At 61.2% G+C, this 41472-nt stretch carries 32 protein-coding genes and 1 other RNA gene; 19 read left to right on the plus strand and 14 right to left on the minus strand.

Going from position 1 to position 41472, the window contains the following annotated elements; all coding sequences use genetic code 11:
• Positions 1-183 precede the first annotated feature (183 nt).
• A complete protein-coding gene (locus HYE77_RS08505; protein ID WP_003219125.1) occupies positions 184-759 on the minus strand; it encodes an ANTAR domain-containing response regulator in 576 nt (191 codons plus the stop codon).
• A 12-nt stretch (positions 760-771) separates the two neighbouring features.
• Complete coding sequence (locus HYE77_RS08510; protein WP_003219123.1) at positions 772-1971, minus strand: CmpA/NrtA family ABC transporter substrate-binding protein; 1200 nt, start codon at positions 1969-1971, stop codon at positions 772-774.
• A gap of 236 nt (positions 1972-2207) precedes the next feature.
• On the opposite strand from HYE77_RS08510, the gene sctC reads away from it, so the two are divergent.
• The 4 genes from sctC (at position 2208) to HYE77_RS08530 (ending at position 5799) form a co-directional block, all read left to right on the plus strand.
• Entirely contained in the window at positions 2208-3671 is a 1464-nt protein-coding gene (sctC, locus tag HYE77_RS08515) for a type III secretion system outer membrane ring subunit SctC (protein WP_177068664.1), read from the plus strand.
• A gap of 174 nt (positions 3672-3845) precedes the next feature.
• A complete protein-coding gene (locus HYE77_RS08520) occupies positions 3846-4223 on the plus strand; it encodes a winged helix-turn-helix domain-containing protein (protein ID WP_102368366.1) in 378 nt (125 codons plus the stop codon).
• A complete protein-coding gene (locus tag HYE77_RS08525) occupies positions 4220-4687 on the plus strand; it encodes a transglycosylase SLT domain-containing protein (RefSeq protein WP_003219119.1) in 468 nt (155 codons plus the stop codon). The genes HYE77_RS08520 and HYE77_RS08525 overlap by 4 nt, the downstream gene beginning before the upstream one ends.
• Before the next feature lie 86 nt (positions 4688-4773).
• Positions 4774-5799, plus strand: coding sequence for a quinone-dependent dihydroorotate dehydrogenase (locus HYE77_RS08530; protein ID WP_003219118.1), 1026 nt, complete (start codon positions 4774-4776; stop codon positions 5797-5799).
• A 120-nt stretch (positions 5800-5919) separates the two neighbouring features.
• Here the strand turns inward: HYE77_RS08530 and rmf are convergent, their stop codons facing one another.
• Positions 5920-6135 carry a ribosome modulation factor gene (rmf, locus tag HYE77_RS08535; protein ID WP_002553055.1) on the minus strand — a complete coding sequence of 72 codons (216 nt, stop codon included), beginning with the start codon at positions 6133-6135 and terminating at the stop codon, positions 5920-5922.
• A gap of 531 nt (positions 6136-6666) precedes the next feature.
• On the opposite strand from rmf, the gene rlmKL reads away from it, so the two are divergent.
• Positions 6667-8931 (plus strand): bifunctional 23S rRNA (guanine(2069)-N(7))-methyltransferase RlmK/23S rRNA (guanine(2445)-N(2))-methyltransferase RlmL, encoded by a 2265-nt coding sequence (rlmKL, locus tag HYE77_RS08540; RefSeq protein ID WP_003219107.1) that lies wholly within the window; start codon positions 6667-6669, stop codon positions 8929-8931.
• Positions 8932-9072: 141 nt separating this feature from the next.
• Entirely contained in the window at positions 9073-11472 is a 2400-nt protein-coding gene (locus tag HYE77_RS08545) for a diguanylate cyclase (protein ID WP_177068665.1), read from the plus strand.
• 136 nt (positions 11473-11608) lie between these two features.
• Here HYE77_RS08545 and dacB read toward each other — a convergent pair whose 3' ends face one another.
• The gene (gene dacB / locus HYE77_RS08550) at positions 11609-13069 is read right to left on the minus strand and encodes a D-alanyl-D-alanine carboxypeptidase/D-alanyl-D-alanine-endopeptidase (RefSeq protein WP_003219103.1); all 1461 of its coding nucleotides are present in this window, start codon (positions 13067-13069) and stop codon (positions 11609-11611) included.
• Positions 13070-13305: 236 nt separating this feature from the next.
• On the opposite strand from dacB, the gene HYE77_RS08555 reads away from it, so the two are divergent.
• Positions 13306-13650 carry a YggL family protein gene (locus tag HYE77_RS08555; RefSeq protein WP_003219101.1) on the plus strand — a complete coding sequence of 115 codons (345 nt, stop codon included), beginning with the start codon at positions 13306-13308 and terminating at the stop codon, positions 13648-13650.
• 54 nt (positions 13651-13704) lie between these two features.
• Here HYE77_RS08555 and HYE77_RS08560 read toward each other — a convergent pair whose 3' ends face one another.
• A complete protein-coding gene (locus HYE77_RS08560; RefSeq protein WP_008437554.1) occupies positions 13705-14895 on the minus strand; it encodes a benzoate/H(+) symporter BenE family transporter in 1191 nt (396 codons plus the stop codon).
• A 329-nt stretch (positions 14896-15224) separates the two neighbouring features.
• Here HYE77_RS08560 and HYE77_RS08565 point away from each other — a divergent pair, with 329 nt between their 5' ends.
• Positions 15225-15989, plus strand: coding sequence for a GntR family transcriptional regulator (locus HYE77_RS08565; protein ID WP_003219095.1), 765 nt, complete (start codon positions 15225-15227; stop codon positions 15987-15989).
• Positions 15990-16127: 138 nt separating this feature from the next.
• Here the strand turns inward: HYE77_RS08565 and guaD are convergent, their stop codons facing one another.
• The 4 genes from guaD to xdhA all read right to left on the minus strand — a co-directional run bounded on the left by guaD (position 16128) and on the right by xdhA (position 22245).
• Entirely contained in the window at positions 16128-17432 is a 1305-nt protein-coding gene (guaD, locus tag HYE77_RS08570; RefSeq protein WP_003219093.1) for a guanine deaminase, read from the minus strand.
• Positions 17433-17439: 7 nt separating this feature from the next.
• Positions 17440-18282 carry a xanthine dehydrogenase accessory protein XdhC gene (gene xdhC, locus HYE77_RS08575; RefSeq protein ID WP_102368368.1) on the minus strand — a complete coding sequence of 281 codons (843 nt, stop codon included), beginning with the start codon at positions 18280-18282 and terminating at the stop codon, positions 17440-17442.
• 122 nt (positions 18283-18404) lie between these two features.
• Positions 18405-20804 carry a xanthine dehydrogenase molybdopterin binding subunit gene (gene xdhB / locus HYE77_RS08580; protein ID WP_003219089.1) on the minus strand — a complete coding sequence of 800 codons (2400 nt, stop codon included), beginning with the start codon at positions 20802-20804 and terminating at the stop codon, positions 18405-18407.
• On the minus strand, positions 20797-22245 hold the full coding sequence (gene xdhA, locus HYE77_RS08585) for a xanthine dehydrogenase small subunit (protein ID WP_177067679.1): 1449 nt from the start codon (positions 22243-22245) through the stop codon (positions 20797-20799). Before xdhA ends, xdhB begins: the two co-directional genes overlap by 8 nt.
• 280 nt (positions 22246-22525) lie before the next feature.
• Here xdhA and HYE77_RS08590 point away from each other — a divergent pair, with 280 nt between their 5' ends.
• The 6 genes from HYE77_RS08590 (at position 22526) to ffs (ending at position 31787) form a co-directional block, all read left to right on the plus strand.
• Complete coding sequence (locus tag HYE77_RS08590; protein WP_003219085.1) at positions 22526-23185, plus strand: GntR family transcriptional regulator; 660 nt, start codon at positions 22526-22528, stop codon at positions 23183-23185.
• A gap of 2 nt (positions 23186-23187) precedes the next feature.
• Positions 23188-26676 carry a chromosome segregation protein SMC gene (gene smc, locus HYE77_RS08595; protein ID WP_003219082.1) on the plus strand — a complete coding sequence of 1163 codons (3489 nt, stop codon included), beginning with the start codon at positions 23188-23190 and terminating at the stop codon, positions 26674-26676.
• 259 nt (positions 26677-26935) lie between these two features.
• Positions 26936-27787, plus strand: coding sequence for a cell division protein ZipA (gene zipA, locus HYE77_RS08600; protein WP_003219080.1), 852 nt, complete (start codon positions 26936-26938; stop codon positions 27785-27787).
• Positions 27788-27874: 87 nt separating this feature from the next.
• Positions 27875-30232, plus strand: a complete 2358-nt coding sequence (gene ligA, locus HYE77_RS08605; RefSeq protein WP_177068666.1) for an NAD-dependent DNA ligase LigA — start codon at positions 27875-27877, stop codon at positions 30230-30232.
• Positions 30233-30394: 162 nt separating this feature from the next.
• Entirely contained in the window at positions 30395-31558 is a 1164-nt protein-coding gene (locus HYE77_RS08610; RefSeq protein ID WP_177068667.1) for a putative zinc-binding metallopeptidase, read from the plus strand.
• A 132-nt stretch (positions 31559-31690) separates the two neighbouring features.
• Positions 31691-31787: signal recognition particle sRNA small type (ffs, locus tag HYE77_RS08615), an RNA gene on the plus strand.
• Positions 31788-31892: 105 nt separating this feature from the next.
• On the opposite strand, the gene HYE77_RS08620 is transcribed toward ffs, so the two are convergent.
• Entirely contained in the window at positions 31893-32480 is a 588-nt protein-coding gene (locus HYE77_RS08620; protein ID WP_177068668.1) for a hypothetical protein, read from the minus strand.
• Between the two features lie 14 nt (positions 32481-32494).
• Complete coding sequence (locus HYE77_RS08625) at positions 32495-33028, minus strand: hypothetical protein (protein WP_003219072.1); 534 nt, start codon at positions 33026-33028, stop codon at positions 32495-32497.
• Positions 33029-33312: 284 nt separating this feature from the next.
• On the opposite strand from HYE77_RS08625, the gene HYE77_RS08630 reads away from it, so the two are divergent.
• Together HYE77_RS08630 and HYE77_RS08635 are read left to right on the plus strand one after the other, a co-directional pair.
• Positions 33313-34359 carry an N-acetylmuramidase family protein gene (locus tag HYE77_RS08630; protein ID WP_087694832.1) on the plus strand — a complete coding sequence of 349 codons (1047 nt, stop codon included), beginning with the start codon at positions 33313-33315 and terminating at the stop codon, positions 34357-34359.
• A gap of 1 nt (position 34360) precedes the next feature.
• Positions 34361-34975, plus strand: coding sequence for a hypothetical protein (locus HYE77_RS08635; protein ID WP_177068669.1), 615 nt, complete (start codon positions 34361-34363; stop codon positions 34973-34975).
• A 39-nt stretch (positions 34976-35014) separates the two neighbouring features.
• On the opposite strand, the gene HYE77_RS08640 is transcribed toward HYE77_RS08635, so the two are convergent.
• Positions 35015-35878 carry a LysR family transcriptional regulator gene (locus HYE77_RS08640; RefSeq protein ID WP_003219067.1) on the minus strand — a complete coding sequence of 288 codons (864 nt, stop codon included), beginning with the start codon at positions 35876-35878 and terminating at the stop codon, positions 35015-35017.
• A gap of 97 nt (positions 35879-35975) precedes the next feature.
• Here HYE77_RS08640 and HYE77_RS08645 point away from each other — a divergent pair, with 97 nt between their 5' ends.
• Complete coding sequence (locus tag HYE77_RS08645) at positions 35976-36944, plus strand: DMT family transporter (protein WP_087694833.1); 969 nt, start codon at positions 35976-35978, stop codon at positions 36942-36944.
• Here the strand turns inward: HYE77_RS08645 and HYE77_RS08650 are convergent.
• Both HYE77_RS08650 and HYE77_RS08655 read right to left on the minus strand, forming a co-directional pair.
• Positions 36858-37229, minus strand: a complete 372-nt coding sequence (locus tag HYE77_RS08650; RefSeq protein WP_177022906.1) for a VOC family protein — start codon at positions 37227-37229, stop codon at positions 36858-36860. The two genes, HYE77_RS08645 and HYE77_RS08650, sit on opposite strands and share 87 nt — an antisense overlap.
• A gap of 151 nt (positions 37230-37380) precedes the next feature.
• Positions 37381-37695, minus strand: a complete 315-nt coding sequence (locus HYE77_RS08655; RefSeq protein WP_003219061.1) for a helix-turn-helix domain-containing protein — start codon at positions 37693-37695, stop codon at positions 37381-37383.
• Positions 37696-38154: 459 nt separating this feature from the next.
• On the opposite strand from HYE77_RS08655, the gene HYE77_RS08660 reads away from it, so the two are divergent.
• Positions 38155-39720: a PAS domain-containing methyl-accepting chemotaxis protein gene (locus HYE77_RS08660; RefSeq protein WP_003219059.1), complete on the plus strand. Its 1566-nt coding sequence runs from the start codon at positions 38155-38157 to the stop codon at positions 39718-39720.
• 18 nt (positions 39721-39738) lie between these two features.
• Positions 39739-41430 carry a bifunctional diguanylate cyclase/phosphodiesterase gene (locus HYE77_RS08665; RefSeq protein ID WP_087694836.1) on the plus strand — a complete coding sequence of 564 codons (1692 nt, stop codon included), beginning with the start codon at positions 39739-39741 and terminating at the stop codon, positions 41428-41430.
• Positions 41431-41472: the final 42 nt, after the last annotated feature.

The raw sequence follows: 41472 nt of genomic DNA on the forward strand, positions 1-41472 counted from the left end.
GGCCCCGTCGCGGCGGCCCGCGGAGTAATGCCGGAGTGAGGGCACACCGAGCCTAAGCGAGGTGCCGAGTGGTGGGGCAAGAGCGTTTTGCTTACTTTTGCGCTGTTCAAAAGTGAGCCGCCGTAAGGGCGGTACCAATAGCGGCCGTTACCTAAATAACGGATATACACCCCGACCCCCCTCTCACCCCAACAACTCACTCATCGCAATAATCTGCTCCGCCACTTGAATCAGCTTCTGCTGCCGACTCATCGCCTGACGCCGCATCAGCGTGTAGGCCTCTTCCTCATTACACCCCTTCATTTTCATCAACAACCCCTTGGCCGTTTCGATCCGCTTGCGTTCGGCCAACTGCTGATCCCGCGCCTGCAACTGCGCGCGTAGCGCCTGGTCACTCTCGAACCGCGCCATCGCCACATCCAGAATCGGCTGCAACCGCTGCGCCTGAATCCCCTCGACAATGTAGGCACTCACCCCGGACTTGATCGCCTGACGCATCACCCCCGGATCATGCTCATCGGTAAACATCACAATCGGCCGTGGCTGGTCGCGACTCACCAGCACCACCTGCTCCATCACATCGCGTCCCGGCGACTCGGTATCGATCAAAATCACGTCCGGGCGCACCGCTTCGACCCGCGCCGGCAAGTCGATCGTCAACCCCGATTCATCGATCACCTCAAACCCGGCCTCGGTCAACGCAGCCTTGAGCCGACCGACCTTGCGCGGTGTGTCATTGATCAACAGGATTCGTAGCATGGGTTCCTCCTGTCAGCGCAAGGCCTGGCGGCTGGCAACATCTGCCATGGCATGCAGGCGAAAGCTGCGGGCATACCCGGCCGGGTCCGAACCGTCCCAGATTTTTCCGTCGATCAACTGGCTGCTGCGCATGGCCTCGCCACCGGCAGGCACGCCCACGGCGCTGGCCGCCTGGCGATAGATGTCCAGTTGTTGCACACGCCGGGCAACGCCGAGGTAGTCCGGGTCCTCCCGCAGCAGGCCCCAGCGGCGGAACTGGGTCATGAACCACATGCCATCAGACAGGTAGGGCAGGTTCACCTCGCCGTCGCCATAAAAACGCAGCGCGTGGGGATCCTGCCAGTGGTTGCCGAGGCCGTCATCGTAGTCGCCGAGCAGGCGCGGTTCGATGCAATCGAGCGGGGCGTCGAGGTACTGCGGGGCGCTCAGCAACTGTGCAGTGGAGCGGCGGTTTTCCGTGCTCTGTTCGATAAAACGGCTGGCCTGCAGGATCGCCATCACCAGTACCCGGGCGGTATTGGGGTATTGCTCGACAAATGCCTGGGTGCAGCCGAGGACTTTTTCCGGATGGTCCGGCCACAGTGCCTGGGTGGTGGCCAGGGTAAAGCCCTGGTTCTGCTTCACCGCACTGGCGCACCAGGGCTCGCCCACACAAAAGCCGTCGATGCGCCCGGCTTGCAGGTGCGCAACCATCTGCGGCGGCGGCACCACCACACTGTCCACATCCTGCAGGGGATGAATGCCCTGGCTGGCCAGCCAGTAATACAACCACATGGCGTGGGTACCTGTGGGAAAGGTCTGGGCGAAGGTGAGTTTTGTTCGGCTTTGGTGCACGTGGCGGTCCAGTGCCTCAGGACTGGTCACCCCCAGCTGTTGCAGGCCACGGGACAGGTTGATGCTCTGGCCGTTCTGGTTCAGGCCCATCAGCACCGCCATATCGGTGGGTGCCACGCCGCCGATACCCAGGTGCACGGCGTAGATCAGGCCGTACAGGCTGTGGGCGGCGTCCAGTTCGCCGCTGACCAGATTGTCCCGCAGGCTGGCCCATGATGACTGGCGCCTGAGATTCAAGGTCAGGCCATAGGGCTGGGCGAAGCCCTGGGTGGCGGCGACCACCACCGAGGCGCAATCGCTCAGGGCCATGAAACCCAGGTTGAGGCTGCTCTTTTCCGGGGCATCGCTGCCGTTGACCCAAGCCAGGGGATCACTCATCAATACGTACCTTTCATAAAAAAACGCCGTTCCGTCGGGTACTCAGAGGAAGAGCCCGGGGTAACGACGTCTGTGTCCTTGAGCCCGTTCCGCCGTTGGCGCGAGCTGCGATAGACAAGGCAAAGCAAGGCACATGCCACGATGCGCACAGGATGGGCTGGGCGTCAGCTTTCCATCAGGATTGAAATCGGCCTGCCTCGCAGTATGGCCGCTCTTTCAGCCCGGGCCATGCAGGCATGTTCAGCCACCTTCACCGTTTCTCGACGCTGCTTTTCTGCCTGGTGCTGCTGGGCAGCCCCGGCGCGTTCGGGGGCTCCTACCAGGCCCGTGATGAAAGCCTGCACACTTTTTTTACCGCGTTGTCCCTGCCGCTGGGGCAGCCGATCGTTGTCAGTCAGGCGGCAGCTCGCAAGCGCATCAGCGGGGCGTTCGATTTCGACTCGCCCCAACCGCTGCTGGAGTCGGTCGCCCAGCAGCAAGGCCTGATCTGGTACACCGATGGCCAGGTGCTTTACCTCTATGACGCCGACGAGGCGAAAAGCTCCGTGGTGACCCTGCGGCATATCTCGGTCGACCTCCTGCGCGGGTTCATGCGCCGGTCGGGGCTCGAAGAGGCGCGCTACCCGCTGCGTGCGAGTGGGGCGCGGGTGTTCTACGTGTCCGGGCCGCCGAACTATGTCGACCATGTGCTGCGCCTGGCCCAACTGATGGACCGCCAGCGTGCGGAACTGCGCCTGGGGCCGCAGCGGATCGGGGTGGTGCAGGTGCTCAATACCCACGTTGCAGACCGCGAGTACAACATGGGCGACAGAACCGTCACGGTGCCGGGCATGGCATCCATGATCGAAAAACTGCTGGCCGTCGAGCAGGAGAGTGCGTCCCCGCGGCAACCCGGATTACTGGCCGACAAGAATATCTCGGTGCTGGCGTACCCGGACACCAACAGCCTGCTGATCAAGGGCAAGCCCGCGCAGGTGAGCTTTATCGAAGGTCTGGTGGCAGAACTGGACGTACCGAAGCGCGCGGTGGAGGTTTCGATGTGGCTGGTGGATGTGGACCGCGATGAGCTCAAGAAGATCGGCGCGACCATGCACAAGGGGTCGGACAAGCCTTCAGCGACCCGGCTCATGGCACCCATCGAGGACGAAGCATTCATGCAGCGGATCACCGCCTTGGAGTTGCGCAGGCGAGCGAGGGTCACGACGTTGCCGGTGATTCTCACCCAGGAGAATGTGCCCGCGGTTTTCAACGACAACCAGACGTTCTATCTGCCCCGGCCGGGTGAAGACCACGACGAATGGCAACCGGTGGTCTTTGGTACGCAGGTCAGTGTTCTGCCGCGCTTTGCCGAGGCGAATGAAATCGAGATGCTGCTCACCGTCGAGGATGGCCGCCAGATGGGCAAGGCTGCCAGTCGCGACAAACCCTCGGCGGGGGTGGAGCGGATGGGGATCAACACGGTGGTGCGTGTGGCTCCGGGCAGGCGATTGCTGGTGGGGAATTTTCAGCGCGATACCGGCACAGCCTTGCTCGGACGCTACAACGGGCCCATGGCCAACAGTGTGCGATTGTTTGTGATTCAGGCGACGGCGGTCGCAAGTGTGCTGCATACCGCTGCCGAGCCGGGGCAGGCGCCGCCGTTGACGCGCTCCCAGCATGAGCAGGTGAAGCGGGCATTTACCCGGGTGACCGAAGGATAAGAACGTTGGTGGCGCGCCTGGGCGGGCATCGTCGAAAGGTCCTACGTGCCCAGTCTGAAAAAATCAGTGCCTATGGGGTTTTTTCCTCTCCTATACAGCGAGTGGGCTTTTTATAGTCGCGACCTTCAGGAAACCAGTGTTGGAAATGAAGGTGAGTTGGGTGCGGAGGTACGAATGGCCGTGGTGAACGATGGGGTACTGGCTACCCCCATGGTCTTTGAGCGCTGGACGTTGCACGGCGACGGTAGATTGACCAGTGAAGACTCGGATATTCAACTCCCGCCCAAGGAGTGGCAGGTGTTGCGCCTGTTGCTGTCCTCGGCCGGAGTGCTGGTGACCAAGGACCACTTGCTGGAACAGGCATGGCCCCATAACGAGGCCACGGAAGAGTCCCTGACCCGTTGCATCTGTTCGCTGCGCAAATATTTGAAGGGCGGCAAGGGCCTGATCAAGACGGTATACGGCAAGGGGTACCGGGTGACCTGTGCGGTCAGGATGACCAGCCTGACGGTGGGCACTGTCTGTTCCACCTGCGGTCGGGGGCAGGCATGAGCAGCGCCCGGTGCAAGGGGGCGCTGCTGCTGATGCTCACGCTCGGCTTCGGCAATGAAGCCCGGGCGTATTGCTGGGCCGAGGCTGCCAGCCGATACGGCATGGAGCCGGAATTGTTGCAGGCCATCGCCGCAGTGGAGTCGGGCTACCGCGCCAAGGCCATGAATTACGCCAACAACAACGGCACCCGTGATATCGGGCTGATGCAGATCAACAGCATTCACCTGCCGCGCCTGCTCAAGGAGGGCATTACCGAGCAGCGCTTGCTGGATGAGCCTTGCCTGTCGGTGGAGGTGGGGGCGTCGATCCTTGCCGACTTCGTCAAACAGTTCGGCTACAACTGGACGGCGATCGGTTCCTACAATGTGGGCGGCGGGCCCGGGCCTCAGCGTGAGGCCCTGCGTCTTCGCTATGCGCAAAAAATCTGGGCCCGCTATGAGGAACTGATGACGCACCGTAACTGACGATTGGACGGCACGCCTCGCATGCAGCCCGTCACCCCGGCTATAATCGCCGCCACCTTTCGCCGCCATCCGAGTCAAGCCCGCCCATGTATACCCTGGCCCGCCAGCTGTTGTTCAAACTCTCTCCGGAAACTTCCCACGATCTGTCCCTGGACTTGATCGGTGCCGGTGGCCGCCTGGGGCTCAATGGCCTGGTGTGCAAGGCCCCGGCGAAAATGCCGGTGTCGGTGATGGGGCTCGATTTCCCCAACCCGGTAGGCCTGGCTGCGGGTTTGGACAAAAACGGTGCGGCCATCGACGGTTTTGCGCAGCTGGGTTTTGGCTTTGTCGAAATCGGCACCGTGACCCCACGGCCGCAGCCGGGCAACCCGAAGCCGCGGATCTTCCGCCTGCCGGAAGCCGAGGCGATCATCAATCGCATGGGCTTCAACAACCTGGGTGTGGATAACCTGCTGTCACGGGTTCAGGCGGCTAAGTACACCGGTATCCTCGGGATCAATATCGGCAAGAACTTCGACACGCCGGTGGAGCGTGCGGTGGATGACTATCTGATTTGCCTGGACAAGGTCTACGCCCACGCCAGCTACGTCACGGTCAACGTCAGCTCGCCTAACACCCCGGGCCTGCGCAGCCTGCAGTTTGGCGACTCCCTCAAGCAACTGCTCGAAGCCTTGCGTCAGCGCCAGGAAGATTTGGCTGTGCGCCACGGCAAGCGTGTGCCCCTGGCAATCAAGATTGCCCCGGACATGAACGACGAAGAGACCGTACTGGTGGCACAGGCCCTGGTGGATTCGGGCATGGATGCGGTGATCGCCACCAACACCACCCTGAGCCGCGTCGGTGTCGAAGGCCTGGCGTATGGTGACGAAGCGGGCGGCCTGTCCGGTGCGCCGGTACGCGACCAGAGCACCCACATCGTCAAGGTGCTGGCGGCCGAGTTGGCAGGGCGCTTGCCGATCATTGCCGTGGGTGGCATCACCGAGGGCAAGCACGCGGCCGAAAAAATCGCCGCCGGCGCGAGCCTGGTGCAGTTGTATTCCGGCTTTATCTACAAGGGCCCGGCGTTGATTCGCCAGGCGGTGGATGCGATTGCGGCATTGCCGCGCGGCTGACAACAGGCAATAAAAAGGGCTCCTTGAAGGAGCCCCTGGGCCGAAGCCCGCCGCCCGGATGGGGCGTGCGTGGTTAAGTGGTTGCGTATTCGTGCTGGTGTCGGAATTAAATGCCCTTGATTAGCCGACGGCGTGAAGTTCGTTGAGTCTGTGGATTCCCGCAGTGCCAGTCATACCGTCCCAGTTGTCGCCGCGTCCTTCTCGCCAGCCGTTGATCCAGGCTTGGCGTACCGACGGTAGAGTAAATGGGCAAAGCTCACGGGATTTGCCATGAACGCCATATTGATATCCGCGTAAAAATGCTCTTTCCAACGGATCACGCTTAAGTCTTCTCATAGGGTGTTTCCCTCACTTGTTGACTGTCTTGATATCCTTCGGCCTCGTCCGAGGCCGGGCAGAGTTTTTCTGCCGTTGGTGCGCTCGCTGCCGGCGTGGCGAGCTATGTGTCGGCGTCGTTACGGCGCCAACCTGTGTTGAGTTCTAACCAATAGGTCACATGGATTCAATGATCGTTTTGTCATAAGCACGTAACGATAACGATGCTATAGCCATAAGCTGGGATGGCTTTTCGCCCCTTTTATTGGGCAAACCCAGCTATGATGTGCCCTTCAAAGAGGATGGGTTTAATCCTTTAGTGAGAATGTCCGCCTGTTGCAGTCGGTTATTATTCGACGAAGGGTCGGAATGTTTCTTTTTGTTGCTTCAAATACTTGAACTGCCCCGTCGATAAAGGCCCGAAAGGCCGGTAGCCGGGGTGGAACGGCACATTCGTGCCACACGAGCGCTCTTCAAGAAAAGCGCTTGATTGAAAACCGAACGCGCGATGCGTCGCCCGTTCACTTATTGCTGAAAAGCCTGGAATGCCCCATGTCGGACCGTTTTGAACTCTTCCTCACCTGCCCCAAGGGCCTCGAAGGCCTGCTGATCGAGGAAGCCGTCGGGCTTGGCCTTGAGGAAGCCCGCGAGCACACCTCGGCCGTGCGCGGCATGGCCGACATGGAGACCGCCTACCGCCTGTGCCTCTGGTCGCGCCTGGCCAACCGCGTGTTGCTGGTGCTCAAGCGCTTCCCGATGAAGGACGCCGAAGACCTGTACCACGGGGTGCTGGACATCGAGTGGGAAGACCACATGCTCGCCGACGGCACCCTGGCCGTTGAATTCAGCGGCCATGGCTCGGGCATCGACAACACCCACTTCGGCGCGCTGAAGGTCAAGGATGCGATTGTCGACAAGCTGCGCACCCCGACCGGCGAACGTCCATCCATCGACAAGATCAACCCGGACCTGCGCATCCACCTGCGCCTGGACCGTGGCGAAGCGATCCTCTCTCTCGACCTGTCCGGCCACAGCCTGCACCAGCGCGGCTACCGCCTGCAGCAGGGCGCGGCACCGTTGAAAGAGAACCTGGCGGCGGCGATCCTGATTCGCTCCGGCTGGCCGCGCATCGCTGCCGAAGGCGGCGCGCTGACGGACCCGATGTGCGGCGTCGGTACCTTCCTGGTGGAAGGCGCGATGATCGCCGCCGACATGGCGCCCAACCTGAACCGTGAGCTGTGGGGTTTCACCGCCTGGCTTGGCCACGTTCCGGCGCTGTGGAAAAAACTTCACACAGAGGCCAGCGAACGTGCCGCCATCGGCATGGCCAAGCCACCGCTGTGGATTCGTGGTTACGAGGCGGATCCTCGCCTGATCCAACCCGCCCGCAACAACATCGAACGCGCAGGCCTTAGCCACTGGATCAAGATCTACCAGGGCGAAGTCGGTACCTTCGAGCCGCGTCCGGACCAGAACCAGAAAGGCCTGGTGATCTGCAACCCGCCGTATGGCGAGCGTCTGGGTGATGAAGCCAGCCTGTTGTACCTCTATCAGAACCTCGGCGAGCGTCTGCGCCAGGCGTGCCTGGGCTGGGAAGCGGCGGTGTTCACCGGTGCTCCGGACCTGGGCAAGCGCATGGGCATCCGCAGCCACAAACAGTATTCGTTCTGGAACGGCGCCTTGCCGTGCAAATTGCTGCTGATCAAGGTCACCCCGGACCAGTTCGTCACCGGCGAGCGTCGCACCCCGGAACAACGCCAGGCCGAGCGCGAGCAAGCGGCCTACGACCAGGCGCCGACCGAGCCGCAAGAGCGCCAGTACAACAAGAACGGGAACCCGATCAAACCCGCCCCGGCCCCAGTGGTCGAGCAGGCGCGCTTGAGCGAAGGCGGGCAGATGTTTGCCAACCGCCTGCAAAAGAACCTGAAACTGCTGGGCAAGTGGGCCAAGCGCGAAGGCGTCGATTGCTACCGTGTGTACGATGCCGACATGCCGGAATACTCCATGGCCATCGACCTGTACCACGACTGGGTCCACGTCCAGGAATACGTGGCGCCGAAGTCGATTGACCCGGAAAAAGCTTCGGCACGCATGTTCGATGCCCTGGCGGCCATTCCCCAGGCGCTGGGCATCGACAAGAACCGTGTGGTGGTCAAGCGTCGCGAACGCCAGAGCGGCACCAAGCAGTACGAGCGCCAGAGCGCCCAGGGCAAGTTCACCGAGGTCAGCGAAGGCGGCGTCAAGTTGCTGGTCAACCTGACCGATTACCTGGACACCGGCCTGTTCCTCGACCACCGTCCAATGCGCATGCGCATCCAGAAAGAGGCGGCCGGCAAACGCTTCCTCAACCTGTATTGCTACACCGCCACCGCCAGTGTGCACGCCGCCAAGGGTGGCGCGCGCAGCACCACCAGCGTCGACCTGTCGAAGACCTACCTGGACTGGGCGCGCCGCAACTTCTCCCTCAACGGTTTCTCCGACAAGAACCGCCTGGAGCAGGGCGACGTGATGGCCTGGCTGGAAGCCAGCCGCGATGAGTTCGACATGATCTTCATCGACCCGCCGACCTTCTCCAACTCCAAGCGCATGGAAGGCATCTTCGACGTGCAACGCGACCACGTGCAGTTGCTGGACCTGGCCATGGCACGCCTGGCGCCGGGCGGCGTGTTGTACTTCTCGAACAACTTCCGCAAGTTCCAGCTGGAAGACAACCTCGTCGAGCGGTATGCCGTCGAAGAGATCAGCGACAAGACCATCGACCCGGATTTTGCGCGTAACGCCAAGATCCATCGGGCGTGGAAAATCACCGCGCGCTGATCACTGCGTTCTGAAGCCGCAGGCCCGGATCATTCCGGCCTTGCGGCTTTTTTTTGCGCTGGTCAAACGCAAGTCCTGTGGCTATAACTTAGGACCTGGCCAAAGTGACGCACCCGCACGCTGGCGTTCCGAGTCTTGTCTATGCCGCTGCATGCCGTCCGCCCGAAAATCCTAGGCTTTATCAGTGAGCAGGTGTCGGCGTGGCTGGTGGCGGTGGTGGTGTTGCTGGCCGGTATCGCGCTGACGATTGTCGTCGCCTGGGCCGCGTCAGAGCTTTACCAGCAGCAGATGCGCCAGCGCTTTCAACTGCTGGTCAACGAGCGCTACAGCCGTCTCCAGGAGCGTTTCGAGGACCAGGAACAACGCCTGGGCAGCCTGCGGCGGTTCTTCGTCAATTCAAATACAGTCTCGCGCAAAGAGTTCGAAGGGTTCGCGCAGCCCTTGCTGTTGCGTACCCGCGCCTATGCCTGGGCACCCCGGGTTTTGCGTGACCAGCGCGGTGCGTTCGAGCAGGCAATCACGGCGGAGCGCGGTGCGAATTTCTCCATTCGTGAATTGAATGCGGCGGGCGAACTGACCCCGGCGACTGATCGCGATGAGTATGTGCCGGTGTTGTACAGCCAGACCCAGAGCATTCTCGGCTCGCCGCTGGGTTTTGACCTGTTGGCCCAGCCACTGCGGCGCTCGACGGTGGAGCGTGCGCAACAGTCAGGGAAGATGGCGGTGTCCCAACCCATGCAACTGGTGGGTGTGGAGCCGGCCTATGCCATGGGTGTATTGCTGGTGGCACCGGTCAGCCGGGCACCGACGACACAAGAGCCCAACAGTGAACCTTACGGCTACGTCATGGCGGTGATCAGCATGCGCCAGCTGGTGGCCGATGGCTTGCCCAAGGCCGCACGGGACAACCTGGTGATGCAGATTGTCGACACCTCCGATGCAGAGCAACGGGTGTTGTACGAATCCAGCAACCCCGTGGCAGACAGTGACCTGGTGGCAGCACGCCGGCTGACGCTCGGCGACCACGTCTACGCCTTGAGCCTGCGCCCCAGCCAGGTGTTCCAGCAGGGCAATCACTCGTCGCTGGTCAGTATCCTGGTCATGGGCAGCCTGCTGAGTGTGCTGCTCAGTGCGTTGCTCTACGTGGTGGTCAGCCAGCGCCAGCGCGCATTGAAGCTGGTGGAGCAGCGCACCGCCCAATTGCGTCAGCGGGAACAGGAACTGCGAGGCACCCACGGCCAACTGCGCAGCGTGCTCAATGCGGCCACCCAGGTGGCGATCATCGCGACGGACTTGCGCGGTGTGATCACCACCTTCAACGCCGGCGCCGAGCAGATGCTGGGCTTTGAAGCACAAGAGGTACTGGGCCACCTGACCCTCGAAAGCCTGCACCTGGCCCCCGAGCTGGAAGCCCGTGCCGCGCAATTGAGCGCAATCCTCGGCAAGCGCATCGCGCCAGCCCAGGCGATGCTGGTGGACAGCGCCGATGCAGTGCATGAGGCCCGCGAGTGGACGCTGGTACGCAAGGACGGCAGCCAACTGACGGTGAACATGCTCGCCACTGTTCTGCTGGACGAGCATGGCCTGTGGGTCGGGCACCTGGCGATCTGCCTGGATGTCACCGAGCAGAAGCGCGCCTATGAGGCACTGGCCGCGCGGGACCGCCTGCTGAAGAAACTCAGCGCCCATGTGCCCGGCGGTATTTTCCAGTTCATCCTGGAACCGAACAATGTCTCGCGTTTCATTTATGCCAGCGATGGCATCCGCGACATCTACGAAATCGAGCCTGGGGTGTTGCAGCAGGATGCGCGAAAGGTCTTCGAGCGGATTCATCCGCTAGATGTCGAGCGGGTACGGGAGTCCATTCGCCTGTCCACCCTGCAACTGAGCCATTGGCGTGAAGAATACCGGGTGCAGTTGCCCCATCGGGGGCTGCGCTGGGTTCGCGGTGAGGCGACGCCGGAAGAGCTGGCCGGTGGCGGTACGTTATGGCATGGCTATGTGTCGGATATTTCCGATCTCAAGCGGGTCGAGGAAGAGCTGCGGGCGCTGTCGATTACCGATTCCCTGACCGGCATTCATAACCGACGCTACTTCCAGGACCGGCTGAAGGCCGAGATGATCCGCGTCAAGCGTGCCTCGGGGGCGTTGTCGGTGATTATGTTCGACATCGATCACTTCAAGCGTATCAACGACCAGCATGGTCACGCGGTGGGTGATGAAGTGCTCAAGGAGTTATGCCGGCGAATCAGCCAGCGGTTACGACGCACGGATGTGTTTTGCCGGCTGGGGGGCGAGGAGTTTGTGGTGCTGTGCGCCAATACCGACGGCAGCCAGGCGTTCAATGTTGCCGTGGAGTTGTGGCAGGCGTTGCGCGGTGAGCCGATGGAAGGTGTCGGCACGGTGACGGCGAGCTTCGGGGTCGCCAGTTGGCGGGTCGAGGAGGGCGTCGACAGCTTGTTGCTGCGGGCGGATTCGGGTGTCTATGCCGCCAAGCAGGCGGGCAGGGACAGGGTTGAGGCAGAGCGGGTGCTTGCCTGAAGTGCACGGCCATTCAAGCTATTAGAGATCAATGTGGGAGCTGGCTTGCCTGCGATAGCATCACCTCGGTATTCCTGATAGACCGAGGCGTCTGCATCGCAGGCAAGCCAGCTCCCACATTTGATATTTGCTGCTGTTAGAGGACCGGGGCCGCCGCCGCCAGTTTCGGCTGGCGATACAGGTCCAGCAGCACCTGGTCCAGTACCGAGGACGCGCCCCACGGTTTCGGATCGTTGAGAATCGCCACCACAGCCCAGGTATTGCCATTGTTGTCGCGGCTGAACCCGGCAATCGCCCGCACGGTGTTCAGGGTGCCGGTCTTGACGTGGGCTTCGCCGCGCATGGCCGTGGTCTTCAGGCGTTTACGCATGGTGCCGTCGGTGCCGGCAATCGGCAGCGAACTGATGTACTCCGCCGCGTACGGGCTTCTCCACGCCGCTTGCAGCATGGTCGCCATCTCGCGGGCGCTGACCCGTTCAGCACGGGACAGGCCGGAGCCGTTCTCCATCACCAGGTGCGGCGCGGTGATGCCTTTTTTCGCCAGCCACTGGCGCACCACGCGCTGGGCGGCCTTGGCGTCGTCGCCGTCGGCATCGGTGCGGTACTGCGCACCCAGGCTCAGGAACAACTGCTGGGCCATGGTGTTGTTACTGTATTTGTTGATGTCGCGGATGATCTCCGCCAGGTCCGGCGAGAACGCACGAGCCAGCACTTTGGCGTTCTTCGGTACCGGCGCCTGGATGTCGCGGCCCTGGATGCTGCCGCCCAGTTCCTTCCAGATCGCCCGAACGGCGCCGGCGGTGTAGGTGGCGTGGTCCAGCAACGACAGATACGTCTGCGAACTGCAGCCGTCCGCCAACTGGCCGCTGACGGTCACGGTGACGCTGCCGTCGGCGGCGGTCATCGGGCTGTAGCGCACATCGCCGGTGCATTGCTTGGCGTTGGAGACCTTGACCTGGTTGTCGATGCGGATGCTCGCAATCGGCGGCTCGACCGACACCAGCACCTTGCCCGAATCATTGCGGGTGACGAAGCGCAGCGCCTTGAGGTTGACCATCAAGGCATCGGGCTTGACCAGGAACGGCTTGTTTTCGTCGTTACCGTCGTCATTGAACTCCGGCAGTTGCGGCGGGATGAAGAAGCCACGGTCCAGCACCAGGTCGCCGGTCACTTGCTGCACGCCATTGGCCCGCAGGTCGCGCATCAGCAGCCAGAGTTTTTCCATGTTCAGCTTGGGGTCGCCGCCGCCCTTGAGGTACAGGTTGCCGTTCAGGATCCCGCCGCTCAGGGTGCCGTCGGTGTAGAACTCGGTTTTCCACTGATGGTTGGGACCGAGCATTTCCAGGGCCGCGTAGGTGGTGACCAGCTTCATGGTCGAGGCTGGGTTGACCGACACGTCGGCGTTGAACACGGTAGGTGTGCCCGGGCCATTGAGGGGAATCATCACCAGGGACAGGGCATTGTTTTGCAGCTTGGCTTTCTGGAGGGCTTCCTGGACCTTGGGCGGCAGGGAAGTGTTGATCGGGGCGGCGGTAACGGAAAAGGCCAGGGGCAGAAGAAAACTGGCGAGTAACAGTGGACGCAAAGATTTGATCATAAGAATTAAAACCCTACTGCTGAGGGGGTAAAAAGGTGAGGGGTATGTACGAAAAATCCCTCAATGGTCATGAAAGTGTCGGCATTATGCCCCAAGGCTGTCGCACTTGTGGCTGAACGATAGCTGCAATTGGCGGTTTTTTTTACTGGCACTCTGCCGCCTGTCCCAGAGAATCGGGCAAAGGCCTGCTTAAACTGCTAAAGTGCCGCCCGTTATTACTTAAGAGGATTGTTCCAATGGCGACTAACCGTTCCCGGCGTCTGCGCAAAAAACTGTGCGTTGATGAATTTCAAGAGCTGGGTTTCGAACTGAACCTGGACTTCAAAGAAGGTTTGGACGATGAAGCGGTTGACGCTTTCCTCGAAGCATTCCTCACTGAAGCGATGGACGGCAACGGCCTGGACTACGTCGGCGGTGATGACTTCGGTCTGGTTTGCAAAGCCACCCGTGGTTCGGTCAACGAAGAACAGCGTGCCGCTGTTGAAGCGTGGCTGAAGGCTCGTCCAGAGCTGACCCGCGTTGAAGTCAGCGCCCTGCTGGACGCTTGGCACCCAGAAAAGCCGATTAACCCGGCAGTCTGATGTCATGAAAAAGCGACCCGCCCGGGTCGCTTTTTCGTTACTGGGTCTAAAGAATCAGGCCTTGCGCCAGTTCAGAATCACCAGCGTCAACACCCCCGCGACAATTCCCCAGAACGCCGAACCGATGGAAAACAACGTCAACCCCGACGCTGTGACCATGAAGGTGATCAACGCAGCTTCCCGTTCCCTGGGTTCATTCATGGCGATGCTCAGGCCATTGATGATCGAGCCAAACAACGCCAGTGCCGCAATCGACAGCACCAGTTCCTTGGGCAGGGCGGCGAATAACGCGGCCAATGTCGCGCCAAACACCCCGGCGATCCCGTAGAAAATCCCGCACCAGACCGCGGCGGTGTAGCGCTTGTTGCGATCCTCATGGGCATGAGGGCCGGTGCAGATCGCCGCGCTGATGGCTGCCAGGTTGATGCCATGGGAGCCAAACGGCGCCAGCACCAGCGAGGCCAGGCCGGTGGTAGTAATCAATGGCGACGCCGGTACGTTATAGCCGTCGGCCCGCAGCACCGCGACACCCGGCATGTTCTGCGAGGTCATGGCCACCACGAACAGCGGGATGCCGATGCTGATGGTCGCGGCCAGGGAGAAGTGCGGCGTGGTCCACACCGGCGTTGCCACTTCCAGGTGAAAGCCACTGAAATCCAGCAGCCCCATCAGCCCGGACAGTGCCGTGCCGATCAGCAGTGCCGCGAGCACGGCATAACGCGGCGACAGGCGCTTGATGACCAGGTAAGTGAAGAACATCCCCAGTACCAGCCCGGTACGGTGCTGCGCGGCGACGAAAATCTCGCTGCCGATCTTGAACAGAATCCCCGCCAGCAAGGCGGCCGCCAGGGACGCGGGGATGCGCTTGACGAGTTTTTCGAAGCTGCCGGTCAGCCCACAGATGGTCACCAGCACCGCGCAGGTGATGTAGGCGCCGATGGCCTCGCCGTAGCTGACGCCGCCCAGGCTGGTGATCAACAGCGCCGCGCCCGGTGTGGACCAGGCAATGGTGATCGGCGTGCGGTAGCGCAAGGACAGGCCAATGCTGCACACCGCCATGCCGATGGAGATCGCCCAGATCCACGAGGAAATCTGCGCGGTGGTCAGGCCGGCGGCCTGGCCAGCTTGAAACATGAGCACCAGGGAGCTGGTGTAGCCGGTCATCATGGCGATGAAACCGGCGACGATGGCCGAAGGCGAAGTGTCGGCCAGTGGGCGTAATCGCGCTTGGGGGACGTCGGACATGGGGCGGTGTTCCTTTTACCGGGCTGTCTGTAGGAGCGAGCTTGCTCGCGAAGGTCGTTAACGATGACGCTGGCATCCTGACTGAATGCGGTGCTTATACGTTTTTCGCGAGCAAGCTCGCTCCTACAAAGGAGAAAGTGCGGAATCAAGCCTAAACTCAAACGTAACGATTCATTGCAATACAGCCGGCGCCCCAAACAGCCGTACAGTGTGTTGGCGCACTGGGTTGTGTACAATGTGCGCTGATTTTACGCGATACTTGCCAGCGACCCTCTGTGCCGTATTACAGTCAACGTCAATTCGCCGCCGTTCTCCCGACCCGAGTGCCCATGAACGAACAGTTGCAGCCCCTCAAGAAACAGCCGCGAGCCGGTAAGGCCGGTCGCAGTGGAACCCAGGACGATATCGTCTACGCGCATATCTTCGAGGCGATCCTCGAACAACGCCTGGCGCCCGGTACCAAATTGAGTGAAGAAGCGCTGGGCGAAATCTTCGGCGTCAGCCGCACCATCATTCGCCGCGCGCTGTCGCGCCTGGCCCATGAAGGCGTGGTACTGCTGCGGCCCAATCGTGGTGCGGTAGTGGCCAGCCCGAGCGTCGAGGAAGCCCGCCAGGTATTCCTCGCCCGGCGCCTGGTGGAGCGTGCGATCACTGAATTGGCGGTGCAGCATGCCACGGCCGAGCAACTGGCCGAGCTGCGGCAGATGGTCAACGACGAGCGCGACAGCTTCTCCCGGGGCGATCGCGGCGCGGGCATCCGGCTTTCCGGCGAGTTCCACCTGAAGCTGGCCGAGGCGGCGAAGAATGCGCCGCTGATCAGTTTCCAGCGCAGTCTGGTGTCCCAGACCTCGTTGATCATCGCCCAGTACGAAAGCGGCAACCGCTCGCACTGTTCCTACGATGAGCACACGCAGTTGATCGACGCGATCGAAGCGCGGGATGCGGATTTGGCGGTGAACCTGATGATGCATCACATGGATCACATCGACAGCAAGCTCAACCTCGATGAGGAAAGCGCTTCTGACGATCTGCATGCAGTGTTCTCGCATCTGTTGCAGACAAAGAAGCCGGGGCGCTCGTCTGTAAAACTGTAATTTTCCAGGCTCGCCACTAACTAAATGTGGGAGCGGGCTTGCTCGCGAAGGCGGTGGATCAGTCAGCACATCCAGCGACTGACACACCGCCTTCGCGAGCAAGCCCGCTCCCACATTTGTTTTGTTGTACCTGTTAAATCAGCGTTGGTGCACCAATTGCCCCGCCGCATACGTCTGCAACACCGCCCGGTCATCCCCCAGTGTCATCAACACAAACAACGTCTCGGCGATGTTATTGGCCTGCTTCAGGCGATAGCTGAGCAGCGGGGTGGCGTTGTAATCCAGTACCAGGAAGTCCGCGTCAGTGCCGGGTTGCAGCGTGCCAATCTTGTCTTCCAGACGCAGCGCCCGCGCACCACCCAGGGTCGCCAGGTACAACGACTTGAACGGACTCAAGCGCGCCCCTTGCAGTTGCATCACCTTGTACGCTTCGTTCAGGGTTTGCAGCAGCGAGAAGCTGGTGCCACCGCCGACGTCCGTACCCAGGCCGACATTCAGCTTGTGCTTCTCGGCCATCGGCAGGTTGAACAAACCGCTGCCCAGGAAGAAGTTCGATGTCGGGCAGAACGCGACTGCCGAACCGGCTTCTGCCAACCGCGCGCATTCGTCGTCGCACAGGTGCACACCGTGGGCGAACACCGAGCGTTCACCCAGCAGTTTGTAATGGTCGTACACGTCCAGGTAGCCCTTGCGCTCCGGGAACAGTTCTTTCACCCATTCCACTTCCTGCAGGTTTTCACTGATGTGAGTCTGCATGTAGAGGTCCGGGTATTCCCCCAGCAGCTGCCCGGCGAGGGTCAGTTGTTCAGGTGTACTAGTCGGTGCGAAACGTGGCGTCACCGCGTAGTGCAAACGGCCCTTGCCGTGCCAGCGCTCGATCAGCGCCTTGCTTTCCGCGTAGCCGGATTCGGCGGTGTCGGTCAAATAGTCCGGCGCGTTGCGGTCCATCATTACCTTGCCGGCGATCATCCGCAGGTCGAGCTTCTCGGCCGCTTCAAAAAACGAGTTCACTGACTGCGGGTGCACGCTGCCAAATACCAGCGCGGTGGTGGTGCCGTTGCGCAGCAGTTCCTTGATGAAAATATCCGCGACTTCTTCGGCGTGGGCCTTGTCGGCGAACTGGCTTTCACACGGGAAGGTGTAGGTGTTGAGCCAGTCCAGCAACTGCTCGCCATAGGCACCGACCATGCCGGTCTGCGGCAGGTGGATGTGGGTGTCGATCAGGCCGGGGGTGATCAGCGCGTCCTGGTAATGGGTGACTTCGATGTCGGCGGGCAGGCTGGCGAGCAAGTCGCTGGCGTGGCCAAGGGCACTGATCTGGCCGTTGTCGATCACCAGCAGGCCGTCCTCGAAATATTCGTAGGAGGCTTCGATCCCCACTTCGGCAGGGTCGGCGATGCTGTGCAAAATGGCGGCACGGTAGGCTTTGCGTGTCAAAGGCATGGTCGTCTCAGTTAGTCGCTTGGCTGCGGCGGGATACCGGCAGCAGTTTGGCAATGGGTTCGGCGCTCGCAGTGTGCTGGCCGAAGTTGGCGTTATAGGTGGCGATGATTTCGCCGGCGATGGAGATGGCGATTTCCACAGGCAGTTTGCCTTTGACCTCGGTCAGCCCCATCGGGCAATGCATGCGTTGCAGTTGCGCGGTGTCGAAACCGCGATCCCGCAGGCGGTGTTCAAACTTGACGCGTTTGGTCTTCGAGCCGATCAGGCCGAAGTAGGTGAAGTCATTGCGCTTGAGCAGGGCGGCGGTGAGTTCCAGGTCCAGCGCGTGGTTGTGGGTCATGACGATGCAATAACTGCCCACAGGCAAGTGGTCGATTTCATCCACCGGCTCTTCGCTGACGATTTTACGCACGCCTTGGGGGATGTGTTCCGGGAATTCCTGTTCCCGGGAATCGATCCAGCGCACCCGGCACGGCAGGCTGGCCAGCAACGGCACCAGCGCGCGGCCCACGTGGCCGGCGCCGAACACCGCGATCTGCGCCTGCACCTGGCCCATGGGTTCGAACAACAGCACCGTCACGCCGCCGCAGCACTGGCCCAGGCTGGCGCCGAGGCTGAAGCGCTCCAGGTGGGTGTTTTGCTGGCCGCGCACAAGCATGTCCCGGGCGATCTGCATCGCCTTGTATTCCAGGTGCCCGCCACCGATGGTGTCGAAGGTGTGGGCGGCGCTGATCACCATCTTCGAACCGGCGTTGCGCGGCGTGGAGCCGAGCTCTTCGATGATGGTCACCAGCACGCAGGGCTCGCCCTGGTTCTGCAGGTCGGCGAGGGCGCTGATCCAGTTGTTCATGTTTACCTCAACATCTCTGTTGTCAGTTCGACCGCCTTCGCGAGCAAGCCCGCTCCCACATTTGAATGTGTTCACAAATCAAAATGTGGGAGCGGGCTTGCTCGCGAAGGCAGCGCCTCGGTCTAGAGCGAAGCCAGCTCGGTTTCCGTTTCCACAGCTTTTGCAGCGGTCAGTTGGCGCATCTGCTCACAGCCCCACAACACCCGCTCCGGCGTCGCCGGTGCATCGATCTTCGGCTGATGGCGATAGTCACCCAGGCTCGCCACGGCGTCCTTGATCGCACACCACGAGGCAATACCAAGCATGAACGGCGGCTCACCCACGGCCTTGGAATGGAACACCGTGTCTTCCGGGTTCTTGCGGTTTTCCACCAGCTTCACCCGCAGGTCCAGCGGCATGTCGGCCACCGCCGGGATCTTGTAGCTGGCCGGACCGTTGGTCATCAGCTTGCCCTTGTTATTCCACACCAGCTCTTCCATGGTCAGCCAACCCATGCCCTGGATGAAGCCGCCTTCGACCTGGCCGATGTCGATGGCCGGGTTCAGCGAGGCGCCCACGTCATGCAGGATGTCGGTGCGCAGCATCTTGTACTCGCCGGTCAGCGTGTCGACGATCACCTCGCAACAGGCCGCGCCGAACGCGAAGTAGTAGAACGGCCGCCCACGTGCCTGGCTGCGGTCGTAGAAGATTTTCGGGGTCTTGTAGAAGCCCGTGCTGGAGAGCGACACCTGGGCGAAATACGCCTGCTGGATCAGCGCTTCAAAGGTCAGGATGTGATCGCGGACCCGCACATGCCCGTTGTGGAATTCAACGTCGGCCTCGCTGACTTCATATTTGCGCGCGGCAAACTCCACCAGGCGCTGCTTGATGGTTTCGGCAGCATTCTGTGCGGCCTTGCCGTTCAGGTCGGCGCCGCTGGAAGCCGCCGTCGGCGAGGTGTTGGGCACCTTGTCGGTGTTGGTGGCGGTGATCTGCACGCGGTCGATTTCCACCTGGAAAATCTCGGCCACCACCTGCGCGACCTTGATGTTCAACCCCTGGCCCATCTCGGTGCCGCCGTGGTTCAGGTGGATGCTGCCGTCGGTGTAGATGTGGATCAGCGCACCGGCCTGGTTGAGGAAACTGGCGGTGAAGGAAATGCCGAATTTTACCGGCGTCAGGGCCAGGCCTTTTTTCAGGATCGGGCTGTTGGCGTTGTAGCGACGGATCGCTTCGCGGCGCTCGAAATACTGGCTGCTTTGTTCGAGTTCGGCGGTCATCTCTTCGAGCATGTTGTGCTCGACGGTCTGGTAGTAGTGGGTGACGTTGCGCTCGGTCTTGCCGTAGTAGTTGGCCTTGCGCACGGCCAGCGGGTCGAGGGCCAGGTGTCGGGCAATCGCGTCCATCACTTCTTCGATGGCGACCATGCCTTGGGGGCCGCCGAAGCCACGGTAAGCGGTGTTGGAGGCGGTGTTGGTCTTGCAGCGGTGGCCGTTGACGGTGGCGTCGCCCAGGTAATACGAGTTGTCGGAGTGGAACATTGCGCGGTCGACAATCGAGTTCGACAGGTCCGGTGAGCAACCGCAGTTGCCCGCCAGGTCCAGGTTGATGCCGTGCAGCCGGCCACTGTCGTCGAAGCCTACGTCGTACTCGATATAGAACGGGTGGCGCTTGCCGGTCATCAGCATGTCTTCGACACGCGGCAGGCGCATTTTGGTCGGCTGGCCGGTGAGGCGTGCGACCACCGCACACAGGCATGCCGGGCTGGCGGCCTGGGTTTCCTTGCCGCCAAAACCACCGCCCATGCGGCGCATGTCGACCACGATTTTGTTCATCGATACGTCGAGTACTTCGGCCACCAGCTTCTGTACTTCGGTGGGGTTTTGCGTGGAGCAGTAGACGATCATGCCGCCGTCTTCGGTGGGCATCACCGAGGAGATCTGGGTTTCCAGGTAGAAGTGTTCCTGGCCGCCGATGTGCAGGGTGCCCTGGATACGGTTCTTCGCGGTCGCCAGTGCGCCCGCCGAATCACCGCGCTGGTGGGTGTGGCTGTCGAGCACGAAATGTTTTTTGCGAAACGCCTCGACCACGTCCAGCACCGGCTCCAGGTCTTCGTATTCGATCACAGCGGCCATCGCCGCCTTGCGTGCGGTTTCCAGGTCGCGGGCGGCGACGGCCAGCACCACCTGGCCGACGAACTGCACGGTGTCGATGGCCAGCAACGGGTCGCCGGGCATCAACGGGCCGATGTCTTTCAGACCCGGCACGTCTTCGTGGGTGATGACGATACGCACGCCTTCAAAGGCGTAGCAGGGCGCGGTGTCGATGCTGAGGATCTTCGCGTGGGCGCGGTCCGACATGCGTGCGTACAGGTGCAATTGGTTGGGGAATTCCAGGCGGTCATCAATGTACTGCGCTTCGCCCGAGACGTGCTTGGCGGCGCTGTCGTGCTTGACGCTGCGACCGACGCCGCTGGTCAGGTCCTTGGCAAACAGTTCGGCGAGTTCGGCCTGGGATTTTTCCACGGCGTGATGGTTAGACATAAGCGGTCACCCGAGTCTCGATGTGCGGCGTTTGCAGTTCGATGAAGTATTTGCGCAGCAGGTTCTGTGCGCTGAGCAGGCGGTATTCCTTGCTGGCGCGGAAGTCCGACAGCGGGGTGAAATCCTCGGCCAGGGCCGCGCAGGCTTTTTCCACGGTGGCGGAATTCCAGGTGGCGCCGTTCAGTACGGCTTCGCAGTTCTTCGCGCGTTTCGGGGTGGCGGCCATGCCGCCGAACGCCACGCGGGCATCGTCGATCACACCGTTAGTGATCCTCAGGTTGAAGGCCGCGCAGACGGCAGAGATGTCATCGTCCAGGCGCTTGGAAACCTTGTAGGCACGGAACAGCGGCACGCCTTTGGGCACGATGATTTTCTCGATGAATTCGCTGTCCTGGCGGGCGGTGACGCGGTAGTCGATGAAATAGTCTTCCAGCGCCAGGGTACGGCGGGTGTTGCCCTTGCACAGCACGATCTGCGCGCCGAGGGCGATCAGCAGTGGCGGCGAGTCACCGATGGGCGAGGCATTGCCGATATTGCCGCCCAGGGTGCCCTGGTTGCGGATCTGCAAGGAGGCGAAACGGTGGAGCAATTCGCCGAAATCCGGGTATTCGTGGTTGAGCGCGCTGTAGCAATCGGACAGGGGAGTGGCGGCGCCGATTTCCAGGCGGTCGTCGAAGCTTTCGATGCGCTTCATCTCTTCGATATTGCCGACGTAGATCATCACCGGTAGCGTGCGGTGGAACTGGGTGACTTCCAGCGCCAGGTCGGTGCCGCCGGCCAGCAGCCGGGCTTGTGGGTAAGCGTCGTAAAGGTCCGCCAGGTCGGCGACGGTCAGCGGCACCAGGCAGCGTTTGTCGCCGCTGTTCAATTCACCGGTTTGCGTCGGCGCGATGGCTTTCAGGCGGGCGATGGTGTCGGCCTGGCGACTGTCGAACTGGTCCTGGGGCTTATTGCAGCAGGCCTGTTCGGCGGCGGCGAGAATCGGGCGATAACCGGTGCAGCGACAGAGGTTGCCGGCCAGGGCTTCGTGGGCCTTTTGGCTGTCGGGTGCATCACTGTTCTTTTGCAGGGCGAACAGCGACATCACAAAGCCCGGGGTGCAGAAGCCGCATTGCGAGCCGTGGCACTCCACCATGGCTTGTTGCACGCTGTGGAGCTGGCCCTGGTGTTTGAGGTCTTCGACGCTGATCAGTTGTTTGCCGTGCAGGGACGAGACAAACGTCAGGCACGAATTGAGGCTGCGATAGCGAATCTGCTCGGCGCCCTGATCGTCGGTGTGCAACTCGCCGACTACCACGGTGCAGGCGCCACAGTCGCCGCTGGCGCAGCCTTCCTTGGTGCCGGATTTGCCCAGGTGCTCACGCAAATAGTTGAGCACGGTCAGGTTCGGGTCCAGGGCGTGCTCGCTACGGAGCTCCTGGTTTAGTAAAAACTGGATCACGGAAGGCCTCGCAGACTCATTATTGTTGTTAACCGCTTTGCGCCGAATCTAGTCATGTCTGACTTTTCGGTCAACGATTTTCTGACCGAAAGGTCAAGAAAATGCGATATCAACATCCTTAATTATGGTCCAGTTCTCTGGAACCGCCGTTTTTGGGGGCTTCTGGACTTTAATGGCTGCTTATTTCATGCCAAATTCCGCTCTGTGGGCCGTACGCCATCAACCGGCAAGTGCGCTACACTGCCGCGCTTGTACCGATAGAAGATTTTGAAGGGAAAACATGACGTTCAAGGCGCCGGATAGTCTTGCCGAGCAAATCGCTCACCACCTCGCCGAACGTATCATTCGCGGCGATCTCAAGCCTGGGGAGCGGATCCAGGAGCAGAAGGTCACACTGGCGCTGAATGTCAGTCGTGGTTCCGTGCGCGAAGCCTTGCTGATCCTCGAGCGCCGGCACCTGATTGCGATCCTGCCGCGCCGTGGCGCCCACGTCACCGAGCTGACGGCCCACAAGGTGCAAAGCCTGTGCACGCTGATGGGCGAGCTGTACATCCTGCTGGGCAATGCGGTCGCCGCCGGCTGGCAGACCCAGGCCGACATGGCGCCGTTCGTGCAAATCCAGCAGCGCCTGATCGCCAGCTTCGAACGCCAGGACATCCGCGCCTTCGTCGAAGAGAGCTTCAACGTGATGCGTGCCGCCTATCCGTTCGCCAACAACCCGTACCTGCAGGAAACCGTCGAGAACCTGCAGCCGGCGATGAACCGCGCCTATTACCTGGCGCTGGATCAGCGCAAGGCGTCCATGAGCGAGTACCTGGTGCTGTTCGAGCAATTGCTCGCCGCCGTGCTGGCCCGTGACCTGCCGCAGATTCGCCTGGTGCTCTCGGCCTACGGCGAGCGCAGTTGCTCGCTGGTCATTGCTGCGTTGGCGGAAGCCTAAGCGTGCGGCTCAAGTGCATCAAACTGGCGGGGTTCAAATCCTTCGTCGACCCGACCACGGTGAACTTCCCCAGTAACATGGCGGCAGTGGTCGGGCCCAATGGCTGCGGCAAGTCGAACATCATCGACGCCGTACGCTGGGTGATGGGCGAGAGCTCCGCAAAAAACCTGCGTGGCGAGTCGATGACCGACGTCATCTTCAATGGCTCCACCAGCCGCAAGCCGGTGAGCCAGGCCAGCATCGAACTGGTGTTCGACAATTCCGACGGCACCCTGGTGGGCGAGTACGCGGCCTATGCGGAAATCTCCATTCGCCGCAAAGTGACCCGCGACAGCCAGAACAGCTACTTCCTCAACGGCACCAAGTGTCGCCGCCGGGACATCACCGACATCTTCCTCGGTACCGGCCTGGGCCCGCGCAGCTATTCGATCATCGAACAGGGGATGATCTCCAAGCTGATCGAAGCCAAGCCCGAAGACCTGCGTAACTTTATCGAGGAAGCGGCCGGCATCTCCAAGTACAAGGAACGCCGCCGCGAGACCGAAAACCGTATCCGCCGTACCCATGAAAACCTTGCCCGCCTGACTGACCTGCGTGAAGAGCTGGAGCGCCAGCTGGAGCGCCTGCACCGCCAGGCCCAGGCCGCCGAGAAGTATCAGGAATACAAGGGCGAGGAGCGTCAGCTCAAGGCGCAACTGTCGGCCCTGCGCTGGCAGGCGTTGAATGACCAGGTGGGCCAGCGCGAAGCAATCATCGGCACCCAGGAAATCAGCTTCGAAGCCCTGGTGGCCGAGCAGCGCAATGCCGACGCCAGCATCGAACGCCTGCGGGACGGTCACCATGACCTGTCCGAGCGCTTCAATCTGGTGCAGGGGCGCTTCTATTCGGTGGGCGGCGATATCGCCCGGGTCGAGCAGAGCATCCAGCACGGCCAGCAGCGTTTGCGCCAGTTGCAGGACGACTTGAAAGAAGCCGAGCGTGCGCGCCTGGAAACCGAATCGCACCTGGGCCACGACCGCACCTTGCTGCTGACCCTTGGGGAGGAGCTGGACATGCTCACTCCCGAGCAGGAAGTCACCAGCGCCGCTGCCGAGGAAGCCGCTGCGGCCCTGGAAGAATCCGAAACCACCATGCACGCCTGGCAGGAGCAGTGGGACACGTTCAACCTGCAATCTGCCGAGCCGCGCCGCCAGGCTGAGGTGCAGCAGTCACGCATCCAGCAACTGGAAACCAGCATGGAGCGCCTGGCCGAGCGTCAGCGGCGCCTGGTGGAAGAGCGCGTGCTGCTCGCTGCCGACCCGGAAGATGCAGCGATCCTCGAACTGAGCGAGAAACTCGCCGAAAGCGAAATGACGCTGGAAGAGCTGGAAGCCAGCGAAGAACAACAAGTGGAGCGCCTCGAGCAATTGCGTCAGCAACTGCAGCAGGCGACCCAGGCACAGCAGCAGGCCCAGGGCGATTTGCAGCGGCTCAACGGCCGGTTGGCTTCCCTGGAAGCCTTGCAGCAAGCGGCGCTCGACCCGGGCACCGGCACGGCTGAATGGCTGCGTGACCAACACCTGGCCGAGCGTCCGCGCCTGGCCGAAGGCCTGAAGGTTGAAGCCGGTTGGGAGCTGGCGGTGGAAACCGTGCTCGGCGCCGACCTGCAAGCGGTGCTGGTGGATGATTTTGGCGGGTTTGACCTGGCGGGTTTTGCCCAGGGCGATCTGCGTTTGCTCAGCCCGGCGGCGGACGGCACTCGCGTGCCGGGCAGCCTGCTGGATAAAGTGGAGGCGGCGATTGACCTGTCGCCCTGGCTCGGCCAGGTCAAGCCGGTCGACAGCCTTGAGCAGGCCCTGGCCCAGCGCGGGCAGTTGGCCGCAGGGCAAAGCCTGATCAGCCGTGATGGCTTTTGGGTCGGCCGGCACTTTTTGCGGGTACGGCGTGCCAGCGAAGCGGAAAGCGGCGTATTGGCCCGTGGCCAGGAAATCGTCAACCTGACCGCCGAGCGCGAAGAGCGCGAAGCCACACTCGAGTCCCTGGAAAACCAGCTGCAAACCCTGCGCGCCACCCAGCGCCAGCAAGAGACCGGCCGCGAACACCTGCGCCGGCTGTTGCAGGACGAAGCGCGCCAGCAGGGCGAATTGAAAGCCCAGCTCTCGGCGAGCAAGGCCAAGGTCGAGCAACTGACCCTGCGCCGCACCCGGCTCGACGAAGAAGTGGCCGAGATGGGCGAGCAACGCGCCCTCGAACACGAACAAGTCGGCGAAGCACGCCTGCAATTGCAGGAAGCCCTCGACAGCATGGCCCTGGACACCGAGCAGCGCGAGTTGCTGCTGGCCCAGCGCGACAGCTTGCGCGAGCGCCTCGATCGGGTGCGCCAGGAAGCTCGCCAGCACAAGGATCACGCCCATCAATTGGCCGTGCGCCTCGGCTCCCTGCGGGCGCAGCACGATTCCACGCGCCAGGCCCTTGAGCGCCTGGAAATGCAGTCCGAACGCCTGACCGAAAAACGCGAGCAACTGAGCCTCAACCTGGAGGAGGGCGAGGCCCCGCTGGAAGAGCTGCGCCTGAAGCTTGAAGAGTTGCTCGACAAGCGCATGACCGTCGACGAAGAGCTCAAGACCGCCCAAATCGCCCTGGAAGACGCCGACCGCGAACTGCGCGACGCAGAAAAACGCCGGACCCAGGCCGAGCAACAGTCGCAACTGATCCGGGGCCAGCTCGAACAGCAGCGCATGGAATGGCAGGCCCTGACGGTGCGCCGCAAAACCCTGCAAGACCAGTTGCTGGAAGACGGCTACGACCTGCACGGCGTGCTCAATACCCTGACCGCCGAGGCCAACGAGAAAGAAGCCGAAGAAGAACTTGAGCGGATTGCCGCGCGCATTCAACGACTCGGCGCGATCAACCTCGCGGCCATCGACGAGTACCAGCAGCAGTCCGAGCGCAAGCGTTATCTGGACGCGCAGAACGCCGATCTTGTCGAAGCGCTGGACACCCTGGAAAACGTGATCCGCAAGATCGACAAGGAAACCCGTAATCGCTTCAAAGATACCTTTGATCAGATTAATGGCGGTTTACAGGCGTTATTCCCGAAAGTTTTCGGTGGTGGCAGCGCTTACTTGGAACTGACGGGCGAAGATCTACTCGATACAGGGGTAACGATCATGGCGCGGCCTCCGGGCAAGAAGAACAGCACCATCCATTTGTTGTCTGGTGGCGAGAAGGCACTGACCGCATTGGCCCTGGTATTTGCGATCTTCAAGTTGAACCCGGCGCCGTTTTGCATGCTCGACGAAGTTGACGCCCCGCTGGATGACGCTAACGTTGGACGGTACGCCCGACTGGTTAAAGAGATGTCCCAGACGGTGCAGTTCATCTATATCACCCACAACAAGATCGCCATGGAAATGGCCGATCAATTGATGGGCGTGACGATGCACGAGCCGGGCTGTTCGCGATTGGTGGCGGTGGATGTCGAAGAGGCGATGGCGCTGGTGGAATCCTGAGCCGCAGGTCGAAGGAGGATTTTCAGCAGGACGTAAGGTGATTTACCGGTCTGGGAAAAGTGGCAAATGGACATATTTGTTCAAGGCATTTTGACAGACGGTGTAAAGTTATCTTTGGTCGTGCTAGTTTAATGTCAAATTTTCGTATGCGTGGGCAAAACGTCATTCAGAACATAGAGTTGGCGCCACGTTTTAAAGCGGTTTGCACGGTGCTAAACCCCTTATTTTTCAGCATTTTTTATTAGAGGCACGGGATTACATGGAAATCGGTCTGCGCGAGTGGCTGATCGTCATCGGCATTATTGTCATTGCCGGTATTCTTTTTGATGGCTGGCGCCGGATGCGTGGCGGCAAGGGCAAGTTGAAATTTCGCCTGGACCGCAACCTGTCCAATTTGCCGGACGACGACGGCAGCGCCGAGCTGCTGGGGCCACCGCGTGTCCTGGACAACCATAAAGAACCGCACCTGGACGAGCACGACCTGCCGTCGATGAGCGCACCGGTGCGTGAAGCCCGTGAACCCAAGCGCGGCAAGCGCAGCGCGGCCAGCGAGCCATCCCAGGGCGACCTGAACCTGGACCTGGAAGAAGGCCCGAGCTTCAGCAGCCGTGATGACGACTTCCCGGATGAGTCCCCGGCCAAGAGCGCCCATAAAGAATCCGTCAAGGACCAGCCGGCTGCCGAAGAGGTGCTGGTGATCAGCGTGATCTGCCGTGACGCCGCCGGCTTCAAGGGCCCGGCCCTGCTGCAGAATATTCTGGAAAGCGGTCTGCGCTTTGGCGAGATGGATATTTTCCATCGCCACGAAAGCATGGCCGGCAACGGCGAAGTCCTGTTCTCCATGGCCAATGCGGTCAAGCCGGGCATCTTCGATCTGGACGACATCGACCATTTCAGCACTCCGGCGGTGAGCTTCTTCCTCGGCTTGCCGGGCCCGCGTCACCCGAAACAAGCGTTCGACGTGATGGTGGCGGCAGCTCGCAAGCTGTCCCAGGAACTCAACGGCGAACTCAAGGACGATCAACGCAGTGTCCTGACCGCCCAGACCATCGAGCATTACCGTCAGCGCATCGTCGAGTTCGAGCGTCGTGCCCTGACACAGAAGCGCTAAGGTCCAAGCTTAAGCGTTGCCTGTAGAATCCATGCACTAACATATTGAGCAGCTTCGGCTGCTCTTTTGCTTTATGAGAGAACACCCATGACCGCCGCCCACACCCGCATCCTCGAACTGCGCGCTGAACTGGATCAGCACAACTACCGTTACCACGTCCTCGACGAGCCGAGCATTCCGGACGCCGAGTACGACCGTTTGTTCCACGAGCTCAAGGCGCTTGAAGCCGAGCACCCGGAGCTGGTAACCCGTGATTCACCGACGCAGCGGGTCGGCAGTGCGGCATTGTCTGCGTTCACTCAGGTACGCCACGAAATCCCGATGCTCAGCCTCGGCAACGCCTTTGATGAAAGCACCATGCTGGAATTCGATCGCCGGGTCACTGAAGGCCTGGACCTGCCCGTGGGCGACCTGTTTGGCGGTGGCGCAGCGGTGGAGTACAGCTGCGAGCCGAAGCTCGATGGCCTGGCGGTCAGCCTGCTGTATCAGGACGGTGAGCTGGTGCGTGGCGCCACCCGTGGCGATGGCACCACTGGCGAAGACATCAGCGTCAACGTGCGTACCGTGCGCAACATTCCTTTGAAACTGCACGGCACCGGCTGGCCGGCGACCCTCGAAGTGCGCGGCGAAGTATTCATGTCCAAGGCCGGTTTCGAGCGGCTGAACGCCACCCAGCTGGAAGTTGGCGGCAAGACTTTCGCCAACCCGCGCAACGCGGCGGCGGGTAGCCTGCGTCAGCTGGACTCGAAGATCACCGCCAGCCGTCCGCTGGAATTCTGCTGCTACGGCGTGACCACGGATATCAGCGACACCCACATTGGCAATCTGCAACAGCTGAAAAAGTGGGGCATGCCCATCAGTCATGAGTTGAAACTGGCCAAGGGGATTCAGGATTGCCTCGACTACTACCGTGATATCGGTGATCGACGGAATGCCTTGCCCTATGAAATCGACGGTGTGGTGTTCAAGGTCAATAGCATTGCCTACCAACGTGAGCTGGGCTTCCGTGCCCGCGAACCGCGTTGGGCAATCGCCCATAAATTCCCGGCGATGGAAGAACTGACCGAACTGCTGGACGTTGAATTCCAAGTGGGTCGCACCGGCGCTGTGACGCCCGTGGCACGCTTGAAACCGGTCAAGGTCGCGGGTGTGACCGTGTCCAACGCCACCTTGCACAACATGGACGAAGTGGCGCGCCTGGGCCTGATGATCGGCGACACCGTGATCATTCGCCGTGCCGGTGATGTGATTCCCCAAGTGGTATCGGTGGTGACCGAGCGCCGCCCGGAAAACGCCCGCGCGGTGCAGATCCCCGAGAGCTGCCCGGTGTGCGGCTCCCACGTTGAGCGCACGCAACTGGTCAAGCGCAGCAAGGGCAAGGAAACCGTCAGCGAAGGCGCGGTATACCGCTGCGTCGGGCGCCTGGCCTGCGGTGCGCAGCTCAAGCAGGCGATCATCCATTTCGTCTCGCGCCGGGCCATGGACATCGATGGCCTGGGCGACAAGACCATCGAGCAACTGGTGGACGAGAAACTGATCGGCTCGCCGGCTGACCTCTACAAGCTCAAGTACGAACAGATCATCGACCTGGAAGGCTTTGCCGATGTCTCCAGCAAGAAGCTGATCACCGCCATCGAAAACAGCAAGACGCCAACCCTTGCACGGTTTATCTACGCCCTCGGCATTCCCGATGTGGGCGAGGAGACCGCCAAAGTGCTGGCGCGCTCCCTGGCGTCCCTGGAGCGCGTGCAGCAGGCGTTGCCGGAAGTGCTGACGTACTTGCCGGATGTAGGTCTGGAAGTGGCCCACGAGATTCACAGTTTCTTTGAAGACAGCCATAACCAGGACGTGATCGGTGCCTTGATCTCCAAGGACGAGTGCGGGCTGGAATTGCAGGAGCAGGGCGACCTGAGCGCCGAGTTTGCGGCCAGCACCACGTTGGGCGGCTTGCTCGACAAGCTGCACGTCCCGTCGGTAGGGCCGGGCGCCGCGCAGAAACTCGCTGACAAATTCGGCTCCCTCGAAGGCGTGATCAATGCCGACTGGCTCGACATGCGCCAGGCGTTGCCCGAGAAGCAGGCCAAGGCCGTCCGGGACTTTTTTGATATTGAAGAAAACGCCCGGCGCGCGCTGGCCATCGAGCAACAGCTCAAGGACTTCGGCATGCACTGGCAGAGTGAGAAGAAAGTCGTCGAAGGCTTGCCCGAGGCCGGTCACACCTGGGTGCTCACCGGCTCCCTGGAACTGATGAGCCGCGATGTTGCCAAGGAAAAACTCGAAAGCCTGGGCGCCAAGGTGGCGGGCTCGGTGTCGGCGAAAACCCATTGCGTGGTCGCCGGGCCGGGCGCGGGTTCGAAGCTCGCCAAGGCCACTGAGCTGGGCTTGAAAGTGCTGGATGAAGAGGCGTTCGTGGCATTTTTGGCCAAGCACAACATCACGGTCTGATGATCGTTCCCACGCTCTGCGTGGGAACGCCGCCCTGGACGCTCTGCGTCCGCTCTGAAAGGTGCGACGCGGAGCGTCACTGGATGCATTCCCACGCAGAGCGTGGGAACGATCTCTCCCGGGCAATGCTCTAGTATTGGCAAGCCTCCCGGAGAGATCGCCATGTACCGCTTCTTCGAACAACTCAGTTCGCGCATCGCCGCACCGTTCATGGCCGAGACCTCGCGCAACAGCAAGGTCTGGCAGTGCCGCTGTGGGCAATCGCTGTTCTTTCGCAACAGCCAGTGCCTGGCCTGCTCGGCGCTGCTGGGCTATCAGCCGGAGCAGAGTCGCCTGTCCTCCCTGCAGCCCGGCCCGTACGCCGATACCTGGCTGCTGGACACCGACCCTGAAGCCGGTGCCTTTCGCCGCTGCGCCAACCTTGACACGCCCGCCGCGTGCAATTGGCTGCTGCCCGCCGACAACGGCCAGGTCTTGTGCGTGGCCTGCAGCCTGAACCGCACCATTCCCGACCTGTCGATCCCCGAAAACCCCGAACGCTGGCGCAAGGTCGAAACCGCCAAGCGTCGTCTGGTGGCCCAACTCATCAGCCTGGGCTTGCAGGTGATTCCCAGGACGGTCGATGAAGACACCGGCCTGGCCTTCGATTTTGTCGGCATCGACCTGGAAGGCAACGCGCCCACCACCGGCCACGCCAATGGCCTGATCACCCTCGACATCAAGGAAGCCGACGACGCCCACCGTGAGAAAATTCGCGTACAGATGCGCGAGCCTTACCGCACCTTGCTCGGTCACTTCCGTCACGAGGTCGGCCATTACTACTGGGACCGCCTGATCGCCAACAGCCATTGGCTGGAGCCGTTCCGCACGCTGTTCGGTGACGAGCGCGCCAGCTACGCCGACGCCCTGGAGCAGCACTACCAGAACGGCCCGCGCCCGGACTGGCAGCAAACCTGCGTCAGCGCCTACGCCACCATGCACCCGTGGGAAGACTGGGCGGAAACCTGGGCGCATTACCTGCACATGATGGACGCCGTCGACACCGCGCTGGGCTTCGGCATGAGCGCCCGGGAGATGGACCTGGATTACCAGCCGTTCCCCCTCAGCACCCTCTACGACCCCGGGCATCCCGGCGGCACGGCGTTCCTGTCATTCGTCAATGCGTGGATCGAACTGGCCGGCATGCTCAACGAACTGTCCCGCAGCATGGGCCAGCCGGATTTCTATCCGTTCGTCCTGCCGCCGGCGGTGATTGCCAAGCTGCACTTCATTCACCTGGTGATCCAGCAAGAGGGCGGTCGGGCGGACGAGGTCGTGCTTTTGTAGGAGCAAGCTTGCTCCTGCAGCCAAGTACTTGAACCATCAGATATTTTTAATCCCGCGCCAACGGTTGTAACTTCCGATGAGATCGGTACAATGGCGCGGCTTGCCGAGAGGCGAGCGTCGTTATGGTGACCCCATCGGTCCCCCCGCAACGATTACCCGTGAACCTGGTCAGAGCCGGAAGGCAGCAGCCACAGCGGGAACATTGTGTGCCGGGGTGTGGCTGGTGGGGTTGCCTCCATAACGCAACCCTCCTTGATTCAAAAAAATACTTTTATGAAGCACTTCGCTGACATTCGTCATCTGCGAAGCGATTTCTGCTGTTCGCTCATCAGGGTTACTGACGGTACAGCGGGAACTCTCCCATGGCCGGAATCACTTCTGCGCGCAACCTCGCCATGTGCCTGGGCAACTCCTGTCGTGCGGCAGGCGTGTCGGACGGGATGTTCTTGGCAAAGTGGAAGCTGATGATTTGGCCGGTCCCGTTGTCCTTGTAGTATTTGAAGATATTGAACTCAAAGAAGCTGCCGTCCTTGCGTGTGGAGGTCGGATAAAACAGCAGCACGTAGATCGCATCGGTTTTCTCGTCTGAAAACATCTCCACCGGAAGGTTGGGGTATTCCTGTTTGTGGGCCTGCGCGGTCAGGTTGGCAAGATCCCGGGGCTCGTTGCCGGTGCTCTGGGGCGGCGCGAGGCGAAAATCCACCAGTTCGCTCCAGGCGTTGACGCTTTCTGGTGCGAGGAAATACTCCCAGAGCGGAACGTTGCCCCGGGCCTGGTATTTCAGGACGTATGTTTTCCCTGCAAACACCACCGACTTTGTCTCGGCGATCGACGGGCGGGACAGGTCCGGCGGCGCCACAGGCGGTTTGGATGCACAGCCGAACAGCAGCAGGACAGTCGATACCACGATTAGCCAACGCATGGGCACCTCCTGTGTCACGGCTTAGTGCTGTTGATGTGGTCGGCGATGCTGGCGAGCGTTGCGCTCCATTGTGCAACGGTTTGTTCTGAAGGCATTTCTCTCCAGGTCCTGGAAACCTTGTACGTGTCGCCCCCCAATTGATAGGCAAAATGCCTCAAGGTCATGACGTTGCCGTTCGCCTGTGTGCAGATCACCGACCAGCCCATATACGGGGTGCTGGTATCTCCCATGTCAGTCTGGCTGATATGTGTTTTGCAGTTCTTCTCGGCGGCCCGGGTATCGGAATCACGGGCCGCGCTTGGCGGTTGATTCTGGCCCGGCAACACAAACAGGGTGATCTCGTCTTTTCCGGTGTCGGCAGACCACTTGTATCGTTTTACCCCGGCATTCGCGAACGCTGATGCCATCTCGTCATCGTTTTTGGTTTGCCATTGCGGACCTTTTGGCGTTACCGCCTTGAGCAAGTAGCCCGCAAAATCTTCTGCGTGGGTGTTTGGCGAGACGAAGAGCAATCCGCTGATGGCACAGGCAATAAAGGTCGATTTCATGTCAGTCCCTGGACGTCATTGTTAGATGTCAGGACGACAATGCATCCTGCGAAACAGACAGTAGCGCAGGTAGTGGCAAAGTGCCCAGTCCGTTTAAAAATTATTCCCAGGGAAGACGTCAGTGAGGGATTGCTCACATCCTTAAAACCTTGCGCTGGACAAGCCAAATTCGCCTTGTTAGTTTGCGCCAGCGACATATTTCTAAATATGTCGGTGGCACATGGATGATATTAAAGTGATGGCGCTTTATGGCTCATCTACTCCAACTCACAAGGATGTCAGTAATGAAAAGCCTGCAAGGGTTGCCCACTCTCATCAGCGCTTCCGTCGGTGCGCCGGGCAAAGCCCGCAACTTGCCCGCCGATGTTCAATGCATCCAGTATTTATTCAACTTGATCATTCCCAAGTTGGGTTTCCCCCTGGCGGAAAATGGCAAATGCGACGGCCAGTTGGTGCAGTGCATCAGCCAGTATCAGTTCCGCCACCTCAAATACGCGCATCCCGATGGTGTTATCGACCCCACCGGGCGCACCTTCAATAGCCTGATCGAAGAGGCGGTGAAGGTGCCGGTCAAGCCGAACCCGACCCTGCGTATTCCGACGTTCCTCAATGTGTTCGGCAACACCGGCGCGGACATGGTCCAGGCCACGGTCGACCACTATCTGGACCGCATGCGGGCAATGATCGAGGCCGAGCGGCGCAACCGGCAGATGATGCTCCAGGCCACGTGCGACGGCGGCACGACGCTGACGGATACGGACTTCCAGAACGCTGCCACGCAGTTGGGTAACGGCATTTCCGTCAATATCATCAAGGCCTTTGCCACGGTGGAGTCGGGCGGGCGCTCCGGGTTCGGCCCGGCCAAGTTGCCGGTGATCGCCTTTGAAGGGCACCATTTTCGCAAGTACACCAAGAGTAAATACGACCAGACCCACCCGCTGTTGTCGTACCCCTACGTGAAGAAGGCCGGGCCCCAGTGGAAGGCCAATAACAAGGACCAGACCAAGGCCTGGGAAACCATGGCCACCGCCTTTGCGTTGGATCAGGAAGCGGCCTTGAAGTCGGCCTCCTGGGGCATGTTTCAGATAATGGGCTCCAACTTCACGGCATGCGGTTATAAAACGGTGTTTGAATTTGTGGTGGCCATGAAGATTAATGCCGGGCATCAACTAAAGGCCTTCCTCGGTTTTTGCAGCCAGAGCCCGGCCCTGGTCAAGGCCATGAAGAACAAGGATTACGCCGCCATGGCGCTGAACTATAACGGCAAGGATTATGGCGACTATGACCAACGCATCAAAAAAGCCTACGAAGCACTTGAAGGGAAAAAATAGAATGCCGTTCAAACGTTGCGTGTCCCGATTGCTGGTTGCCTCTTTCGTGTGTGTTGCTGCAGGTGCGCCGGCGTTTGCCGCTACGCTGCACTCGGGCAAGTACGAAGGGCTGATGCTGGCCGTGACGCCCGAGCATCAGGTGGAGGGGTTTTATGCCGAGGAAATGGGCGAGGGCGTGACCCGCTCGTGCACGTTCTTCCTGCAGGGCAAGGTCGACGGTGCGAAGGCATCGGTGTCGACATGGCTGGATGAGGCCTATCCGGGTACCGTCGCGGCTTCCTCGGACGGTGTGACGCTGACCGTGGAGAAGGGCCGCGAACATCCCGGCTGCATCAACGTGTTGATGCCGGAAATTGCCACCGGCCTGGACCTGACCCAAACCGCTGCCAAGAAATGGATTGGCCTGGTGACCGTTTCGTCCGACAAGGCCTTCCTGCAGAAGACCCCGGACGCCAAGGCCAGCCATCGTGCCTACGTGGTCAAGGACGATGTGGTCGCGGTACTGGCGTTCAAGGATGGCTGGGCCCAGGTCGAGTTCATCAATGGCGAAGGCCGCTCTTCCAAGGGCTGGATCAGCCAGGACCAGTACGCCAGGCTGGTCCCCGCAAAAGGCTGAAGATGCTGCTGCGCCCGCGCGTAGCGGGGCGAAAACCGGTTAGCCGAAAGTCTCCCGCAACAGCCCCGCAAAGGCATCCCGCGCCAGGTGGCGTTGGGTGTCCTTGTGCCAGAACAGCAGGTTATCCACCGCCGCCAATTCGTCGAAGCGGTAGGACGTCAATTGGTTGGCCTGCTCGTAGCGCGCCAGGATGCCTTCCGGCGCCAGTGCCACGCCAATCCCCGCGCTGACGCAGCCAATGATCGTGCCCCAACTGGCATAACTTGCGATGGCAGGCTTGATGTCGTGGGGCTTGAGCCAGTTCTCCAGGGCTGCGCGATACGGGCAGCCGGGCGGCCACACCAGCAGCGTGCGGCCGGCCAGGTCCCGGGCGTCCTCGATGGGTGCGCTGGAGGCGCTGGTAATCAGCACCAGGCGCTCGCTGTAGACCACGCTTTGTTCGAGCTTCGGGCGTTTGCCGCCGGCGGCCACCAGCGCGGCGTCGATGCGGTGATGTTGCAGGTCATCGAGTAACTGTGCCCAGGCGCCGGTCACCAGTTCCAGTTCTACCTGTGGATAGCGCCGATGGTATTCGGCCAGCAGCGGCGGCAGGCGGCCACTGGCGCTGGATTCCACTGCACCGATGCGCAGCTTGCCGCGGGGAATCGCGTTGCTGTCGACGGCACGCTTGGACTCTTCCACCAGCGCGAGGATGCGCTCGCAGTAGTCGAGAAACACTTCCCCAGCGGCACTGATCGCCAACCCGCGCCCGGCGCGAATGAACAGCGGGGTACCCAACTCGCTTTCCAGTTGCTTAATGCGTGTGGTGATGTTGGACGGCACGCAGTGCAGTTGCAGGGCGGCCTGGGCCACGCTGCCGGTTTGTGCCACGGCTTTCACCATTTTCAGTTGGGCCAGTTCCATCGCTCAGTTCCAGTGATTACAGAAGTCAGAAACGGTTAATTGTCTTGCGCCTTGCCGGGGCCAAGACTGGCGGCATTCCCACTGCTGGACGCCGTTCATGAAAGCCCCGTCACCTGTAAAGCTTACGCTAGTCACTGCCAGCGTCATCCTCTGTTGGGCGTATTCGCCGATTGGCGTGCATCTGGCCTTGCACAGCTACAGCCCTGGCCAGTTGGCCTTGGGACGGTTCCTGATTGCTTCGGTATTGATGGCCGGCGTGGCGTTGGTCATGAGGATCGAGCGGCCACGTCTGCGAGACCTGCCGTGGTTGCTGGTGCTGGGCTTCTTCGGGATTTTCCTGCATCACCTGACGATCAATTTCGGCCAGCAATTTGTCACGGCCGCTGCCTCCAGTGTGCTGGCGCAGTCGGTTCCGCTATTTACGGTGCTGGTGGCGTTTTTCGGCTTGAAGGAGCGAGTTACCGGCTGGCGCTGGGGTTGCGTGCTGCTGGGCTTGAGCGGGGTGCTGGTGGTGATCTGGGGCGAGCATGGCCTGGGGCAGATTGATCCCCGTGGACTGATGATCCTGCTGGCGGCGCTGTCGTGGAGCCTTTATTTCACCATCCAGAAACACTATTCCCGGCGCTACAGCCCGCTGACCACGGTGTGCTACACCGTGTGGTCGGGCACCTTGCTGCTGTGTGTGTATTTGCCGGGTTTGCCGGCGGTGGTGTCGCAATCATCGACCCAAGCCAACTGGGCGGTGTTGTTGCTCGGCGCCTTTCCCAGCGCCCTGGCGTACCTGGCCTGGGCCTATGTGTTGCGGCATGTCGAGGTCAGCCGCGCGTCAGTGGCGTTGTACCTGGTGCCGCCGGTGGCGATGGTGATGGCCGCCACGCTGCTGGGCGAGCAGGTTTCGCTGCGCGTGGTGCTGGGTGGCCTGATCGTGCTGGCCAGTGTCGGCGCCATCAGCCTCGAAGGGCGCTGGCGCCGCAAGCCGTTACGGGTTCACGGTGAACACCCGCAGGCGGTGACCGTCGGGGTCCTGGGCGACAAAGGTGTAGCCGAAATCCGCCTCGACCGGTGACTGGATGATGCTCATCCCGAGTTGCACCCAGCGCGTGTGCAAATCGTCGACCGTTGCGATATCAGCGACGCAGAAACCCGCCTCGCTACCGCCAACCGAGGCGTGGGCCGCAGGCTCCACGGTGTGGCGCGACCACAGGCCGAGTTTCACCCCGTTGTCGAGGATGAACAGCGCGAAGGTCGGCCCCAGCTCCACCGGCGGCTTGTCCAGCAGCCGGCTGTAGAGGTTGGCGCTGGTGGCCGGGCTGTCGACGTACAACAAAAAGTAATGGGCAATGCTATTCATGATGACTCCGTGGAATGACGTAGCAATGGCGCGGCTCAGTCCCTAGTCTAAGGGGCTGTCCTGTCAGTTCATGTCAGGAGTCATCAAGCAAAGAGCAGACAGTCAATCTGGCTGTCTGCTCTTTTTATTGCGTGCACGTGTGTTGCGAGCTCTAAGGCTTGGACAAGGCCTGGTCTACCGCTGCGATCAGCTTTCCCAGATCCTTCGGGGTGGCTTTGTGAATGACACCGAACAGATAAGCGCGCTGTTCCTCCTCGTCGACTAGGTCTGCGAAAAAGACTTTCAGCTTCACTCCCAGCGCCTCTGCGAACAAGAACAGTGCCTCGACGCTGGGTGTATAGGTGCCGGTTTCGAAGCGGCTGATGGTTTTAGGGTCAAAACCGGTTTTTTCACCTAGTTCAGCCTGAGTAAGCCCTGCGACCTTGCGGTAACGTCTGATGGCTGGACCCAAACTTGAAATGTGCATCGCTCAATTCCCATTTAGAATCAAGAACTTAACGATAAATCTTAAAATTAGACAACCGCATGTACCATCACCTTTTCTTGCAAAATGTGATGTAATTCGTAGAATCGGCATCTAGGACAAGTATTTGGTGGTCTCGTTTCAGAAGGCAGGTTTATGAAACAGGAAATCATTGCTCTCTCCTTACTCTCATAAATGTGCCCATAAAACGGACGCCTGGCAGGGACTGAAATGTCGCTCGTCAGTGCCACGCTTCATTGCGCCTCACGTGCCGGATACCCGAATTCAAGCCTAGTTGATCATCACTGAATGGATGATGAATTGCTGTGCAAATCGTGGGTTTGCGTACCTTTGCGGCCAACCAGCCGATCGACGGCGCAGCCCGACTGGAAATACGAATCCGCCTGTCCTGCCTACCCGGTGGTCGAGAGGGCGATCGAATGCTGTCCATGGAGCTTTAACGTGCGTCTCAATTTGCCGGTCACTGCTGTTGAACAGACTTTTGGGGAGCAGCAACGGCTAATTTCCGCAACTGACGTCAACAGCCATATTACCTACTGCAACGCCGAGTTTGCCGCCATGAGCGGTTTTACCCAGGCCGAGCTGATCGGCAGCACCCACAACCTGGTGCGCCACCCGGACATGCCGCCCGCCGTGTTCCAGCTGATGTGGAGCTACCTCAAGGCCGGGCAGAGCTGGATGGGCGTGGTGAAGAACCGCTGCAAGAACGGCAACTATTATTGGGTCAGCGCCTATGTGACGCCGATTCTCGAAGACGGGCGGCTGACGGGCTACGAGTCGGTGCGGGTCAAGCCCACCCGCGAACAGGTGCGCCGCGCAGAAGCGCTGTACGCGCGGTTGCAGGCCGGTGGTGCGGCGGTCTCGCCGGTGCGGCGCGTGGCGTCTGTGTCCCGGGCCATGGCGTTGCCACTGGCGGCTGCCGTTGCCAGTGTCGCCGCCTTCCAATGGGTTCCGGGTGTATGGGCCCAGGCGTTGACTGTCGGCTTGTTTCTCGGCCTGGGCGTCTGGGGGCATCAACGCTTGGGGCTACAGCTCAAGCAGATTGTGCAGAACACGCCCAATACCTTTTCCGACCCCATCAGCGCCATGACCTACAGCGACGCGCTGGGGCCGACCGCGCAGCTTGAAATGATCCTGATCAGCGAAGAAGCGCGACTTAAAACCGCCCTGACGCGCCTCAGCGACCTGGCCAACCAGATGGCCGAAGCAGCCGCCCATTCCAGCGTGTTGTCGAGCACCACCGAATCGGCGTTGCTGGAACAGCGCGCCGAGACCGACATGACCGCCGCCGCCATGACCGAGATGGCTGCGTCCATCGCCGAAGTGGCAGTGCACGTTCAACAAACCGCCAGTGAAGCCCACACCGCCAACACCCTCGCCGAGCAGGGCAGCCAGGTGGCCGGCACGTCGCGCGAGGCGATCCAGCTGCTGGCCGGCACCGTCACCCAGATCAACCAGGCGGTGGGCAACCTGGCCGGGCAGACCCAGCAAATCCAGGTGGCCGCGAGCATGATCCAGGCAATCGCCGACCAGACCAACCTGCTGGCCCTCAACGCGGCCATTGAAGCGGCCCGCGCCGGCGAGCAGGGCCGTGGCTTTGCCGTGGTGGCCGACGAGGTGCGCGCCCTGGCGGGCAAGACGCGGGAGTCGACCCAGCAGATCCAGGGCATCATCCAGAACCTGCGGGCCGGCGCCGATGAGGCGGTCGAGATCGCGAGCCTGGGCATTCACGAGGCCGAGCAGGGCGTGCAGCAAGTACTTGAGGCGCAGCAGGCGCTGCAAGGTATTCGCCACGCGGTGGAGCGTATTACCGGTATGAGTCAGCAAATGGCTGCTGCCTCACAGGAACAATCCCACGTCGCCGAGGAAGTTTCACAGCAGATCAATAACGTTGCCGCCACGGTGCAAAAGACAGCGGGCAATGCCAACGCTGCAGTCACCCGTGGCCGGGAACTCGAAAGCATCTCTTCCGGGTTGCGCGCCCTGGTCGAGCGGTTCAACCGCTAGCCACAGTGAGCCTGACTCATGGACGAGAAATACCGCAGGGCCGTGGATGCAGCCGCCATTTTCTCCGAGACTGACCTGGCGGGCTGCATCACTTACGTCAATGACCAGTTCTGCGGCATGTCCGGCTACGGGCGTGACGAGTTGCTGGGGCAAAATCACCGCATTCTGAGCTCGGGACTGCACCCTGCGGGGTTCTTCCAGGGCATGTGGCAAGCCATCAGCGAAGGCCGGGTGTGGCGTGGGGAAATCTGCAACCGGGCCAAGGATGGGACGTTGTATTGGGTGGACAGCACCATGGTGCCGCTGCTCGATGAGAAGACCGGGCGCGTGCAGAAGTACGTGTCGATCCGCTTTGATGTCAGCGAAAAGCGCCAGCTGTTGCACACCCTGCAATGGCGGGTCGGCCACGATGTGCTGACCGGCTTGCCGAACCGCGCCTATCTGTCGGAGTTGCTTAACCAGTCCCTGGAGTTCTCCCGCAGCGAAGACATACCGTTGGCGTTGTGCATGCTCGACCTGGACGGCTTCAAGGCGGTCAACGACGGGTATGGGCATGCCTGTGGGGATCTGTTGTTGGTGGAAGTGGCCACTCGGTTGCGGGAGATCATCCGCGGCGAGGACGTGGTCGCCCGGCTCGCCGGTGACGAATTTGTGCTGATCCTGCGTTATGTGCGCGATATCGACGAGCTGAACGGCGCCTTGCTGCGCATCCTCAAGGCGATTTCCGAGCCGTACTCGATCCAGGGGGCGGAGCTGAATGTGTTCGCCAGCATCGGCGTCACGCTGTTCCCCCTGGACGACGAGGACGCCGACACCTTGCTGCGCCATGCCGACCAGGCGATGTATGTGGCCAAGCAGAGCGGGCGCAACCGCTACCAGTTGTTTGATGTATCCCTGGAACAGGAGGTCAAGGCCAGCCATCAGACCGTGGAGCAGATCCGCCAGGCCCTGGCGGCGGGCCAGTTGTGCCTGCATTACCAGCCCAAGGTCAACTTGCGCTGCGGCACGGTGGTGGGGTTCGAAGCGTTGTTACGCTGGCAGCACCCCGAGCGTGGCCTGGTGAAGCCGGGGGATTTCCTGCCACTGATCGAGCAGACCGACCTGATTGTCGATATCGGCGAATGGGTGATCGCCCAGGTGTTGGGCCAGATGCATCGCTGGCAGGTGCATGGGCATTGGTGGTCGGTGAGCGTGAACATCGCGGCGCGGCACTTCCAGCGAGAGGATTTTGTCGAGCGCCTGCAAGACTTGCTGGCGCAATACCCGCAGGTGGAGCCGCACCGGCTGGACCTGGAGATCGCCGAGTCGGTGGCCATCGACAATATCCAGCGTGTCACCCAGCACCTGGAGGCCTGCCAGGCCTTGGGCGTGCAGTTCTCCCTGGATGATTTTGGCACCGGCTATTCCTCCCTGAGCTACCTCAAGCGCCTGCCGACCCAGACCATCAAGATCGACAAGTCGTTCGTGCGCGACATCCTGCACGACAAGGACGACCTGGCGCTGACCAAGGCCGTGATAGGTCTGGCCCGTGCGTTTGGCCGCGAAGTGATTGCCGAAGGCCTGGAAACCCTGGAGCACGGCCAGCTGTTGATGCGCATGGGCTGCGAAGTGGCCCAAGGCTATTTCATCGCCCGGCCGATGCCTGCAGAAGACGTGCCGGGTTGGGTCGAGGAATTTGCACCGCCGCCGCAGTGGCAAAAGCTTGAGTGATGTTTATTGTGGCGAGGGAGCTTGCTGTGGCGAGGGAGCCTG

The organism is Pseudomonas sp. IPO3774 (assembly GCF_013386835.1).
In the GTDB taxonomy this organism is placed as follows: Bacteria; Pseudomonadota; Gammaproteobacteria; order Pseudomonadales; family Pseudomonadaceae; genus Aquipseudomonas.

What these genes read in the sequence shown, in the direction of transcription:
- HYE77_RS08505 (WP_003219125.1), bottom strand. Translation starts at nt 759, where the DNA reads ATGCTACGAATCCTGTTGATCAATGACACACCGCGCAAGGTCGGTCGG.
- HYE77_RS08510 (WP_003219123.1), bottom strand. Translation starts at nt 1,971, where the DNA reads ATGAGTGATCCCCTGGCTTGGGTCAACGGCAGCGATGCCCCGGAAAAG.
- sctC (WP_177068664.1), top strand. Translation starts at nt 2,208, where the DNA reads ATGTTCAGCCACCTTCACCGTTTCTCGACGCTGCTTTTCTGCCTGGTG.
- HYE77_RS08520 (WP_102368366.1), top strand. Translation starts at nt 3,846, where the DNA reads ATGGCCGTGGTGAACGATGGGGTACTGGCTACCCCCATGGTCTTTGAG.
- HYE77_RS08525 (WP_003219119.1), top strand. Translation starts at nt 4,220, where the DNA reads ATGAGCAGCGCCCGGTGCAAGGGGGCGCTGCTGCTGATGCTCACGCTC.
- HYE77_RS08530 (WP_003219118.1), top strand. Translation starts at nt 4,774, where the DNA reads ATGTATACCCTGGCCCGCCAGCTGTTGTTCAAACTCTCTCCGGAAACT.
- rmf (WP_002553055.1), bottom strand. Translation starts at nt 6,135, where the DNA reads ATGAGAAGACTTAAGCGTGATCCGTTGGAAAGAGCATTTTTACGCGGA.
- rlmKL (WP_003219107.1), top strand. Translation starts at nt 6,667, where the DNA reads ATGTCGGACCGTTTTGAACTCTTCCTCACCTGCCCCAAGGGCCTCGAA.
- HYE77_RS08545 (WP_177068665.1), top strand. Translation starts at nt 9,073, where the DNA reads ATGCCGCTGCATGCCGTCCGCCCGAAAATCCTAGGCTTTATCAGTGAG.
- dacB (WP_003219103.1), bottom strand. Translation starts at nt 13,069, where the DNA reads ATGATCAAATCTTTGCGTCCACTGTTACTCGCCAGTTTTCTTCTGCCC.
- HYE77_RS08555 (WP_003219101.1), top strand. Translation starts at nt 13,306, where the DNA reads ATGGCGACTAACCGTTCCCGGCGTCTGCGCAAAAAACTGTGCGTTGAT.
- HYE77_RS08560 (WP_008437554.1), bottom strand. Translation starts at nt 14,895, where the DNA reads ATGTCCGACGTCCCCCAAGCGCGATTACGCCCACTGGCCGACACTTCG.
- HYE77_RS08565 (WP_003219095.1), top strand. Translation starts at nt 15,225, where the DNA reads ATGAACGAACAGTTGCAGCCCCTCAAGAAACAGCCGCGAGCCGGTAAG.
- guaD (WP_003219093.1), bottom strand. Translation starts at nt 17,432, where the DNA reads ATGCCTTTGACACGCAAAGCCTACCGTGCCGCCATTTTGCACAGCATC.
- xdhC (WP_102368368.1), bottom strand. Translation starts at nt 18,282, where the DNA reads ATGAACAACTGGATCAGCGCCCTCGCCGACCTGCAGAACCAGGGCGAG.
- xdhB (WP_003219089.1), bottom strand. Translation starts at nt 20,804, where the DNA reads ATGTCTAACCATCACGCCGTGGAAAAATCCCAGGCCGAACTCGCCGAA.
- HYE77_RS08590 (WP_003219085.1), top strand. Translation starts at nt 22,526, where the DNA reads ATGACGTTCAAGGCGCCGGATAGTCTTGCCGAGCAAATCGCTCACCAC.
- zipA (WP_003219080.1), top strand. Translation starts at nt 26,936, where the DNA reads ATGGAAATCGGTCTGCGCGAGTGGCTGATCGTCATCGGCATTATTGTC.
- ligA (WP_177068666.1), top strand. Translation starts at nt 27,875, where the DNA reads ATGACCGCCGCCCACACCCGCATCCTCGAACTGCGCGCTGAACTGGAT.
- HYE77_RS08610 (WP_177068667.1), top strand. Translation starts at nt 30,395, where the DNA reads ATGTACCGCTTCTTCGAACAACTCAGTTCGCGCATCGCCGCACCGTTC.
- HYE77_RS08620 (WP_177068668.1), bottom strand. Translation starts at nt 32,480, where the DNA reads ATGCGTTGGCTAATCGTGGTATCGACTGTCCTGCTGCTGTTCGGCTGT.
- HYE77_RS08625 (WP_003219072.1), bottom strand. Translation starts at nt 33,028, where the DNA reads ATGAAATCGACCTTTATTGCCTGTGCCATCAGCGGATTGCTCTTCGTC.
- HYE77_RS08630 (WP_087694832.1), top strand. Translation starts at nt 33,313, where the DNA reads ATGAAAAGCCTGCAAGGGTTGCCCACTCTCATCAGCGCTTCCGTCGGT.
- HYE77_RS08635 (WP_177068669.1), top strand. Translation starts at nt 34,361, where the DNA reads ATGCCGTTCAAACGTTGCGTGTCCCGATTGCTGGTTGCCTCTTTCGTG.
- HYE77_RS08640 (WP_003219067.1), bottom strand. Translation starts at nt 35,878, where the DNA reads ATGGAACTGGCCCAACTGAAAATGGTGAAAGCCGTGGCACAAACCGGC.
- HYE77_RS08645 (WP_087694833.1), top strand. Translation starts at nt 35,976, where the DNA reads ATGAAAGCCCCGTCACCTGTAAAGCTTACGCTAGTCACTGCCAGCGTC.
- HYE77_RS08650 (WP_177022906.1), bottom strand. Translation starts at nt 37,229, where the DNA reads ATGAATAGCATTGCCCATTACTTTTTGTTGTACGTCGACAGCCCGGCC.
- HYE77_RS08655 (WP_003219061.1), bottom strand. Translation starts at nt 37,695, where the DNA reads ATGCACATTTCAAGTTTGGGTCCAGCCATCAGACGTTACCGCAAGGTC.
- HYE77_RS08665 (WP_087694836.1), top strand. Translation starts at nt 39,739, where the DNA reads ATGGACGAGAAATACCGCAGGGCCGTGGATGCAGCCGCCATTTTCTCC.